This window comes from Comamonas terrae (genome assembly GCF_001544075.1).
Taxonomy (GTDB): domain Bacteria; phylum Pseudomonadota; class Gammaproteobacteria; order Burkholderiales; family Burkholderiaceae_C; genus Comamonas; species Comamonas terrae.
The window spans coordinates 1-42,035 of record NZ_BCNT01000026.1; the positions used below are offsets into that span (position 1 = coordinate 1).

The 42,035-nt window shown below is 64.9% G+C and carries 38 protein-coding genes; 6 read left to right on the forward strand and 32 right to left on the reverse strand.

Annotated elements, in window-relative coordinates; genetic code table 11:
- A partial coding sequence (locus tag Cte04_RS20805; protein WP_066483700.1) for a methyl-accepting chemotaxis protein occupies positions 1 to 1,416 on the forward strand: 1,416 nt, incomplete at its 5' end.
- Positions 1,417 to 1,478: 62 nt separating this feature from the next.
- Here Cte04_RS20805 and Cte04_RS20810 read toward each other — a convergent pair.
- Both Cte04_RS20810 and Cte04_RS20815 read right to left on the reverse strand, forming a co-directional pair.
- Positions 1,479 to 3,653, reverse strand: coding sequence for a catalase (locus tag Cte04_RS20810; RefSeq protein WP_174522956.1), 2,175 nt, complete (start codon positions 3,651 to 3,653; stop codon positions 1,479 to 1,481).
- A 501-nt stretch (positions 3,654 to 4,154) separates the two neighbouring features.
- Positions 4,155 to 5,153 carry a DNA-binding protein gene (locus Cte04_RS20815; protein ID WP_066483703.1) on the reverse strand — a complete coding sequence of 333 codons (999 nt, stop codon included), beginning with the start codon at positions 5,151 to 5,153 and terminating at the stop codon, positions 4,155 to 4,157.
- A 314-nt stretch (positions 5,154 to 5,467) separates the two neighbouring features.
- On the opposite strand from Cte04_RS20815, the gene Cte04_RS20820 reads away from it, so the two are divergent.
- Complete coding sequence (locus Cte04_RS20820; RefSeq protein WP_083526791.1) at positions 5,468 to 6,586, forward strand: site-specific integrase; 1,119 nt, start codon at positions 5,468 to 5,470, stop codon at positions 6,584 to 6,586.
- Here the strand turns inward: Cte04_RS20820 and bioF are convergent.
- From bioF to bioB, 4 genes are all read right to left on the reverse strand, one after another.
- A complete protein-coding gene (gene bioF / locus Cte04_RS20825) occupies positions 6,583 to 7,803 on the reverse strand; it encodes an 8-amino-7-oxononanoate synthase (protein WP_066483708.1) in 1,221 nt (406 codons plus the stop codon). The two genes, Cte04_RS20820 and bioF, sit on opposite strands and share 4 nt — an antisense overlap.
- Positions 7,800 to 8,483: a dethiobiotin synthase gene (bioD, locus tag Cte04_RS20830; protein ID WP_066483709.1), complete on the reverse strand. Its 684-nt coding sequence runs from the start codon at positions 8,481 to 8,483 to the stop codon at positions 7,800 to 7,802. Before bioD ends, bioF begins: the two co-directional genes overlap by 4 nt.
- Positions 8,480 to 9,832 (reverse strand): adenosylmethionine--8-amino-7-oxononanoate transaminase, encoded by a 1,353-nt coding sequence (gene bioA / locus Cte04_RS20835; protein WP_066483710.1) that lies wholly within the window; start codon positions 9,830 to 9,832, stop codon positions 8,480 to 8,482. The genes bioD and bioA overlap by 4 nt, the downstream gene beginning before the upstream one ends.
- A 132-nt stretch (positions 9,833 to 9,964) precedes the next feature.
- Positions 9,965 to 10,990: a biotin synthase BioB gene (gene bioB / locus Cte04_RS20840; RefSeq protein WP_066483712.1), complete on the reverse strand. Its 1,026-nt coding sequence runs from the start codon at positions 10,988 to 10,990 to the stop codon at positions 9,965 to 9,967.
- A 464-nt stretch (positions 10,991 to 11,454) separates the two neighbouring features.
- Between bioB and Cte04_RS20845 the strand changes: the two genes are divergently transcribed.
- Positions 11,455 to 11,781, forward strand: coding sequence for a winged helix-turn-helix domain-containing protein (locus Cte04_RS20845; protein WP_066483781.1), 327 nt, complete (start codon positions 11,455 to 11,457; stop codon positions 11,779 to 11,781).
- A gap of 115 nt (positions 11,782 to 11,896) precedes the next feature.
- Here Cte04_RS20845 and eda read toward each other — a convergent pair whose 3' ends face one another.
- The 6 genes from eda to Cte04_RS20875 form a co-directional block, all read right to left on the reverse strand.
- Positions 11,897 to 12,532: a bifunctional 4-hydroxy-2-oxoglutarate aldolase/2-dehydro-3-deoxy-phosphogluconate aldolase gene (gene eda, locus Cte04_RS20850; RefSeq protein WP_066483719.1), complete on the reverse strand. Its 636-nt coding sequence runs from the start codon at positions 12,530 to 12,532 to the stop codon at positions 11,897 to 11,899.
- Positions 12,523 to 14,340 carry a phosphogluconate dehydratase gene (gene edd / locus Cte04_RS20855; protein ID WP_066483722.1) on the reverse strand — a complete coding sequence of 606 codons (1,818 nt, stop codon included), beginning with the start codon at positions 14,338 to 14,340 and terminating at the stop codon, positions 12,523 to 12,525. Before edd ends, eda begins: the two co-directional genes overlap by 10 nt.
- Positions 14,341 to 14,497: 157 nt before the next feature.
- Entirely contained in the window at positions 14,498 to 15,499 is a 1,002-nt protein-coding gene (locus Cte04_RS20860) for a TRAP transporter substrate-binding protein (protein ID WP_066483724.1), read from the reverse strand.
- Positions 15,500 to 15,631: 132 nt separating this feature from the next.
- The gene (locus tag Cte04_RS20865) at positions 15,632 to 16,912 is read right to left on the reverse strand and encodes a TRAP transporter large permease (RefSeq protein WP_066483729.1); all 1,281 of its coding nucleotides are present in this window, start codon (positions 16,910 to 16,912) and stop codon (positions 15,632 to 15,634) included.
- 24 nt (positions 16,913 to 16,936) lie between these two features.
- Positions 16,937 to 17,446 carry a TRAP transporter small permease gene (locus tag Cte04_RS20870; protein WP_066483731.1) on the reverse strand — a complete coding sequence of 170 codons (510 nt, stop codon included), beginning with the start codon at positions 17,444 to 17,446 and terminating at the stop codon, positions 16,937 to 16,939.
- A gap of 19 nt (positions 17,447 to 17,465) precedes the next feature.
- Positions 17,466 to 18,044: a gluconokinase gene (locus Cte04_RS20875; RefSeq protein WP_245633464.1), complete on the reverse strand. Its 579-nt coding sequence runs from the start codon at positions 18,042 to 18,044 to the stop codon at positions 17,466 to 17,468.
- A gap of 260 nt (positions 18,045 to 18,304) precedes the next feature.
- Here Cte04_RS20875 and gntR point away from each other — a divergent pair, with 260 nt between their 5' ends.
- Positions 18,305 to 19,387, forward strand: a complete 1,083-nt coding sequence (gntR, locus tag Cte04_RS20880) for an HTH-type transcriptional regulator GntR (protein WP_066483733.1) — start codon at positions 18,305 to 18,307, stop codon at positions 19,385 to 19,387.
- A 50-nt stretch (positions 19,388 to 19,437) separates the two neighbouring features.
- Here the strand turns inward: gntR and Cte04_RS20885 are convergent, their stop codons facing one another.
- From Cte04_RS20885 to scpA, 9 genes are all read right to left on the reverse strand, one after another.
- Positions 19,438 to 19,731, reverse strand: coding sequence for a YciI family protein (locus Cte04_RS20885; RefSeq protein WP_066483739.1), 294 nt, complete (start codon positions 19,729 to 19,731; stop codon positions 19,438 to 19,440).
- Positions 19,732 to 19,747: 16 nt separating this feature from the next.
- Complete coding sequence (locus Cte04_RS20890; protein ID WP_066483740.1) at positions 19,748 to 20,200, reverse strand: YiiD C-terminal domain-containing protein; 453 nt, start codon at positions 20,198 to 20,200, stop codon at positions 19,748 to 19,750.
- Positions 20,188 to 20,676: a VOC family protein gene (locus Cte04_RS20895; protein ID WP_066483742.1), complete on the reverse strand. Its 489-nt coding sequence runs from the start codon at positions 20,674 to 20,676 to the stop codon at positions 20,188 to 20,190. The genes Cte04_RS20890 and Cte04_RS20895 overlap by 13 nt, the downstream gene beginning before the upstream one ends.
- An 81-nt stretch (positions 20,677 to 20,757) precedes the next feature.
- Positions 20,758 to 21,468 (reverse strand): YdcF family protein, encoded by a 711-nt coding sequence (locus tag Cte04_RS20900; RefSeq protein ID WP_083526792.1) that lies wholly within the window; start codon positions 21,466 to 21,468, stop codon positions 20,758 to 20,760.
- A gap of 226 nt (positions 21,469 to 21,694) precedes the next feature.
- Positions 21,695 to 23,743, reverse strand: coding sequence for an acetyl-CoA carboxylase biotin carboxylase subunit (locus Cte04_RS20905; RefSeq protein ID WP_066483744.1), 2,049 nt, complete (start codon positions 23,741 to 23,743; stop codon positions 21,695 to 21,697).
- A gap of 22 nt (positions 23,744 to 23,765) precedes the next feature.
- Entirely contained in the window at positions 23,766 to 24,239 is a 474-nt protein-coding gene (locus Cte04_RS20910; RefSeq protein WP_066483747.1) for a RidA family protein, read from the reverse strand.
- A 13-nt stretch (positions 24,240 to 24,252) separates the two neighbouring features.
- Positions 24,253 to 25,788 carry an acyl-CoA carboxylase subunit beta gene (locus Cte04_RS20915; RefSeq protein WP_066483751.1) on the reverse strand — a complete coding sequence of 512 codons (1,536 nt, stop codon included), beginning with the start codon at positions 25,786 to 25,788 and terminating at the stop codon, positions 24,253 to 24,255.
- A gap of 59 nt (positions 25,789 to 25,847) precedes the next feature.
- Positions 25,848 to 26,858, reverse strand: coding sequence for a methylmalonyl Co-A mutase-associated GTPase MeaB (meaB, locus tag Cte04_RS20920; RefSeq protein ID WP_066483753.1), 1,011 nt, complete (start codon positions 26,856 to 26,858; stop codon positions 25,848 to 25,850).
- Positions 26,859 to 26,873: 15 nt separating this feature from the next.
- The gene (gene scpA / locus Cte04_RS20925) at positions 26,874 to 29,054 is read right to left on the reverse strand and encodes a methylmalonyl-CoA mutase (RefSeq protein ID WP_066483755.1); all 2,181 of its coding nucleotides are present in this window, start codon (positions 29,052 to 29,054) and stop codon (positions 26,874 to 26,876) included.
- Positions 29,055 to 29,176: 122 nt separating this feature from the next.
- Between scpA and Cte04_RS20930 the strand changes: the two genes are divergently transcribed.
- The gene (locus Cte04_RS20930) at positions 29,177 to 29,812 is read left to right on the forward strand and encodes a GntR family transcriptional regulator (RefSeq protein ID WP_066483757.1); all 636 of its coding nucleotides are present in this window, start codon (positions 29,177 to 29,179) and stop codon (positions 29,810 to 29,812) included.
- A gap of 145 nt (positions 29,813 to 29,957) precedes the next feature.
- A complete protein-coding gene (locus tag Cte04_RS20935; protein WP_066483758.1) occupies positions 29,958 to 31,514 on the forward strand; it encodes an MHYT domain-containing protein in 1,557 nt (518 codons plus the stop codon).
- 668 nt (positions 31,515 to 32,182) lie between these two features.
- Here Cte04_RS20935 and Cte04_RS20940 read toward each other — a convergent pair.
- The 11 genes from Cte04_RS20940 to Cte04_RS20985 all read right to left on the reverse strand — a co-directional run bounded on the left by Cte04_RS20940 (position 32,183) and on the right by Cte04_RS20985 (position 41,851).
- A complete protein-coding gene (locus Cte04_RS20940; protein WP_066483759.1) occupies positions 32,183 to 33,472 on the reverse strand; it encodes a Y-family DNA polymerase in 1,290 nt (429 codons plus the stop codon).
- A 4-nt stretch (positions 33,473 to 33,476) separates the two neighbouring features.
- Complete coding sequence (locus tag Cte04_RS20945; protein WP_370671042.1) at positions 33,477 to 33,998, reverse strand: LexA family protein; 522 nt, start codon at positions 33,996 to 33,998, stop codon at positions 33,477 to 33,479.
- A complete protein-coding gene (locus Cte04_RS20950) occupies positions 33,967 to 34,761 on the reverse strand; it encodes a DNA adenine methylase (RefSeq protein WP_066483784.1) in 795 nt (264 codons plus the stop codon). The genes Cte04_RS20945 and Cte04_RS20950 overlap by 32 nt, the downstream gene beginning before the upstream one ends.
- 136 nt (positions 34,762 to 34,897) lie before the next feature.
- The gene (locus Cte04_RS20955) at positions 34,898 to 35,389 is read right to left on the reverse strand and encodes a hypothetical protein (protein WP_157082220.1); all 492 of its coding nucleotides are present in this window, start codon (positions 35,387 to 35,389) and stop codon (positions 34,898 to 34,900) included.
- A complete protein-coding gene (locus tag Cte04_RS22095; RefSeq protein ID WP_083526789.1) occupies positions 35,373 to 35,687 on the reverse strand; it encodes a ubiquitination-like system serine protease family protein in 315 nt (104 codons plus the stop codon). The genes Cte04_RS20955 and Cte04_RS22095 overlap by 17 nt, the downstream gene beginning before the upstream one ends.
- Position 35,688: 1 nt before the next feature.
- Positions 35,689 to 36,669 carry a lysozyme family protein gene (locus Cte04_RS20960; protein WP_066483763.1) on the reverse strand — a complete coding sequence of 327 codons (981 nt, stop codon included), beginning with the start codon at positions 36,667 to 36,669 and terminating at the stop codon, positions 35,689 to 35,691.
- A gap of 76 nt (positions 36,670 to 36,745) precedes the next feature.
- Positions 36,746 to 36,979 (reverse strand): hypothetical protein, encoded by a 234-nt coding sequence (locus tag Cte04_RS20965; protein ID WP_157082222.1) that lies wholly within the window; start codon positions 36,977 to 36,979, stop codon positions 36,746 to 36,748.
- Positions 36,976 to 38,871 carry a hypothetical protein gene (locus Cte04_RS20970; RefSeq protein WP_066483773.1) on the reverse strand — a complete coding sequence of 632 codons (1,896 nt, stop codon included), beginning with the start codon at positions 38,869 to 38,871 and terminating at the stop codon, positions 36,976 to 36,978. Before Cte04_RS20970 ends, Cte04_RS20965 begins: the two co-directional genes overlap by 4 nt.
- Position 38,872: 1 nt before the next feature.
- Positions 38,873 to 39,265 carry a hypothetical protein gene (locus Cte04_RS20975; protein WP_066483774.1) on the reverse strand — a complete coding sequence of 131 codons (393 nt, stop codon included), beginning with the start codon at positions 39,263 to 39,265 and terminating at the stop codon, positions 38,873 to 38,875.
- Complete coding sequence (locus Cte04_RS20980) at positions 39,262 to 40,671, reverse strand: LamG-like jellyroll fold domain-containing protein (RefSeq protein WP_066483776.1); 1,410 nt, start codon at positions 40,669 to 40,671, stop codon at positions 39,262 to 39,264. Before Cte04_RS20980 ends, Cte04_RS20975 begins: the two co-directional genes overlap by 4 nt.
- Before the next feature lies 1 nt (position 40,672).
- Positions 40,673 to 41,851: a hypothetical protein gene (locus Cte04_RS20985; protein ID WP_066483778.1), complete on the reverse strand. Its 1,179-nt coding sequence runs from the start codon at positions 41,849 to 41,851 to the stop codon at positions 40,673 to 40,675.
- Positions 41,852 to 42,035 lie beyond the last annotated feature (184 nt).

Consider the following 42,035-nt stretch of genomic DNA (forward strand, 5'->3'; position numbering starts at 1 on the left):
CAATCGGTTGAAGGAAAGAACCTGCTGGCCCGCGTGCAGCAGCATCGTGCCGCCTTTCTGAAACAGGGCGATCAGTTCCTTGCGCTCGTTGAAGGCAGCCAACGGGATGAAGCGCTCTCCGTGCTGGAAACCCAGCTGCGTCCTGTCCTTCGTGACTACCAGCGAGCGATTCATGATCTGTTGACCGACCAGACCCAGCGTTCGGACAATGCCAGCCAGCGGGCCGAGAGCGCCGCACAGCAGCTGGTATGGGAGGTATTGGTCACAGGTGCCATCGCCATCGCCGTCGCAGTCTTTCTGGCCTGGGCCATCATCCGCTCCATCACCCGCCCGCTGGCACAAGCGGTCGAAGTGGCGGATCGCGTGGCAAGCGGAGATCTGAGCGGCCAGATCGCCGCGCAGTCCAAAGACGAAATGGGACACCTGCTTGGCGCACTGCAACGCATGCAGCAAAGCCTGGTGAAAACAGTAACTTCGGTGCGCACCAATGCGCAGGGCGTGGCATCGGCCAGCGCCCAGATCGCCGCAGGCAACCATGATCTGTCCGGCCGCACGGAAGAGCAGGCCAGCGCACTGGAGCAGACCGCGGCGTCCATGGAAGAGCTGGGCTCCACCGTCAAGCAAAACGCCGATAACGCCCGCCAAGCCAACCAGATGGCCATGAGCGCGTCCACGGTCGCTGCCCAGGGGGGAGAGGTTGTTGCTGAAGTGGTGGAGACCATGAAAAGCATCAACGAAAGCAGCCACAAGATCGCCGATATCATCAGCGTCATCGATGGCATCGCCTTCCAGACCAACATCCTGGCCTTGAACGCCGCAGTGGAGGCGGCGAGGGCCGGCGAGCAAGGCCGTGGCTTTGCCGTGGTTGCGGGCGAAGTGCGGGCCCTGGCCGGACGCTCGGCCGAGGCCGCCAAGGAAATCAAGGCCCTGATCGATACCAGTGTGGGGCGCGTGGAACAAGGCACACAGCTCGTCGACAAGGCCGGCACCACCATGACCGAGGTGGTCACGGCCATTCGCCGCGTGACCGATGTCATGGGCGAGATCAGTGCCGCCAGCCATGAGCAAAGCCAGGGTGTGGCACAGGTCGGCGAAGCCGTCACGCAGATGGACCAGACGACCCAGCAAAATGCGGCGCTGGTGGAAGAAATGGCGGCGGCTGCCAGTAGCCTCAACCACCAGGCGCAGTCGTTGGTGGAAGCTGTCGCGGTCTTCAAGCTGTCCGGGCATGAGCACGTGATCCGAGCTTCGGCGTCAATCACACCAAGGAGCACAAAGCAGCCGGTGAATACGGTCAACACGGTCAAGCCTGCGGTTCAGGCCATATCGGCCAAGTCGCCTGCCCCCCGTCGGCCTGCAGCCATCGCGGGTGCACAGCAAGGTGCAGGAATGGATAACGATTGGGAGGCTTTTTAGCCAGTGCATTTCCCCCTGCACCCTGCAAAGTGCCTGGCCCCCTGGGTCAGGCCGTGGTTTGATCAGGCGAGCATTCGCACTTTCGGCTCACGCTCCCAATGGCGCCGCACGCCTGTCTTCACAAGCGCTTCGACGGGTACCACCCCTTCGTCCTTTTCCACGCCCGCCTTGTCCAGCAGTACCTGCGAGCCCTGGCAATGTGCAATGGTCTTGCAGTGGCCATAGGCATCCATGAACCACTGCACGGCCGCGCCTTCGCGGGTCAGCTGCTCGGCCTGCTTGGGCATGAGAATGCTGGCCACCGCGTCGAACAGTACCGAGGGCGATCCTGCCAGCTGCCCGTCGGCCTTGAGCGTACCGCCCTTGACGGGGATGCCGCCCACCTTGGGCGCCACGAGGAAGACGCTGCCGCCGGCCTTTTCCACCTCGGCCTTGAGCTTGTCTATGGCTGCCTTGTCCGAACCTTCGGCAAACAGCAGCCCGACCTTGCGTCCAGCGAAGGTGTTCTTGGCCTGCTTGTGGATGGACAGCGCGTCGGAGGGCGCCATCTCCACCGGCTCGCGCGCGGCCCTGGCTTTGGACGGCAGCTTGATCGCCAGCCCCGCAGCCACACGCTTGGCGAGGTCTTCGTCGATGTTGCGCAGCCGTGCCACGACACGTTCGCGCACGTGCTCCAGCGCCACCTTCGACAGCTCGAACACCAGCGCCGAGGCGATGTGCGCCTGCTCGCTACGCGTCTGCGAGCGGTAGAACTGCCGTGCCTGGCTGTAGTGGTCGGCAAACAGCTCGGCGCGGATGCGCAGCTTCTGGGCCGCGTCGTTGCGCTCGGCATTGGCGGGAAAGGAGGTGAAGCCCATCTCGGGGCAGGCGCGCGGGCCGCCATCCTCGCCCGCCTCTGCCAGGCTGTTGGGCTCGTAGTTGGCGCGGCCGGTGGGCACCATCGTCTGCATCATGCCGTCGCGCTGGAAGTTATGGAATGGGCACTTGGGCGCGTTGATCGGGATCTGGTGGAAGTTGGTCGTGCCCAGGCGCGACTTCTGCGTGTCGAGGTACGAGAACAGCCGCCCCTGCAGCAGCGGATCGTTGGTGAAGTCGATGCCGGGAATGACGTTGGAGGGCAGGAAAGCCGCCTGTTCGACCTCGGCGAAGAAGTTGTCTGGATTGCGGTTGAGCGTCATGCGGCCGACGATCTGCACCGGCACCTCTTCCTCGGGGATCAGCTTGGTGGCGTCCAGTACGTCGTAGGGCTGCCGGGCGGCCCAGTCTTCATCGAACACCTGGATGCCCAGATCCCAGGCGGGGAAGTCGCCCTGGTCGATGGCTTCGTACAGGTCGCGCCGCAGGAAATCAGGGTCGGCTCCCGCGATCTTCACGGCCTCGTCCCAGCAGGTGGACTCGATGCCCAGTACCGGCTTCCAGTGGAACTTGACGAAGCGGCCCTCGCCCTTTGCATTGACCAGGCGGAAGGTGTGCACGCCAAAACCCTCGATCATGCGGAAACTGCGAGGAATCGCACGGTCCGACATGGCCCACATGATCATGTGCATGGACTCGGGCATCAGCCCGATGAAGTCCCAGAGCGTGTCGTGCGCCGTGGCGGCCTGCGGGTAGCCGCGGTCGGCTTCCATCTTCACGCTGTGCACGAGGTCGGGGAACTTCATCGCGTCCTGGATGAAGAAGACGGGGATGTTGTTGCCCACCAGGTCCCAGTTGCCGGTGTCGGTGTAGAGCTTGACGGCGAAGCCGCGCACGTCGCGCGGTGTGTCGATGGAGCCAGCCCCGCCGGCCACAGTGGAAAAGCGCACGAACACCGGGCAGGTGGCGCCCGCCTTCTGGAAGATGGATGCCTTGGTCAGCTCCGGAATCGCCTTCGTGCACTCGAACACGCCGTGCGCGCCCGAGCCGCGCGCATGCACGATGCGCTCAGGGATACGTTCGTGGTCAAAATGGAAGATCTTCTCTCGCAGGATGAAGTCTTCGAGCAACGTGGGCCCGCGCTCGCCAGCTCGCAGCGAATTCTGGTTGTCGGCTATGCGGTGCCCGAAATTGTCGGTGAGGGCTTGCGAATCGGGCCGGATGTTACGGTTTGAAGGGAGGTTTTGGTGTAGTTCACCACCCTGCCCCACAACTGCCTCATACACCGCTTGATCGGCTTGCGGAACGTTGGAGCGCGGCGCTTGAGACGACTTGGACACGCTGGCCGCCCCATGGGACGGCGCTTTGGGCTTTTGTGGCATGAAGACCTCCTTAATCAAAGCGTCAGGGTCCGCGAACGGACATGAACCTTTGACCTTATTGGGAGCGTCTGCATGGGGGCGTCGCTCAAGTGCCAAGCGGTACGTAGGAAAAAGTACCTCGCATTTCCGCAGATCAAGAAATTTGCCTTCGGGCTCTGCGTCGAACGGGGGCTTTTGCGCGGTTGCATGGCGGTCCGAGGTGGTTGCGGCGGCTGCGCCTCCAGTTACTTTCGACGCCACCTATGCCCTGAACGTCAGCATCTCGGCCGAAGAGTCCTTGCCGAAGGCCGTCGAGAACCTGTGCATGTCCTTGATGGGGCTGCATCACGAAATTGACAAAAGATTGGATGCACACGCGTTTCCATCAACAAGTTCCTACCGGGTACGCACTCGCGGGTATGGATTCCCACTCCGGTCATCGACACTGCATTTGCCCACTCCCCTACCCCGGCTCCGCCAATGGCATGGAAAGCCTGCGCCTGGTCAAAGACGATTCAGGATTCAGCGCGGCGAGCGACGCTCGCGCATGCGCAGCATGGAGCGGCGCGCGGCGGACAGATTGGATTTGCGTGCGCCGGAGGCCATCAAAGCGCCGGGTTCTGCCGTGCTGCCGGCGGCTGCCATGCGTTGCTGGGCCTCCAGCAGGCTCTTGATGTCTGCCGCACGCTCCTGGGCAAGTGCTGCCGCATTCTGGGCGGCCTGCAGCTGTGTATGCAGGTTCAGGATTTCCTGCTCCGAGCGTTCCAGGCGCGCCTGCAGTTCCTGGCTTCGGGCTTCCGCCTTGCGCTCCTGTTCCTGCGCCGCCTTCTTGGCGTTGCTGAGTTCCTGGCGTGCGCGGTCCACCTCGTTGAGCATATGGCGCTCGTTGCCCGCATATTGCTCGGCCAGGCGCTGGCGCTCCAGCGCGGCAGCCTGCATTTCCTCGCTGTGCTTTTGCTGCAGCGACTCCTTTTGCCGCGAAGCCTGGGCCAGAGCTTCGCGCAGCTCTTCCATGCGCTCATCGCGGTCCTGCAAATGCTGCTGCACGTCGTCAAGCCGGCGCGCCAGATCCTGGGCCTGGGCCTGGGCCAGCTGCAGCGCCTGGTTCATCGCCTCCTTCTGGGCCTGCATCGCGGTTTCCCGCTGGAGCAGCTGTTCCTTCTGAGCCGCCTGCTCGGCCTCGGCAGCCTGAAGCGCTGCTTCTCGTTCGGCCAGAGCGGCTGAGGCTGACTGCAGCGCCTCTTCCCGCGCCGTGTTCCACAACTCCTGCGCCATGCGCTGGATCGGCTCCGGCACCGAGGAAGCCTGCGCAGCATCCTGCTCCCCTGCCACGCCCAGCCTGCGCCCCAGTGTGGCAAACCAGTTTTCCAGCATGGGACTGACGGTATTGGGGGAACCGCGACCGATGTGCTGGCGCACGCGTTCGATCGTGGGGCGCAGCCCCTGGGCGATCAAGGCATCTGCAGCAGCCCAGACATCGGCTTCCTGCACACCTCTGGACGTGGTTTTTGGTGTATTCATATGAAATATCTTTTTTACTAACGATAAGTGATTGTTATCGTGGTTTATTGAATATTTTCGTTATACATCAAACATAACATGTATTAAATAATACATATGATGTTTTCATACAAATGAATTTGCTACATTACAGCTACTTGGGCCCTGATCGGTATCTGAAAGACCTTTTTCGCAAGCGGAATGCCGGCAATTGGTGGAAAGCAAGGTTCCGCGCTCACCCACGCGGATCGTCATTGCAGGCGGCCCCACAGGAAACTGCGGCCGGCAACGCCAATCTGGAAAAACCACCGGCCGGCCGCGGCGACAATCACTCCATGTCTTCCGACGAGCTTTTGCCTTCTTCCCTGAGCGGCGATATCGATGCCGCCCCGCCCTTGTGCAGCGTGAACCCGGCCGGAAGCTCCCCGGCGCTGCCGCCAGCGGCCCAAAAAGCCATTCGGGAGCTGATGCGCGAGGGCGAGTCGATCAATACGCGCTCCAGCTACCAGAGCGCCATGCGGTACTGGGCTGCCTGGCATGTGCTGCGCATGGGGCGGACCATGCAGCTGCCGCTGCCCGTTTCGACGGTTCTGCAATTCATCATCGACCATGCGCAGCGCCAGGGCGCCAACGGCCTGGTGAACGAGATGCCCGAGGAAATAGACCAGGCGCTGGTTGCCGCCGGCTACAAAGGGAAAAAAGGCCCGCCCGCGCACAACACGCTGGTGCACCGCGTAGCGGTGCTGTCCAAGGCGCACCAGGTTCACGGGCTGAGCAATCCCTGTCAGGACGGCGCAGTGCGCGAGCTCATGTCACGCACCCGCAAGGCCTATGCGCGCCGGGGCGAGCAGGCCCAGAAGAAGGATGCCCTGACCCGCGATGTGCTGGAACAGCTGCTGGCCACCTGTGACGACAGCCTGCGCGGCTTGCGCGACCGGGCCCTGCTGTTGTTTGCCTGGAGCAGCGGAGGCCGCAGGCGCTCCGAAGTGGCCGCAGCCGACATGCGCTACCTGCGCGCCGTGGGGCCCAGCGACTATATCTATACGCTGGCGCATTCCAAGACCAACCAGTCGGGCCTGGATGCACCCGAGAACCACAAGCCCGTCACCGGACGGGCGGCCACGGCCCTGAGTGCCTGGCTGGCTGCTGCGCAAATTCACGAAGGCCCTATCTTTCGCCGCATCCGCAAAGGCGGCCATGTGGCCGAACCGCTCACGCCAGCGGCGGTGCGCAACATCGTCCAGCAGCGCTGCAAACTGGCCGGGGTGGATGGCGATTTTTCGGCGCACTCGCTGCGCTCGGGCTTTGTGACCGAGGCCGGGCGCCAAAATGTGCCGCTGCCGGACACCATGGCGCTGACGGGGCACCACAGCGTCAACACCGTCATGGGCTATTACCGGGCGGATACGGCTCTGCAGAACCGCGCAGCCCGGTTGCTGGATCCTGAGAACTAGGAAGTCGTTGCCGGCAGCAATGCCAGTTCACCCAGTGCGGCCAGCAGTTGCTCAACGTCGGCATCGGTGTGCGCAGCGGACAGCGCAATGCGCAGGCGGGCAGTGCCTGCAGGCACCGTGGGCGGGCGGATCGCCGGCACCCACAGGCCGCGCCGGCGCAGGCCTTCCATCAAGTCCAGCGCGGCGGCATTGCCGCCGATCACCAGCGCCTGCACGGCGGTGTGCGAGGGCAGCAGCCGCCAGCCGGTGTCCTGCAGCAAGGGCTGCAAGCCGGCGCGCAACTGAGCGATGCGTGCCTGCAGTTGCTCGCGCAAGCTGCTCTCGTGCTCGATCAGCCGCAGGCTCGCCTGCAGCGCCTGCGCGAGCAAGGCCGGGGCGGCCGTGGCAAAGGTGTAGCTGCGCGTCTTCTGCAGCAGCCACTCGATCAGCAATTCGTGCCCCGCGACAAAGGCGCCCGACACGCCAGCGGCCTTGCTCAGCGTGGCCATGTACAGCACGCGGGGGGAAGCCTTGTCACCGGTCAGGCCTGCAGCTGCCAGGCTGCCGCGCCCCTCGGGGCCGAGCACGCCGAAGCCGTGGGCATCGTCCAGCAGCAGCAGGGCGTCGTGGCGCTCGCACAGGGCCAGCAGGCCGGGAATGTCGGCCACATTGCCGTCCATGCTGAACACTGCATCGCTCACCACCAGCTTGCGGGGGATGGTGCAGGCAGCCAGCTGGCTTTCCAGCGCCGCCAGATCGCCATGCGCAAAGCGGTGGATTTGCGCACGCGAGAGCCGGCAGCCATCGATCAGGCTGGCGTGGTTCAGCGCATCCGAGAAGACGGCATCGCCAGCGCCCACCAGGGCCGGGATGATGCTGGCGTTGGTGGCAAAGCCGGCATAAAAGTACAAGGCCCGGGGCAATTGCACAAAGCGGGCCAGATCGTCCTCCAGCGCGGCATTGGCCGTGCTGTGGCCGTTGACCATGGGCGAGCCGCCCGAGCCCACGCCAAAGTCGCGCGCGCCGGCGCAGGCCGCGTCGACCAGGGCCGGATGCCGGGCCAGGCCCAGATAGTCGTTGCTGCAAAACTGCAGCATGGGCCGCCCGTCCACCGCAATATGCGCCCCTTGCAAGGGCTCCACGGTGCGGCGGGAGCGGCGCAGTGCGGCGGCGTCGAGCGCCGCCAGCTGCCGGGGAATGTCCCGCAGCCAGAAATTGGATGCGCTTGCTGTACTCATTGCCAACCCCTGGGCAGCGTGACCGCAACCGAATGCGGATCGGGCGTGGCCTGCCATGGAATGTCCGCGAGCAGCGGAGCGCCCCATGCATCCATCTGGCGGCGCAGCCAGTCCATGTTCTCCTCGGGCACCAGCATCTGCGGGTCGACGCGGCTGGCCATCCAGCCCGCCAGCGGCAAGCCGCTGGCGCGTATGGCTTCGGCCGTCAGCAGCGCATGGTTCAGACAGCCCAGCTTCAGCCCCACCACCAGCACCACGGGCAGTTGCAGTGCCATCGCCAGATCGGCAATGCCGAGCGTCTCGGACAGCGGCACACGCCAGCCGCCTGCGCCTTCGACCACGACGGCATCGGCTTGCGCGGCCAGTTGGCGGTAGGCGTCCAGAATGGGCGGCAGCGTCACTTGCACCCCTGCGCGCCTGGCGGCGATATGGGGCGACACCGGGTCGGGCAGCAGCACCGGATTGTCCAGTGCAGCGGGCACGGCCAGCGTGGAGGCCGCACGCAAGGCCAGCGTGTCCTCATTGGCCCAGCCGCCCTGCCCGTCAGGCTCGGCCCCCGCGGCGACGGCTTTCATGCCCACCACGCGCGGATGGTGCTTGGCCAGCGCATGCAGCAGTGCGCAGCTGGCCAGGGTCTTGCCCACACCGGTATCGGTTCCGGTCACGAAGCAGCCGATCATGCTTGCACCTCCTGCGCGGGTAGCGCTGCTTCTTGCAGCAACGTATCGTCCAGCGCAGCAAGGGCTGCACGGCCCAGATGCGCCACGGCCGCATCGTCCAGCAGATAGGGCGGCATGCAGTACAGCGTGCGGCCCATGGGCCCTATTGGCCTCAGCAGCAGGCCGTGGGCCAGGGCTGCGGCGTGGTAGCGCTGGGAAAAGTCGGGCAACCGGGTATCGATATCCCAGGCCCAGATCATTCCCTGCCGGCGCGCGTGGCGCACGCGCGGATGTGCCGCCAGAGGCGCAAATGCGGCGCTGATGCGCTGGGCCAGTTGGCGATTGGCTGCCAGCGTGTCGAGCTGCTCGAACAGCTCCAGCGTGGCCACGGCGGCGCGGCAGGCCAGCGGGTTGCCGGTGTAGGAGTGCGAATGCAAAAAGCCACGCGCGGCATCGTCGTCGTAGAACGCGGCATAGACTGCGTCCGTGGTCAGCACCGCAGACAGCGGCAGCGTGCCGCCAGTCAGTCCTTTGGAAAGGCAGATGAAATCTGGTGTGATGCCTGCCTGCTGGTGGGCAAACAGACTGCCCGTGCGGCCGAAGCCGACGGCGATTTCGTCCACCACCAGATGCACCTCGAAGCGGTCGCACAGTGCTCGGGCCAGGCGCAAATACTCGGCATCGTGCATGGCCATGCCGGCGGCGCATTGCACCAGTGGCTCCAGAATCAGGGCCGCAGTCTCTGTGTGGTGGGCTTGCAGCCAGGCTTCCAGGCCTTCTGCAGCGCGGCGCGCCACGTCGGCGGCCGTTTCACCGGGCCGGGCCTGGCGTGCATCGGGGCTGGGCACGGTGGCCGACAGCCGCACCAGCGGGCCATAGGCATCGCGGAACAGCGCGATATCGGTGACCGAGAGCGCGCCCACGGTCTCGCCGTGGTAGCCGCCGGCCAGGCCCACGAAGCGGTGTTTGGCAGGCTGTCCCCGGTTGCGCCAGTAGTGCGCGCTCATCTTCAGTGCGATCTCGGTGGCCGAGGCGCCGTCGCTGCCGTAGAACGCATGACCCAGGCCGGTCAGCCCGGCCAGGCGCTCGGACAGCTCCACCACCGGGGCATGGGTGAAGCCGGCCAGCATCACATGGTCGAGGCGCTGCATCTGCTCGGCCAATGCGGCCCGAATGTGCGGATGCGAGTGGCCGAAAAGATTCACCCACCAGGAGCTGATGCCGTCCAGATAGCGCCGGCCCTGGGTATCCACGAGCCAGGGGCCGCTGGCATGGTCGATCGCAACCGGCGGCGCGGCTTCGTGCCGCTTCATCTGTGTGCAGGGATGCCACACATGCCGCATGCTGCGGCTGGCAAGACAGTTGTCCATCAAAAACTCCTGAAGAAAAGCAGGCGCAAGCAGGCACAGCGGAGCCTGGCCCCCTGCAAAGCCATCGAATCCAAGAAGACGAAACCCCGGCGCGGTGCCGGGGAAACCTAGGTGCTGGCCCGCTGGCGGGATTCAGCCGGCGACGGAAGCCCGCAGCCCGTGCAGGCCCAGCTTGCGCATCAGCGTGGTGTCGGCTTCCACATCGGGGTTGCCGGTGACCAGCAGCTTGTCGCCATAGAAGATGGAGTTGGCGCCGGCCATGAAGCACAGCGTCTGCACGGCCTCGCCAAGCTGCTGGCGGCCGGCCGAGAGGCGTACGCGCGCTTTGGGCATGGTGATGCGGGCCACGGCGATCACACGCACGAAATCCAGGGGATCGACAGGCTCGCTGTCGGCCAGCGGGGTACCGGGCACACGCACCAGGCTGTTGATGGGGACGGATTCGGGATACGGATCCATGTTGGCCAGTTGGGCGATCAGGCCCGCGCGATGCACCACCTCCTCGCCCATGCCGATGATGCCGCCGCAGCACACGCTGATGCCGGCATCGCGCACGGCCTGCAGCGTATCGAGGCGATCCTGGTACTGGCGCGTGCTCACCACGTCCCGGTAATACTCGGGTGCGGTATCAAGGTTGTGGTTGTAATAGTCCAGCCCCGCCTCGCGCAGGGACTGCGCCTGATGCGGCTGCAGCATGCCCAGCGTGGCGCAGGTCTGCAGCCCCAGGCCTTTGACGGCGCCGATCAGTTCATTCATCTTCTCGATGTCGCGGTCCTTGGGGGCGCGCCAGGCCGCACCCATGCAAAAGCGCGTGGCGCCCGCATCCTTGGCGGCCTGGGCCGCGCGGGTCACCTCTTGCACGCTCATCAGTTTCTCGGCCTTGACGCCGGTTTCGAACTCGGCCGACTGCGGGCAATAGCCGCAGTTCTCGGGGCAGCCGCCGGTCTTGACCGACAGCAGCGTGGCCAGCTCGATTTCGCCGGCCGGCCAGTGTTCGCGGTGAACGCTCTGGGCCTGGAACAGCAAATCCATGAATGGCTTGTCCAGCAGCCCCTGGACGGCTTCCACGCTCCAGGCGGGCTCGGTTGGGGCGGTCGGCTCCTGCTCCGGTCGGGCATGCCATTGCACGGTATGCGTGGAAGTGCTGCAAGCGGTCATCGTGGCTCCTTCTGTGAATGTCTTTTTTCATTCTGAACAGAAAAAACCGGGCAATGCATGAAAAATCGGCTGACCTGGCAAAAATAAACCGCCCCTTTTCAATGCTTCGAAAAAGCCGCAAATTGATTCATTTTTAGCAGCAGATCGGCATCATTTGGAAGACATTGGCAAATCGCTTGTCCAAGCAACTGCCAATTTGGAGCCAACAGGCGCCAACGGCATTCAATGCGCACCGAACCCATGGCGAAGATATGCACGGATGCCTGCGCGTCATTTTTCACACGGCACGGCGCCTGCCGCATGGGACAGGCATGCGAAAATTTTCAGTCCCGCCAGGCCCTTTCCGGTTCCTGGCCATAGACAGCCCCCTCCGGCTTCCCTTGCACATGTCCGACGCCTCTTTACCCGCGAAATTGCCCGCCCACCCGGAAAAAACCGGCGGCACACCGGTCATGAAGCTGCGCATGCGCGTCATGGCCGGTGACGCGATCGCCATCGGGCCGGGAAAGATTGCGCTGCTGGAAGCCATAGGCCGCCACGGCTCCATTGCCGCTGCCGCCAAATGCCTGGGTATGTCTTATCGCCGGGCCTGGCTGCTGGTCGACGGGGTCAACCAGGCGCTGAATGCTCCGGCCGTGGCCACCGCCATGGGTGGCGCGGGCGGGGGAGGAGCGACGTTGACGGATACAGGGCGCGCGGTGATTGCGCTATACCGGCGCATAGAGCATCGCGCAGCAAAGGCCTGCCAGGGCGATATCGACCAGTTGCTGGCCATGGTTCAACGCCCCTAGCCGCTTCTGAAGCATAAACAAGGCCGGCTCGCGGCCGGCCTTCATCAAGGCAGCCCTGCCAAAGCCCGCAAGCCGCAGCAACTGCCCAGCTGAAAGCCAGGCCGGCCCGGCCTTTTCAGCGCGGCAAAGCGGCGGCTTCGCGGGCCAGAGCGGTGATGTGCGTCCAGTCGCCGCGCTGCAGCGCATCGGCTGGCACCAGCCATGAGCCCCCCACGCAGACCACATTCTTCAGCGACAGGAAATCGGCCGCATTCGCGGGCGAGATGCCGCCCGTGGGGCAAAAGCGCACGTCGCCGAACGGCCCCTGCCAAGCCTTGAGCATGGCCGGGCCGCCTGCCTGCATCGCGGGGAAGAATTTCAGTTCGTTGAAGCCGTCGGCCTGGGCCGCCATGATTTCGCTGCTGGTGGCAACGCCTGGCAGCAGCGGCAGCCGCAGGTCCCGGCAGGCCCGGCCCAGCGCGCCGGTATAGCCGGGGCTTACGGCAAAGCGCGCGCCGGCACCGTGGGCGGCCCTGGCATCGCCCGCATTGCGCACCGTGCCTGCGCCCACGATGGCTTCGGGCACCGCCGTGGCAATGGCTTCGATGCAGGCCAGGCCCTGCGACGTGCGCAGGGTCACTTCCAGCACGCGTATGCCGCCGGCCACCAGGGCCCGGGCCATGGGCACCGCATGTTCTACCTTGTCGAGCACGATGACCGGAATCACCGGTGCATCCTGCATGATGGCCAAAGCCGACAGTTCTACAGCCATGTGCAGGCTCCCTCTTCCGCGCTGAGCGCATGGCGCCGGAAACCGGCAAACAGTTCACGTCCAAATCCGCGGCCGTTGTCCAGCCGCTGCACCTGCGGCATCTCGGCTGCGGCCCGCCGGCTCCATTCCTCTTCATCGACCAGCACGGCCAGCGTGCCGGCCGCGGCGTCCAGCCGCACCAGGTCGCCGTCGCGCACCTTGGACAGCGGGCCCCCGGCACCGGCTTCGGGCGAGACATGGATGGCCGCGGGCACCTTGCCCGAGGCACCGCTCATGCGTCCGTCCGTCACCAGCGCCACCTTGAAGCCCTTGCCCTGCAGCACGGCCAGCGGCGGCGTGAGCTTGTGCAGCTCGGGCATGCCGTTGGCGCGCGGCCCCTGCCAGCGCACCACGCAGACCACGTCGCGCTCCAACTCGCCGGCCTTGAAGGCCTGCTGCAGCGCTTCCTGCGAGTCGAAGACGCGTGCCGGAGCCTCGACCACATGCCGGTCCTCGGGCACGGCGCTGACCTTGATCACGCTGCGGCCCAGGTTGCCGGTGAGCAGCTTGAGCCCGCCCGTGGGACTGAACGGCGCGCCGGCCGGGCGCAGCACCGACAGGTCGCCAGACTCGCCCGCGTCGTGCCAGGCCAGCTTGCCAGCCTCGACGCGCGGAATGCGCGCAAAGGCCCACAGCCCCTCCTCGCGCACGGTGAGCACGTCGCCATGCATGAGGCCTGCCTTGAGCAGCTGGCTGATCACATAGCCCGGGCCGCCGGCGGCCTGGAACTGGTTCACGTCGGCGCTGCCGTTGGGGTAGACGCGCGCCAGCAGCGGCACCACGCCCGAGAGTTCGGAAAAATCGTTCCAGTCGATGACGATGCCCGCCGAGCGCGCCACGGCCACCCAGTGGATCAGGTGGTTGGTGGAGCCGCCCGTGGCCAGCAGGGCCACCATGGCATTGACGATACAGCGCTCGTCCACCACGCGGCCGATGGGGGCGAAGCGCCCGGCCTTGGTGATGGCCAGCACGCTGCGCATGGCCTCGCGCGTGAGCAGCTCGCGCTCGGCATCGCCGGGGTTGATGAAGGCCGTGCCCGGCACGTGCAGGCCCATGGCCTCGAGCAGCATCTGGTTGCTGTTGGCCGTGCCATAGAAGGTACAGGTGCCTTCGCCGTGGTAGGCGGCCGATTCGGCGGCCAGCAGTTCCTTGCGGCCCACCAGGCCCTGAGCGGCCTGCTCGCGCACCTTGGCCTTTTCGTTGTTGGACAGGCCCGAGGTCATGGGGCCCGCCGGCACGAAGACCGTGGGCAGGTGGCCGAAGTGCAGCGCGCCGATCAGCAGGCCGGGCACGATCTTGTCGCACACGCCCAGCATCAGCGCCGCATCGAACATGTCGTGCGAGAGCGCAATCGCCGTGCCTTGCGCAATGGCGTCGCGGCTGAACAGCGACAGCTCCATGCCCGGCGCGCCCTGCGTCACCCCGTCGCACATGGCCGGCACGCCGCCGGCCACCTGGGCCGTGGCGCCCAGCTGGCGCGCCTCGTCCTTGAGGATGTCGGGATAGCGCGCCAGCGGCGCATGGGCCGAAAGCACGTCGTTGTAGGCCGTGACGATGGCCACGTTGGGCGCCTTCTGCTCGACGATGCGGATGCGGTCCGCGCCCGGCAGGCCGGCAAACGCATGGGCCACGTTGGCGCAGCCCATGGACTGGGCGCCGGGCGGGCGAGAGGCCATGGCATCCACCTGCTCCAGGTAGGCGCTGCGCGTGGCGCTGCTGCGCTCGCGGATGCGGCGCGTGACAGCTTCGACAATGGGATGGAGTTTCATATCCGTTATCCGTAATCGGGAGCGGCCTCGAGACCGGCCTGCTCCAACTCAGGGACACCGCGCAAGGACCGGGCCAAGGCCGGGACCGGCCGCGCCGCCATGCGGGTGTCGCCCCCTTTCGAGGGAAAGGCGCCGCAGCGCCTCAGGGTGCGGCGTGTCAGCGCAGCTTTTTCAGCTCGTCCTGGGTCTGCTTCCACAGATCCTGGCCCACGCCGTTGGCCACCGAGGCATGCACGCTGGTCAGCTTGGCGCGCATGCGGTCGGCTTCGGCGGCGGACAGTTCGTTGACCACCATGCCCTTTTGCTTGAGATCGGCCAGGGCCTTGGCGGCTTCGGCGCGGGTGTCCTGGCGCTCGAACTCGCGGCTCTTCTTGGCCGCCTCCATCAGCACTTTCTGCTCGTCCTTGGTCAGGCCGTCCCACCATTTCTTGCTCACGGTGAGAATCCAGGGGCTGTAGACATGGTTGGTCACCGTCAGGTACTTCTGCACCTCATAGAACTTGCTGGACAGCACGGTGTTGTAGGGATTCTCCTGGCCGTCCACGGCCTTGGTCTCCAGCGCGGTGAACAGCTCGGAGAACGGCAGCGGCACCGCATTGGCGCCCAGGGCCTTGAAGCTGTCGAGGAAGACATTGTTCTGCATCACGCGCAGCTTGATGCCGTTCATGTCCTCGAGCTTGGCCACGGGGTGCTTATTGTTGGTCAGGTTGCGGAAGCCGTTTTCCCAGTAGACCAGGCCCACCATGCCCTTGGGCTCCAGCGTGGCCTTCACGCGCTCGCCCACGGGGCCGTCCAGCAGCGCATCGGCTTCCTTGGTGTTGTTGATCAGGAACGGCGTATCCCACAGCGCCATCTGGGGCGCGATGCCGACCAGGGTGGCCGTGGAGCCCACCATCATCTCCTGGGCGCCGCCGATCAGCGCCTGCTGCATCTGCGTGTCCGAACCCAGCGAGGCGTTGCCGATGGCGCGCACCTTCATCTTGCCGCCCGTGGCCTTTTCCACTTCCTTGGCGAAGAAGCGCGCGGCGCGGCCCTGGTTGGAGTCGTCCACCAGGCCATAGCCGAAGCGCACGATGCGCGGCTTGAAATCCTGCGCCTGCACGGCGCCGGCTGCTACGAGGGCGGCCAGCGCGCCAGCCAGAGCAAATTTGATTCGCATACCTATCTCCTTGGTTTATCTAGAGGGCAAACAACGGGCAAACCGCCCCGGGAAATTTCAGTGTTTTGGCCGCTACCGCTTATGTGGAAAGCGACAGCAGCTATTGATATCGAAGCAATCAGCACATTCCGATCAGTGCATCCACCTGAGCGGGCCGGTCACGATCTGCGGGAACAGCACCAGCAACACGGCCAGCAGCACATAGGCCATCAGGAACGGGTTGGTGCCCTTGATCACCGTCTCCATGCGCAGCCGGCCCACGCCGGCCACCACGTTCTGCACCGTGCCCACGGGCGGCGTGATCAGGCCGATGCAGCCCACATAGATGAACATGAAGCCGAAGTACACGGGGTCGATGCCGGCCTTGGCGGCCAGCGGCGCGCACACGGGGCCGAAGATCAGGATCGTCGGCGTCAGGTCCATGGCCGTGCCCACGACGAGCAGGAACAGCATCATCAGCGCCATGAAGGCCGTGGGGTGGCCGAGCACGCCGGAGAAGGTGTCGGCCAGCATGTTGGGCAGGTCGGCCAGCGTGATCATGTAGGCCGTCACCGTGGCGGCGCCGCACAGGAACATGACCACCGCCGTGGTCTTGGCCGCGGCCAGGAACACTTCGTAGAGCCGGGACCAGCTCATCTCGCGGTAGACCACCATGGAGACGAACAACGCATAGACGGCCGCCACCACGGCAGCCTCGGTGGGCGTGAACACGCCGCCCTTGAGGCCGCCCAGGATGATGACCGGCATCATCATGGCCCAGAAGCTCTTGGCCAGCGCCTTGATGCGCTCGCCCCAGCTCACGCGCCGGCCCTGGGACAGCTGGTATTTGCGCGCAATCCACCACCAGGCAAACACCAGGAAGGCGCCCATGATGAGGCCGGGCACCACGCCCGACAGGAACAGCTTGCTGATCGAGGTGTTGGTCGTCACGCCGTAGATCACGAACGGCATGGACGGCGGAATGATGGGCGCGATGATGCCGCCCGAAGCCAGCAGGCCCGCGCCGTAGCTGTCCGGATACTTGTGGTCGCGCATCATGGGCAGCAGGATGGTGGCCAGCGCCGCGGTATCGGCAATGGCCGAGCCGCTCATGGAGGCCAGCAGCACGGCCGCGCCGATGGCCACATAGCCCAGGCCGCCGCGGATATGGCCGACGAAGGCGCTGGCCAGATCGATGATGCGGCGCGACAGGCCGCCGGCGTTCATCAGCTCCCCGGCCAGGATGAAGAACGGCACGGCCAGCAGCGGGAAATTGTCGAAGCCGGCCTGCAGGTTCTGGGCCAGCAGTTGCGAATCGAAGAAGTCCAGGTGCCACATCAGCGCCACGCCGGTGAGCACCAGCGCCTGGGCGATCGGCATGCCGATCACCATGCCGCCGATCAGAACGAACAGAAAAATAAAGGTCACGACCATGGTGCGTTGCCCCTCTCCAATGCCTTATTCGATGTCCAGAGCGCCTGCATCGCGCTCCACCGGCGTGCCGCGGCGCATGTCGCGCGCGGCCACCAACAACAGCCCCACGGCGAGCACCAGCGTGGCCGCCGCGCCCAGGGCCAGCGGGTAGCCGAGCACCGTGCTGAAGCTGGACAGGCCCGCCTGGACCTGGGCCCAGGAGCCCCACAGCAGCAACACCATGCAGGCCACGACCAGCAGTTGCGACAGCCAGAACAACACCTTGCGGCCCACCGGTCCCACGCGCGAGGTCACGAGGTCGAAGCCCAGGTGGCTGCCCTCGAAGGCCGCGACGATGGCGCCGATGGCCACCAGCCAGACGAACAGCAGGCGCGAGATTTCCTCGTACGAGACGATGCTGGTGTTGAACACATAGCGCAGCACCACATTGATGAAAACGGCCACCACCATGCCGGCCAGGGCCAGAACCATCAGCGCCTCGGCCAGCCGCTGCAGGCGTGGCTTGGGAGCAGCGGGAGTTTTTTCCGGACTCATTTGTTGAACCTCCTGATGCTCAGGGTTGGGAAGAAGAAAGAGAGGCCGCCGCTGCGCGCGGGGGCACGGCCAGCCAGGCGTTGACGCGGCCCACGATGTCCGCCAGCGGCAGCGTGGCATCCACGCCCAGCACGCAGGACTCGCCGTCGGGGCGCTCCAGCGTGGCGAACTGGTTGGCCACCAGCTCCGGCGAGAAGAAATGGCCGGCGCGCTCCTGCACGCGCTGCAGCGCCGTGTCGTAGTCGAGATCGAGAAACACAAAACCCACGGCGCCCTGCCCGGAGCCGGCGCGCAGCTGGTCGCGGTACTTGCGCTTGAGCGCCGAGCAGGTCAGCACCACGCCTTGGGCAGGCCCGGCCGTTGCGGCCTCCGCCAGCAACCGGGCCAGGCGCGCCAGCCAGTCGGCGCGGTCTTCGTCGGTCAGCGGCACACCGGCGCGCATCTTGGCGATGCTGGCTTCGGAGTGGTAGGCATCGCCTTCATGCAAAGCCCAGCCCAGCGAGGCCGCAAGCTGCTGGGCCACGCTGGATTTGCCGCAGCCCGATACGCCCATGACGATCAGCGTGCGTGGCGGCGTTGTTTGGTTAGCGCTATCCATAACCTTGAAAAAAGAGGCAGCGAGCACGCTGCGTGCTGCTACCTGGTTGAAAACGGAGCCCATGCGCCTGGCATCATGGGCCGGCGACTGCTGCAGTGCTTCTTTGTGGGAGACCCATGTCTCCCAAAAAGTGGCACCAGCGGGCTTTGCGTGGCTGCCTGGGGGGGTTACCCTCCCACAACATTCACAAAGCTGTGGCAATCGCTTGGTTAGCGCTATCATAACTGCGCTTCCCACCTTCCAAAGACTAGGACAATCCCTTGGACAGCAGCACACCTCCACCCTCCTCGCCACGTCCCGGTGCCCGTGGCCGCTCGCCCCGTGCCAGCGGCCGCGTCACGCTCAGCGATGTGGCACAGGCCGTGGGCGTGAGCGCCATGACGGTCTCGCGCGCGCTGCGCGGCGAGCGGCGCGTGGACCCGCAGCTAGTGGAGAAGATCCAGGCCGCCGCCCAGCGCATGGGCTATGTGCCCGACCCCGCGGCCCGCGCGCTGGCCTCGCAGAAAAGCACCCAGGTGCTGGTGCTGGTGCCGCTGCTGTCCAACACCTTGTTCGTGGACCTCATCGAGTCCATCCACAAGGTGCTGTTCGCGGCCGGCTACCATGCGCTGATCGGCGTGACCCATTACGACCGCGCAGAGGAGGAGCAGCTGCTGCGCACCTATCTGCCGCTGCGTCCGGCGGGCCTGCTGCTCACGGGCTTCGACCACAGCCCTGCGGCGCGCAAACTGCTGGCCGACAGCAAGATCCCCTGTGTGCACATGATGGAGCTCAGCGCCGCAGACGAGCCTGCCCCGGGGACGGCCCAGACGCCCTGCGTGGGCTTTTCGCAGGCCGAGGCCGGCGCCGCCATCACGCGCCACCTGCTCGAGCGCGGACGCCGGCGCATCGCCTTCTGCGCGGGCCAGCTTGATGCGCGCGTGATGCAGCGCGCGGCCGGCTGGCGCGCCATGCTGGAGCAGCAAGGCCTGTACGACCCGGCGCTGGAGCTGCTGTGGCCCCAGCCGACCTCGATGGCGCTGGGCGCCGAGCTGCTGACCCAGGCGCTGCAGCGCGACCCGGCCATCGACGCCCTCTTCTTCTGCAACGACGACATCGCCCAGGGCGCGCTGCTCGAGGCGCTGCGCCGCGGCATTCCCGTGCCCGAGCGCCTGGCCATCACGGGCTTCAACGACCTGCCCGGCAGCGACCAGATGCTGCCGCCGCTGACCACGGTTCGCACGCCGCGCGGCGCCATCGGCGCCGAATCCGCACGGATGCTGCTGCAGTTGATGCGCGGCGAAACCGTGGCCACGCCGCGGCTGGATCTGGGCTACGAACTCGTGGTGCGGCACAGCAGCTAGACGCTTCTGCCATAGCTGGAAGCCATGGCGGCAGCAAACCCCACACGTCCCTACAGCAGAATCTGGCGCCCGGGAAAGGCCTTGCCCCAGATCCGCAGCTCATAGCTGCGCGCGCCGTGGATGAAATACGGGTCCTGCCCGATCAGCTCCACGGCCCGCTCGCGGCCCGCCACTTCAAAAATCCAGAGCCCGCCCATGTAGTCGCCTTCCGGCTGCAGGCGGCAGCCGCCGGCCAGCACGATTTCATCGCGGTAGCGGTCCAGAAACGCCAGATGCTCGTCCTGGAGCCGCGCACGCACCTCCAGCATCTTCGGCGTGTCGGTAAAGATGGCGATCCAGCGCATGGACGGCTTCTTCTCGTCAGCCCAAGGCCACGAATTCGCCCACCAGGCGGCCGGCCGGCGTACCGTGCTCATCGCCCAGCAGCGATGCCACGGCAATGCGCGCCTTGCCCTTGCGGGCCAGCATGCGGATGAACTGGGGCCATTGCTGCGGCTCCACCAAGGCCGAGCGGGCCTGGAAGGCTCCGGCAATCGGCTGCTCGTATTCCATGGTGTTGCGCTGTATCACCAGACGGCTGTCCAGCCCCTCGGCCCCGAGCCGCTGGTGCAGCAGGGACCAGGCCGCGAGTATGGCCAGCGCCGAGGCGCTGCCGCCGAAGACCGTGTCCCGGTGGTTGATATTGGGCGCAAGCGGCGCACGCAGCAATACACCGTCAGGTTCCGTAGACACCACCTCCACCGCCATGGCCCGAGACAGCGGAATGTGATCGTGCAGATAGCGTTCGAGCGCGCCTGCGGTCAGTGCAGCCATGCCGGCCTCCTTCTGCCCAGCGCCGCGATCACCTCGGCCGGCGCCTGCACCAGCTCGATCAGCACGCCCTCGCCCGCGATGGGGAATTCGTCGTTGCTCCTGGGGTGCAGAAAGCAGATGTCATAGCCGGCCGCGCCCTTGCGGATGCCTCCCGGCGCAAAGCGCACACCCCGGGCGGTGAGCCATTCGACGGCCCTGGGCAGGTCGTCGATCCACAGGCCGATATGGTTGAGCGGCGTGGCGTGGACGGCCGGCTTCTTGTCCATGTCCAGGGGCTGCATGATGTCCACCTCCACCTTGTGGGCGCCCGTGCCCATGGCAAGAATGTCCTCGTCCACGTTCTCGCGCTCGCTCTGGAAGGTGCCGGTCTGCGTGAGGCCCAGCATGTCCACCCACAGGCGCTTCATGCGCTGCTTGTCGGTGCCGCCGATGGCGACCTGCTGGATGCCCAGCACCTTGAAAGGACGGTTGTTCATGGATGTCTCCTGATGGTTATCTGGTTTCGATAGCTGCCGGCGCACTGCTGCCGGGCGCTGCAGCCAGTTTTGAGCGGATTTTCATACCTCGCCCAGCGCCCAGCCGCTGGCCATGGCGAAGTATTCGCGCAGCCAGGCATTGAAGCGCATGGTCGGCGGCGTGGGCGCGGCCACGGGATGGGCATCGCCCAGTCCTTGGCGTCTGACCATGGCCATCACGCGCATCAGATGGAAGTCGCTGCTGACGATGGCCATGGGTGCATCGGCACCCACGCCGCGCTCGGCCAGCAGCGGCCGGCTCAGCCGGAGGTTGAGTTCGGTGCTGGTGCTGTGCTTTTCGAGCACCAGGCGCCCGGGTTCGATGCCGTGGCGCTGCTGCAGGTAGCGGGCCATGATTTCCGCCTCCGACTCCTTCTCGCCCCAGTCGACGCCGCCGCAGACCGCGATCAGCGCTTGCGGCTGCAGCCTGGCCAGCGCCGCGGCCGTATCCAGCCGCGCGGCCAGCGGCGGGCGCGGCTCTCCGTCGAGCGTGGCGCTGCCCAGCACCACGATGGCCTGCACGGGCGGCACCTGGGCCGGCGCCAGGCCCATGCCCAGCAGGCGGCTCCAGAAAAACAGCAGGCTGGCCAGCCACAGCGCAAACAGCGCCCATCCCGCCGTCCAGAGCCGCGCATGGCCGGGGCTTGCATGGCGCCAGCGCTGCAGGGCCGCCCATTTGCAGGCGATGAGCAGGCCGGCCGTTCCCAGCATGGCCGGGACGATGACGCCCAGGTTGAAATGCCCCTTGGCCATGAGCACCAGCGCGTCGAGCAGCAGCACGGCGCCCGCCGCGGCCAGCACGCAGCGGGCGAGCCGCTCGCGCCGCGTGGCCTGTGCCGGAAAGAAGGAAAAACCGGATGCTTTCAAAGAAATAGCGGCTTGCGCAGATGGGGCAAGCTCTGGAAGGTGGTTGAAGCCTTGATTGTGCCTCGGCGCATGGCCGCCCCGGCCACAGCCGGCGCCGCCATGCCCGCAGCCATCATTCGAATTCGAGAATGATGTCGTCCACGGCCAGCGAGTCGCCCTTGGCCGCCGTGATCTTGCTGACCACGCCGTCCTGGGAGGCGAAGAGGATGTTCTCCATCTTCATGGCCTCGATGACGGCCAGCTTTTCGCCCGCCTGCACCTTCTGGCCCGGCTGCACGGCCACGTCGACCAGCAGGCCGGGCATGGGCGAGAGCAGGAACTTGGACAGGTCCGGCGGCGCCTTGTACGGCATGAGCTGGTACAGCTGGGCGCCGCGCGGCGAAAGCACCAGCGCCTCGATCTGCGTGCCGTTGTGGATCACGCGCAGGGCCAGCGGGTTCCTGGCCGTGCCGCGCTCGACCTGGGCCGTGAAGGCCTTGCCGTTGCAGGTCCCCTGCACGCACAGCGCGCGCATCGGCGTCTCGCTCTTGAATGCATAGCTCTTGCCGTTGACGGCCACGGTGCTGGCGCGGCTTTCCCTGGCGAAGTCCGACACATGCACGTCGTGGTACTGGTGCTTGCCTTCGGCGCCCAGAACGACCACGCAGTAGTCGGCCGAGACCTTGAGCTCGTGCCCCTGCATCTGGCCGCTGATGGTGGCGGCACGGCCGCGGTAGCGGCGGTTCATGTGGGCCGCCAGCGCGACCAGGAAGTCGGGGTCGCCATGGGGGACGTCCTCGGCATGGAAGCCGTGGCTGTAGTGTTCGGCGATGAAGCCGGTGTTGAAGTCGCCCGAGCGGAACTTGGGGTGGGCCAGCAGCGCGGCCTGGAACGGGATGTTGGAGCTGATGCCGCGGATCACGAAGGCGTTGAGCGCCTCGCGCATCTTGGCGATGGCATCCATGCGGTCGCTGCCGTGCACGATGAGCTTGGCGATCATCGAGTCGTAGAACATCGGGATCTCGCCGCCCTCGTACACGCCGGTGTCCACGCGCACGCCGTGCAGATGCTCGGTATCGGCCTGCCACATGGTCTGCTCGGGCGGCTGAAAGCGCACCAGGCGGCCCGTGGACGGCAGAAAGTTGCGGAACGGGTCTTCGGCGTTGATGCGGCACTCGATGGCCCAGCCGTCGCGTTTCACGTCCTCCTGCGCGATGGTCAGCTTCTCGCCGGCGGCCACGCGGATCATCTGCTCCACGAGGTCCAGGCCGGTGATGCACTCGGTCACCGGATGCTCCACCTGCAGGCGGGTGTTCATTTCGAGGAAGTAGAAGTCCTGGTCCTTGCCGACCACGAACTCCACCGTGCCCGCGCTCTGGTATTTCACGGCCTTGGCCAGGGCCACGGCCTGTTCGCCCATGGCCTTGCGGGTGGCATCGGAAATGAAGGGCGACGGCGCCTCCTCGATCACCTTCTGGTGGCGGCGCTGGATGGAGCACTCGCGCTCGTTCAGGTAGATCACATTGCCGTGGCTGTCGCCCAGGATCTGGATCTCGATGTGGCGCGGCTCCTGCACGAACTTCTCGATGAAGATGCGGTCGTCGCCAAAGCTGTTGCGCGCCTCGTTCTGGCAGCTGGCAAAGCCTTCGAAGGCTTCCTTGTCGTTGAAGGCCACGCGCAGGCCCTTGCCGCCGCCGCCGGCCGAGGCCTTGATCATCACGGGGTAGCCGATGCCCCTGGCGATCTCCACGGCCTGCTCGGGGCCGGAGATGGCGTCGTTGTAGCCTGGAATGGTGTTGACCCTGGCCTCATTGGCCAGCTTCTTGGAGGCAATCTTGTCGCCCATGGCGGCAATCGAATGGGCCTTGGGGCCGATGAAGGCGATGCCTTCGTCCTCGCAGCGCTTGGCAAAGGCCTCGTTCTCGCTCAGAAAGCCGTAGCCCGGGTGCACGGCCTGGGCGCCGGTCTGCTTGCAGGCGGCAATGATGCGCTCGGCCACCAGATAGGAGTCGCGGCTGGGTGCGGCGCCGATGTGCACGGCTTCGTCGGCCAGCTTCACATGGCGCGCATCCTTGTCGGCATCGGAATACACGGCCACAGTGGCGATGCCCATTTTGCGGGCGGTGGCGATCACGCGGCAGGCGATTTCGCCGCGGTTGGCGATGAGGATTTTTGTGAACATGGTGTAAGGAATAAAGAGCGCGTCAAGCCTTGGTGGAGGCGATCAGATCCAGCTCGACGCTGGCATTCTTGGGCAACTGGAATACGCCGACGGACGTACGGGAGTGCTGTCCCGCTTCACCGAGCACGTCCAATAGCACGGCGGAAGCGCCGTCCGACACTTCGCTTTGGAGCGTGAACGATTCGGTGCATTGCACGAAGACCGTGATGCGCAGAATGCGGCTCACCTGCTCCAGGCTGCCGAACTGGCGGCGCAGCAGCGCCAGGGCGCGCATCGCACAGATCCTGGCGGCCAGTTGCGCCTGTTCCAGCGAAACATCGGCTCCCACGCGGCCGGTGACGACGACGCCATCGCCTACGCGGGGCACCTGGCCGCTGACATAGGCGACCCCTGCATCCACGACCAAGGGCGTGTAGTTGCCGCCGATCTTGATTTCGCCATCGAATGAATAGCCCAGGCGCCGGGCCAGTTCGTCAAAACGTTGATCTGCATTCATCGCGCACGCTCCTTCAGAGCGGAATGTTTCCGTGCTTGCGCCACGGATTCTCGAGCTGCTTGTTCTTGAGCATCTCCAGCGAGCGGCAGATGCGCTTGCGTGTCTCGTGCGGCTGGATCACGTCGTCGATGAAGCCGCGCGCGCCGGCCACGAAGGGGTTTGCGAAGCGGGCCTTGTACTCGGCCTCGCGGGCGGCGAGCTTTTCGGGGTCGTTCTTGTCCTCGCGGAAGATGATCTCCACCGCGCCCTTGGCGCCCATCACGGCGATCTCGGCATAGGGCCAGGCCAGGTTCACGTCGCCGCGCAGATGCTTGGAGGCCATCACGTCATAGGCGCCGCCGTAGGCCTTGCGCGTGATGACGGTGATCTTGGGGACCGTGGCCTCGGCGTAGGCGTAGAGCAGCTTGGCGCCGTGCTTGATGATGCCGCCGTATTCCTGGCTGGTGCCGGGCATGAAGCCGGGCACGTCCACGAAGGTGACCACGGGGATGTTGAAGGCATCGCAAAAGCGCACGAAGCGCGCGGCCTTGATGGAACTCTTGATGTCCAGGCAGCCGGCCAGCACCAGGGGCTGGTTGGCCACGATGCCCACGGTCTGCCCGGCCATGCGGGCGAAGCCGATGAGGATGTTCTTGGCGTAGTCGGGCTGCAGCTCGAAGAAGTCGCCGTCGTCCACAGTCTTGAGAATCAGCTCCTTCATGTCGTAGGGCTTGTTGGGATTCTCGGGCACCAGCGTGTCCAGCGACCGATCGGCACGGTCGGCCGGATCGGTGGTCTGGCGCACGGGGGCCTTTTCGCGGTTGTTGAGCGGCAGGTAGTTGTAGAGCCGGCGCAGCATCATCAGCGCCTCCACATCGTTGTCGAAAGCCATGTCGGCCACGCCGCTCTTGGTGGTGTGGGTGATGGCGCCGCCCAGTTCCTCAGCCGTGACTTCCTCGTGCGTGACGGTCTTCACCACCTCGGGGCCGGTCACGAACATGTAGGAGCTGTCCTTGACCATGAAGATGAAGTCCGTCATGGCCGGCGAGTACACGGCACCGCCGGCGCTGGGGCCCATGATCATGGAAATCTGCGGCACCACGCCCGAGGCCAGCACGTTCTTCTGGAACACGTCCGCATAGCCGCCCAGCGATGCCACGCCTTCCTGGATGCGCGCGCCGCCCGAGTCGTTGAGGCCGATCACCGGCGCACCCACCTTCATGGCCTGGTCCATGATCTTGCAGATCTTCTCGGCATGCGTTTCGGACAGCGCGCCGCCGAAAACCGTGAAGTCCTGGCTGAACACGAAGACCAGACGGCCGTTGATCATGCCGTAACCCGTGACCACGCCGTCGCCGGGGATCTTCTGCTCGGCCATGCCGAAGTCGGTGCAGCGGTGCTCGACGAACATGTCCCATTCCTCGAACGTGCCGTCGTCCAGCAGCAGTTCGATGCGCTCGCGCGCCGTGAGCTTGCCCTTGCCGTGCTGCGCGTCGATGCGCTTTTGGCCCCCACCCAGCCTCGCGCGCTCGCGCTTGGCCTCCAGCTGCTTCAGGATGTCTTCTTGCATGCTCGTCCTCTGATGTGATCGGGTTGTCTTGTCTCTGATGCTACGTTTATATGAGCTGTCTACGCTTGCTGCGCATGGGCTGCAAGCAGATTTCTTGCCGCGGTACTGGCCGCGATGCGGCCCGCGGCCACCTCGGCCTGCAGGCCGGGCAAAAGCGCCTTGACCTGCGGATGCTGGCGAAAGGCCTGCTTGAGCCCGAAGTCGATGCGCTCCCACATCCAGGCCAGGGCCTGCTTCTCGCGGCGCAGCTGCAGGCGGCCGTTGGCCGTCTGCAGCTGCCTGAACTGGCCGACCGCGGCCCAGAAGCCTTCCACGCCCTGGCCCAGCAAGGCGCTGATCTGCAGCACGCGCGGCTGCCACAGCGCGCCGCCGGTGGCATGGTCGGGGTTGCCGTGCATGCCCAGGAGGCGCAGGCTCGAGGTGATCTGCGCCTGGGCCCGCGTGGCGGCGTTGGGGTCGATGTCCGCCTTGTTGATGACCACCAGGTCGGCCAGCTCCATCACGCCCTTCTTGATGGCCTGCAGGTCGTCGCCCGCGTTGGGCAGCTGCAGCACGCAGAACATGTCGGTCATGCCGTGCACGGCAATCTCGCTCTGGCCCACGCCCACGGTCTCGATGATGACCACGTCGTAGCCGGCGGCCTCGCAGACCAGCATGGCCTCGCGCGTCTTCTCGGCCACGCCGCCCAGCGTTCCGCTGGAGGGACTGGGGCGGATGTAGGCCTTCTCGTTGACCGAGAGCTGCTCCATGCGCGTCTTGTCGCCCAGGATGGAGCCGCCCGACACGGTGGACGAAGGATCGATGGCCAGCACGGCGACCTGGAGGCCCTGGGCGATCAGGTACAGGCCCAGCGCTTCGATGAAGGTGGACTTGCCCACGCCCGGCACGCCGCTGATGCCCAGGCGAAACGCCTTGCCCGTGTGCGGCAGCAGGGCCGTGAGCAGGCCGTCGGCCTGGTCGCGGTGGTCGGCGCGCGAGGATTCCAGCAGGGTGATGGCCTTGGCCATGGAGCGGCGCCGCACGGCGGGGCTGCCGTGCATAATGCCGTCCTGCATTTGCTCGGGTGTCATTGCTCGCGAAGGCGCTTACAGGCCGCTGGCCTTCTTGATCTGCTCCAGCACGTCCTTGGCGCTGGCCGGGATCGGCGTGCCGGGGCCATAGACGCCCTTGACGCCGGCGTTGTAGAGGAAGTCGTAGTCCTGCGCCGGGATCACGCCGCCGACGAAGACGATGATGTCGTCCGCGCCCTGCTTCTTCAGCTCCTCGATGATGGCCGGCACCAGCGTCTTGTGGCCGGCGGCCAGCGTGGACACACCCACGGCATGCACGTCGTTCTCGATGGCCTGGCGCGCGCATTCCTCGGGGGTCTGGAACAGCGGGCCCATGTCCACGTCGAAGCCCAGGTCGGCAAAGGCCGTGGCCACCACCTTGGCGCCGCGGTCGTGGCCGTCCTGGCCCAGCTTGGCGATCATCACGCGCGGGCGGCGGCCCAGCGTTTCGGATGCCGCATTGATCTCGGTCTTGAGCTTGTCCCAGCCTTCGGCCGAGTCGTAGGCGGCTGCGTACACACCGGTCACCTTTTGCGTATCGGCGCGGTGGCGGCCGAAGGCCTTTTCCAGCGCGTCGGAGACTTCACCCACCGTGGCGCGCAGGCGCACGGCCTTGATGGCCAGGTCGAGCAGGTTGCCCTGGCCACTTTCTGCTGCGGAAGTGAGAGCATCCAGCGCTTGCTCCACCTGGGCTTGATCGCGTTTTTGCTTGATATTCTTGAGGCGGGCGATCTGGCTGTCGCGCACCTTGACATTGTCCACCTCGAGGATGTCGACCGGGTCTTCCTTGGCCAGCTTGTATTTGTTGACGCCGACGATGACTTCCTTGCCAGAGTCGATGCGCGCCTGCTTTTCGGCGGCCGCGGCCTCGATCTTGAGCTTGGCCCAGCCGCTGTCCACGGCCTGGGTCATGCCGCCCATGGCATCCACTTCCTCGATGATCTTCCAGGCGGCATCGGCCATGTCCTGGGTGAGCTTTTCCATCATGTAGCTGCCGGCCCAGGGGTCGATCACATTGGTGATGTGGGTCTCTTCCTGGATGATGAGCTGGGTGTTGCGCGCAATGCGGGCCGAGAACTCGGTGGGCAGCGCGATGGCTTCATCGAGCGCGTTCGTGTGCAGGCTTTGCGTGCCGCCGAACACGGCCGCCATGGCCTCGATGGTGGTGCGCACCACGTTGTTGTACGGGTCCTGCTCGGTCAGGCTCCAGCCGCTGGTCTGGCTGTGCGTGCGCAGCATCAGGCTCTTGGGGCTCTTGGCATTGAAGCCCTTCATGATGCGGCACCACAGCAGGCGCGCGGCCCGCATCTTGGCGATCTCGAGGTAGAAGTTCATGCCCACCGCCCAGAAGAACGACAGGCGGCCCGCGAAGGCATCCACATCCATGCCCTTGGCAATCGCGGTCTTCACATACTCCTTGCCGTCGGCCAGCGTGAACGCCAGTTCCAGCGCCTGGTTGGCGCCGGCTTCCTGCATGTGGTAGCCCGAGATCGAGATCGAGTTGAACTTGGGCATGTTCCGGCTCGTGTACTCGATGATGTCGCCGATGATGCGCATCGACGGCTTGGGCGGGTAGATATAGGTGTTGCGCACCATGAACTCTTTCAGAATGTCGTTCTGAATCGTTCCGGACAGCTGGTCCTGCGCCACGCCCTGCTCCTCGGCCGCCACCACGTAGCCAGCCAGCACGGGCAGCACGGCGCCGTTCATGGTCATGGAAACGCTCACCTTGTCGAGCGGGATTTCGTTGAAGAGGATCTTCATGTCCTCCACCGAGTCGATGGCCACGCCGGCCTTGCCCACGTCGCCCGTCACCCGGGGATGGTCCGAGTCATAGCCGCGGTGCGTGGCCAGGTCGAAGGCGACCGAGACGCCCTGCCCGCCGGCGGCCAGCGCCTTGCGGTAGAAGGCATTGGACTCCTCGGCGGTCGAGAAACCCGCGTACTGGCGGATCGTCCAGGGCCGGCCTGCATACATGGTGGCCTGGGGGCCACGGATATAGGGCTCGAACCCTGGCAGCGTGTTGGTATAGGGCAGGCCTGCCAGATCCTCGGCCGTGTACAGCGGCTTGACGGTGATGCCATCCGGCGTTTCCCAGTTCAGCGCGTCCAGATTGCCACCGGGGGCCGCCTTGGCGGCGGCCTTGGCCCAGGTCTTGAGGTCTGCCTGGGCGAAATCTTCCGTCTGGCCTGCGTTGCTTGAGGTGTCTTGGCTCATGTTGTCTCTCTGCTCTCTTGCTGTGCGCTACGCGTGTTTTCCGCGATATGTTACCTTGCCGCCGAGTGTACATTATTCATAATTATGAATTCAAAATATTTCGCACTTACAATCGCGACGAGATGACAAAAACGACTTTGACACCCCGTGCGCTATACGAGCAAGTGGCCGAACAGCTACGCCAACGCATCTTTCAGCATGAGCTGGAGCCTGGCGCATGGATCGACGAGCTCAAGATTGCCGAGGAGTACGGCATCAGCCGCACGCCCCTGCGCGAGGCGCTCAAGGTTCTGGCGGCCGAAGGCCTGGTGACCATGAAGGTGCGACGTGGCGCCTATGTGACCGAGGTGTCGCCCAAGGATATTGCCGACGTCTACCGCCTCCTGAGCCTGCTGGAGGCCGATGCCGCCGCCGTGGTTGCCGAAACTGCCACCGATGCGCAGCTCGCGGCGCTGCGCAGCACGCATGAGGAACTGAGGCAGCACACGCACAATGCAGAGCGCTTTTTCGCGCTCAACGAACAGTTCCACATGCAGCTGCTGGATATCGCCGACAACCGCTGGCGCAACCAGCTGGTGGCCGACCTGCGCAAGGTCATGAAGCTCAACCGCCACAAATCGCTGTTCCGGCAGGGGCGCATCGAGGATTCCCTGGCCGAGCATGAAGCCATCATGCAGGCCCTGCTCGCACGCAGTCCGCGGGCCGCCGCCGAGGCGGTGCGTACCCATTTTCAAAATGGCCTGCTGGCCGCCACGTAACAAATAGCGCCATTGACGCCACAGCAATTGTCATGAATCGTCACGTAAGACTGCTCTGACACATCCACCATAAATACCCGGTGATATTGTGGGAAGCTATGCCATGACCGGATGTGCAATGCATCGGTCCCACAGGATATATCCCATGCCGCCCTCATTCTTCTGGAGCGAAGGCCCGAATATCGAACTGGTCCAAGGAAAATACGACCTTTGGCTGGTATTGCTGTCCTTGGGCGTCAGCTGTATTGCCTCCAACCAGGCCTTGCGCCTGGCTGCATTGGCACGCGAGGCCGTGACGCCGCAATTGCGCTTGGGAGCCATTGCCAGCGGCGGTTTGAGCCTGGGCACCGGAATATGGGCCATGCACTTTATCGGCATGCTCGCATATACGCCGCATGCCGGTATTCAATATGATTTGCGGCAGACCGTCATTTCCCTTCTTCCGGGACTGGCAGCCTCTTTCGTGGCGCTGATGCTGCTGGCCAAGTCCCGGTTGCGCAATATCGAACTGGTATTGGGGGGGGCGATTGTCGGCATCGGCATTGCGGCCATGCATTACAGCGGCATGTCCGCCATGCGCATGCATGCCACCATGCAATATGCCCCCGGACATTTCGTGCTTTCGCTGGCCATCGACATGGCACTGGCCATGCTGGCGCTCTGGATACGCTTTGGCCTCGCCGGCTCCCGCAGAAAGCTCACCCTTCATGGAAAAATCCTGGCCACTCTGGTCATGGGTGCCGCCATTGCCGGCATGCACTACACAGCCATGCTGGCTTTGCGCGTGCAGGAAATGCCGGGCGCCGAGCCCGAAGAGCCCGCCACGGAAAATCAGCTGCTTCTGGCGCTGCTGATTGCCTTGGTGAGCCTGATTGTCGGCGGCCTGATCGCGCAGACCAACGCGCACCTGCATTACCGCAGGCGCTGGCAGATCGAGGACATGAATGCCGCCCATTTGCGCGCCCTGGTGCAAATGGCTGCCGACGGCATCATCAGCATTGACACGCAAGGCAAGGTGCTCGATTACAACCCGGCCGCCGAACATATCCTGGGCTGGGCACCCGCGGAAGTGATTGGAAAAAATGTCGGCATGCTGCTGCCCGAGGCGCTTTCCGGCCAGCTTGCCGAATATCTGCAAAAGCACGAGCAGGCCCAGAACCGGGGCGCCGAGCCTTTGAGCAACAGGATCTCGGAGGTGCTCGGCCAGCACAAGAATGGCAGCCTGGTGCCCCTGCGCGTGGCGCTGAGCCAGGCTGATGCCCGGGGCCAGCGCATGTATGTGGGCATACTGACCGATCTGGGTCCCCAGAAAAGAATCGAACGCCAGTTGCGCATCGCCACCACCGTGTTCGAACACAGCTTCGAAGGCGTGGTGGTGCTCGACGCCAACCGGCGCGTGGTGACCATCAACCCGGCCTATGAGCGCATGAGCGGCCTTTCGCTCAAGACCGCCAGGAACAAGGAGTTTTCGGCTTTCTACTTCGACGCAAGCGATGAAATGGAAACCGGCATGGGCTTTCCCGAAGTCTGGTCCGAAATCGGCCGCAGCGGCCACTGGAAAGGCAGCTGGAAGCTGCTCCACAGCGGTCGCAGCCACCAGCTTTCCCTCACGGCCGTGCGTGACGAACAGCAGCGCCTGCACCACTACATCGGCATCTGCTACGAAGACATACAGCAGCTGCAGCCGGCGATCCCAGGTTAGCTGCGCTGGCTGCCCCCCTCGCCTTTGTACCTGGCAGACCAAGCCAACCGGCAAGACGAGGCCGAGTCGAACCTTCATTGTTTTCAGGTCCACGCTCGCGTGGACCTCGTTCTACTTGGCTTGTTTTGGCACTTCCTGTTTTTAGATGGCTTTATTCATTTCATGTAAGTTACATTAGAATCAATAAACCACGCATCGATTGGTGACGCCTCGGTCATGCTCCCTCCAGGTGTTGAACGCAGGCTCGGGAGAGCGGCGGGCCAGCATCCGCCCTTTTCGACCGCAAGCAGCAGTTTGCCGGCCGATTTTCTTCGCCACGCACTGCCCGCCCCGCGCAAAGCCTTGTCCATGAAAGTGTGTGCCGTTCTGGGCACAATAATGCCCTCTCCTGCAAGCCATGGCGCTCCGGTAAAAAGGACCGCGCCGCGCAGCACCGCCGCATGAAGCGATCTCCTCAAGCGCTGCGGCAGGCGCCGAAACTGAATCCATGACAGACCCCGTTACCTCTACCTTGCCCTCCTCTTCCGAGTCCAGCATGTGGCGCATGTCGGTTGCGCCGATGATGGACTGGACGGACGTTTTAGTAAGCTATTGATTTAAAAAAGAATTGCACCAGCTGAAAAATATGTGGTGCACTTATGGTGCGTCTTAGAGGAAATTTTCCTCCCCTATCTGGCCACTGGAATTGAGCGAATATCCGTCGTGTAAGCCGGCGTCTTACGCTCCTGACGCATACCCCATCCACCCGTCGACTGGGTGCTGCCAATCGAGACGACACCGCGCCCAAAGCGCTTATTGAGGCCGTCGACGACCTCCATGAGCGCGCTGCGGTCCCTTTGCGGCTGGATGATCTCGAACGACAGGCTCCCCTGCTTCTGCGTGCAGGGGGACAAGTCCAGCAGCATGACGCCAGCCTTTGCCAACCTGTAGCCGGGCTCGTAGATCCGCCGGATGGCCTGCTCCGCGACCTCGGCCAGGACGCTGGTATCGGATGAGGGCTCGACAAGCGGGACGGAGGCGCTACGGGCAAAGCGTGGATCGTCCGGCCGGAACGGGCTGGAATGGGCAAAGACATACACCATCCCCGCGCGAAGGTGCTGCGCACGTAGCTTTTCGGCCGCGCGCTGCGCAAACGTGGTGACGGCCTGGACCAGCGGCTCCAACTCGGTCACGGGCTTGCCAAAGCTACGGGTGCAGGCAATTTGCTGCTTCGCCGGCGGCTCCAGCTCCAGCTCGTGGCAGGGGGTGCCGCGCAGCTCCAGGGCCGTGCGCTCCAGCACCACGCTAAAGTTGGACCGCAGGAAGACCAAGTCGGCATCAGCGAGATCTGCGGCCGAGGTGATGCCCATGGCCTGCAGGCGCGCCCCAATGCGTCGACCGACACCCCATACCTCGCCCACGGGCGTGGCTTCGAGCAGGCCGCGCAGTTGCCCTGGCGGCAGCTCAGCGAAGTTGCAGACGTGAGAAAGCTCGGCAGGATACGAGCCAGGCTTGCGGGCGGCATCTTTGGCCACATGATTCGCCAGCTTTGCCAGCGTCTTGCTCGGAGCGATGCCGATGCACGTCGGAATACCAATCCCGCTCAAGATCCGCTGGCGGATGGCCCAGGCGCGCCTGGTCACGTCGGGCACGCCATCCAGACCGACAAAGCACTCGTCGATGCTGTAGACCTCCTGCTCCGGCCCTAGCGCAGACGCAAGCGACATCATCCGGTCGCTCATATCACCGTACAGCGGAAAGTTTGCGCTCAGCGCAACCAGGCCAGCCTGTTCGTGCAGGTGACGGATGCGAAAGTACGGCTCCCCCATCTTAATGCCGAGCGCCTTCGCCTCCTCGCTCCGCGCCACTGCGCAGCCATCATTGTTCGAGAGGACAACAACAGGCCTGCCCTTCAGGCATGGCCTGAACACCCTTTCACAGCTGACGTAGAAGTTATTGCCATCGAGCAAGGCAAACATGACGTCACCATTTTCTGAAGCGCCGAATGCTGGAGGTGACCACGCCCCAGATCTCCACGATCTGGCCGGGCTTGGGCCTGATATCCGGGTACGTGGGGTTTTCCGGCCTCAGCATGAAAATGCCGTTGCGGTGGAACAAGCGCTTGCAGGTGAATTCCCCATCAACCTCCGCGATCACGATATCGCCATGGGCTTCCTTGAGCACCTTGTCGACGACAAGCAGGTCGCCGTCATACAGGCCGGCGCCGATCATGCTGTCGCCACCCAGCTCCATCATGAACGTGGTCAGGGGATGCTTGACCAGCAGAGCGGTCAGATCCAGGCGGGTAATGACGAAATCCTCGGCCGGGCTCGGGAAGCCGGCACGCACGCGCCCCTCGACCAGCGGCAACACAAGGGACGCCACCGGCACGGGGCTGGAGAGATTCCGCAAACTACTGTACATACGCACAGTATATTCCAGCAAATGAGTGGCGCGTGATGTCTGCAGTTCGCTAGAAAAGGCCAGGTGGGGCAGCCGCCACATCCCAGCTGCTGTAAACCAGCTCGACGCGAGCCACGGCCTTGCCGCCGCCGGCCACGTTGTAGTTGATGGGCACGGCTTCGACGTGGAAGTCCGCGAACAGCTCCTGGATCTCAGGGTGATCGTTGATGCTCAGCACCGCCTTGCCCTGCAGGCCGCGCATGGCTTCCGCAATGGCCACGTACTGATCCCATTCAAACGGGACTCCGTACCCCTCCGTTTCCCAGTACGGAGGATCGAGATAAAAAAGGGTGTGCGGGCGGTCATAGCGCTTGATGCACTCCAGCCAGTCCAGCCGCTCGATGTACGCGCCATGCAGCCGCATATGGGCCGCACTCAGGTCCTCCTCAAGCCGCAGCAGGTTGACCGTGGGTGCCGGCGTAGTGGTCGCAGTACCCCAAGTCTGCCCCTGCACTTTGCCGCCGAAAGCCTGATGCTGCAGGTAGTAGAACCGTGCGGCACGCTCGATGTCTGTCAGCGTCTCCGGCCTGGTGATCTGCAGCCACTTGAAGACCTCGCGCGACGATAAGGCCCACTTAAACTGTCGGACAAATTCTTCGAGGTGCCGCTGCACGACGCGGTACAGATTGACGAGGTCTCCATTGATGTCGTTGATGACCTCCACTTCCGCCGGCGGCCTCATGAAATAAAGGGCTGCGCCGCCAGCGAACACTTCGACGTAGCACTGGTGCGCTGGAAAGCGCGGCACGATGAAATCGGCCAGGCGGCGCTTGCCACCAAGCCAGGGGACGATAGGTAATGCCATGATGGGCTCCAGGTATTGATACACTGCCCCCGCCTGTACAGGTGGACGGGGCCTTGGCTGGGCTCACAGGCTTGCTCTGTGGGACTGGCGGCAGCGTCAGTGTTCCCGCACTGTCGATGTCGCCTCGTTCTTTTTTTCAGTCGGCGTTGAGTTCCCGCTCGATCTCGACTTGCTTGTGCAGCAGCACTACTTCGTCGTCTCGTCGCGCAAGATCTGCTCGGAGTCGTGCGACCACCTCGACGCCCGCGACAAGCTGTCGGTCGAGGGTTTCAAGTCGATCTGCAAGATGGCCGCGGGCAGCGGCGTCGGCTTGGGCTTGCGCGCGGTAGGTTGCATTGCGCCGTTCGGCATCAAGCTGCAGGCGCTTAACGCGATCAAGGTCAGCGCGCAGATCAGCATCGCGCGCAGGCTGCTTTTGGGTGAAATCATCGCTGGCTTTCTGGGTACTGGCAGCGTGCTGCCGTTCTTTGTTTCCGGTTTCCCGCTCGGATTCGAGGGCTGCGCCCGCCTGGGCGACCTGTGTTCGAGCGCTTTGCTCTGCGGTGCGCCAGCCGTGGACGTGCCAGCCGGCCACAAAGGACAGGGCCAGCAGCACCACGACAGAAATTGCTTTAGCTTGCGGATTCATGAGCCTCCCAGTCAGGTAGGTCGACGGTCTGCCCGGCCAATCCATGAGAGCAATCGGCCAGGAACTGGATGCGGCCGTCTGTCACGTAGGAATGACAGCGGCTAGGGATGCCATCCGGCGTATCTGCGTCAGCCCCTTCATAGGTAGACAGCACCGAGGGCATGAAGGTGGGCGCGGTATCGCTGCCATTCCAGGACCATTGCGGGCCTGGTGGACGAATGCCGACGGCGTGAGGCCCGTCACAGCCGGGACACCAGAACATGACGGCGCTTTCGCCGTATGCCTTGAGCTTGCCCATTTCACACCCCCAGCAGCACCAGGTACTTCATGCGCCGGGACTCCAGCGGCACGGTGTTGCGCACGTGGCCGCGGTTGACCTCGTAGGCGCTCTGGCCGTAGCCCTGCCACTTCTCGCGGCTCTTGACGCTGTGCTTTTCGACGTGGCCGAACCATTGGTTCGGGTTGCAGCCTGGCGTGAGGCCGCACAGCTTGCGATCCTGCTGCAGGTGTCCCCAGCCGCCGTTGTATGCGGCATCGCACATGGCCACGCGCGTGATGTCGTCCAGGCCTGGCGTGAGCGCGGCCAGCTGCGCATCGCAGCCGCGCAGTTTGACGATGGCCGCGCGCACATTGAGATCCGCGCGCTCGTACACGTTGTCCCAGCTCAGCTCCTGCAGCGCCTTGGGCGCCATGGCCTTGACCTCGGCAATGGCGTCGAAGCGCAGCGCGCCGGCGGCCGTCCAGGCCCGCGTGAACTGGGTCAGGCCGGCCCCCTCCTCCCGCGCGGTCTTGAGCCTGGCCGTGGTGCTCCAGCACATCGAGCTGGACAGCGAGGGGCAGCTCTCCTGCTCGATCAGCGCGCCCAGGTAGCTGCGCCGCGGCATGTCGGGCCATTGGCGCTCGATCTCGCCCACGACCATCGGCGCCATGGCCCGGGCACGCTGTAGGCCCGCAGGCTCCGCGGCCTGGGCGAACTGCGTCATGCTGGCCCACACGATGGCAAGTACCATCGCGCCGCGCAGCACGCACAGGGCCAGGAAGGCCAGGCCGGCACCGATGGGATGCTCCTGGGCCTTGAGCCATGCATCGCGGCCGTGGGCATAGTCGGCCATGGCTTTGCTGGCCGATAGCGCGATGGCCACGCCCACCGACGTCCACGACAGCCACAGCAGCCGCACCACCGGCTCACGCCAGCCGTCGGGGCCGAACGCATTGAGCACGATCACCACGATGGGCAGCACCAGGACTGCCCACCACCGCCAACGCTTGATTGGATTCATCTCTCTCTCCTTTTCTTCGGACACAAAAAAGCCCGCCTGTGTTGCCACGGGCGGGCGGGGTTAAAAACGATTAGGCCTAGACCTCGGTGGTCACATACGGCAGGTTCGGGGCCAGCTCCACGATCTCGCCGTTGCGCACGAACACGGCCTGGTCAGCCGGTGCATTGACGGGGTTGGCGACCAGGCTGCGTGCACCGCCGGGAAACTCCACCTGGGCCTGGCTGCCGACGATGGCCTTGACCGTGGCGAACAGCTTCACGGGCGGCTGCTGGAGCGCCTGCAGGCGCAGATACAAATTGACTGGGATCATTGGTAGCGGTCCACGACAAGGGTTTGCGAAACTTCTGGCGCCTTTTCCTGCACGGTGATGTTGCGCACCAGGCCGCGCCAGGTCTCGCCGGGCTCCTCGACCTTGAGCAAGTAGCCAGGCAGGATCAGCCCGGGCGTCGTGCCGCCCGTGATCAGCGGCACAGTGATCTCCTGCCGCCAGCGCAAAGCGGTATCTGCCAGGGGTATGGAGCCGCGGGCACGCACGGCCGCCACGTCGGTCATGAGAGGGTCCGAGATCTGCGTGGCCAGCAATTCCCCCTGGGTGCCCGTGCGGCGCACAAAGCCCACCAAGCCGCCGGCGGCGGTGCCGGTCACATAGACGCCATTGCGCAGATCCTGCTCGAGATCTGTCAGCGAGTCCTCGAGGATGATCTGCCCCGGCATCTGCACATCCGGCACGGCCGCGGCCCAGTCCCAGGGCATGGCCGCATACTGGGGCACGACCTGCAGCGCTGCGTCGGTGCGATGGCTGCGCACGCCAGCGCCCGCGGCCTCTGCCAGGCGCTTGACGACTGTCAGCGGCGTGCCCTCGTGCGACCAGGCCGCGGCCGGCACGAGCCAATCAGGCGCAGTCCAGCTCAGCGAAACACCCGTGAACTGCAACGCATCGAGCGCAATCTGCTGGGCGGACATGGCGCTGCCGATGCTCCACTGCTGCGGCCTGCGGTAAGGCGCTCCGAGCAGCGATGTCACGCTCTGGCCGGATACCCGGGCATGCCAGCCCGACGCGCTACGCGAGCGCACAGGCCTTTTCACGGCAAAGACCCACTCGATCCCATTGATGGACACCTTGATATGCCTGGGCAACCCTGCCTGGTACGCCAGCTGGTCCACCAGGTGAACGGGGCCGCTGGCAGACAGCGTCCAGCCAAAGCCGTCGTCGCCCGACTCGATGCGCACATCGGACAGGAGCACGCGCTCGCCCGTAGGCAGCAGCACGGCATCGATCTCATAGACGAGCATATAGACCCTCAGAAGCGGTATCACGTACTGCCCGCCCGGCTCCGGCGGCCGAGACTTGCAGCAGAAAAAAACAAGGTCTGCCGAGGCAGACCATGGTTTGCAGAAAAGCAGCTCTATCGGACCCCCGACCAGCTGCTGCCAGCAGTGCTCGGGATCTGGCGGTCTCGGCGGCGTTATCGCGGATCGGCCCGCCGGCGGACGCATGGCCTTCTGGTAGCGTGCCTGGTGTGCCAGATATAGGGGCCGGGCCGGGCCGGCGCCGAAGCGCATCCCCAGCTGCAGGCCCATAGCGTCCTGAGCATCGACGTGCATCAGCACGCGCCTGTCGCGCAGGGTCTCCTCAAAGCGAACGGCCACGGCTGCATGGGCACGCCGGGCGTCTTCGGCCCGCGCCTGCATGGCCATGCGGGCGCGGACACCGTCCTGCCAGTGCACACGATGCGCGCCCGTGGCATTGCGCTGGGCCTGCTGATACTGCACCTTCACGGCCTGGCCCCGCGGCTGCGCCTCTTGCCACGCAAGCCCGGTGTGCGAGCGCAGTGGCTGCGCATCCTGTGCCGCTGCAGCCCACCCGGCAGGAAGCACAGAAGACTTTTGCCAGCGGGAGATCCAGCCTGTCTCGATAGCTGCCGCCTGCTGCGCCACGGACTGCACGCGCGCCACCATGGGCCGGGGCGTGTTGGTGTTGTAGCGGATGGTCGATGCACTGCGCAGCCCGGGCATGCGCGCGGAGGCGACCATGCCCTTGCCCACATGGGCAGCCACACGGCCGCGCAGGCCCGGCATGCGAGCAGCGACCAGCAGGTGCGCATCGGGCACGCCAGGCGAGCCGCCGTCGTCGCCAAATACAAGATCGACGGGATTGCCGGACTTGTATGGCCGCGAGAAGACGAGGTCGACCGATGCCATATCAGTAGATCAGCGTCTCGCCCAGGATGACCAGACCGCCTGCATAGAGCTGCGTGCCGCTGGTGCCCAGCAGACGAAATACGCCGGCGCCGGCCTCGTCCGTCACATCGCCCCGGGCGACCATGCGCCCGTCGCTTGTGCCCCAGACGCCATATACGGCAACCCCGCTGGCCAGGATCAATTCGCCGGCCTGGGCCTGGGTGAGCTGCAGATAGCCGGCCTCGGTAATGGTCCCGCAGGGCCTGGTGAGGGTGAGCGTGGCCAGCAGCTGCTCGGCGGCGTCGTATAGCTTGACCGTGGAAGCGCCAGGGCCGGAGTCGGCAAAGACCTGCGTCGCCTGCAGGCGCACCAGGGCGTGGGCGGCCGAGATCTCGAATTCGGGCAGGGCGCTCATGCAATCACCTCGGCGCGCTGGTTGTTGGCGATTGCGGAGTACTCCTGCAGTTCGTGGTCCCAGGCGATCACATCCCACTCATAGCGCGTGGAAATGTCCCGGAACTCATAGGAGCCATCCGCCTTGCTCCACGTCTCTCGCGCGAGATAGCCGTCGACGGATCGGTGCAGGCGCACGCGCCGGCTCAGGGGCACGTTCGTCGGCGTGTTTTTGCGCGCGACGGTGCCATAGATGCGCCCCTGGCCGCCGCACTCTGCGTCGAGCAGCTTGGCAGTGCGATGGCGAGCCATGTTCTGCAGGCCCTGGGGTAGCGGACTTGTTTCGCTGAGCAACCGCAGCGAAGTGTCGGACTGCATGGCCCTCTTGCGTGTCACTCTCGGATCGCCAGAGACCGCGATTGCTTCTGCGGCAGTCAGCTCGCGGCTGAAAACCGCAAATGCACTGAGCAACGAACCGGCAGGCAAGCCATAGTTCCCATTGCGCGACCCGACATGCACCGATGTTGTGTTGTAGGCGGGTCGACCAGTACCGCCTGTATCGCGCCCAAGGTCCGGGATGCCGTCGATATACACACGCCGTACTCCCGTCGCGCCGACAGTAAAAACGACGCGGTGAGTCTGGCCATCTCCAACAATGGTGTTTGTTACCGTCAGACCGCCAAAGGACCCGTAATTGGCAAGACACAGCAACTGGCCCGGTACAGCGCCCACCGTGGAGTTCTCGGGACCGGCCGTCTGTATGCTCCAGCCGCGGTTGTCATTACCGTGCTCTGCAATTACAAGATTGGCGCCCGTGGACGTTGCGATGTCAAAGACGACCGAGAATGCCCCCGCGTCCATTGTCCCGGCAGGAATGGAGATCAGCCCCGTGGCTGCCGGGTCAAATGCTCCGTTTGTACCCTCAGTAATGCGCTGGCTTTTGATCACACCGCCTGCCCGGGTGCCGTTGCGTGTACCGACCAGGTCAGGTTGCGTTGTGCTGGGGTCGTCCAGCGCCCAGGCGCCCACCGGAGTCGCGTCGAGTATGCTCTGCAGCAGAAGTGTGTTGCGAAACCAAGCTCCGCCAGAGACGATCTCTGGCCAGATGTTGTATGTGCCGCCTCCCGGCATCTGGACGGCGATGCGCGCTGGCACCAGCTGGCCACCGAAATACCACTGGTCGACATTGCTGGATGCAACGTCGATCTGTATCCAGAAACCAGGTGCCCGAACATCGGCCGCAGCCCAGCGGCAGCCAGTTGCCGGGTCGCCGTCGACAAGATTGCCAACGCTGCCGGCCATAGGCGCCAAGCTGCAAGTAAGCACCGCTCCAGCATCCACGCGCACGCCTTGTGCCCAGAGTTGCAGATCGTTTAGATCGAGATCGCCGTCGCGGGCATCAATGCCGCAGAGCCGATAGACAGGCATCTCAAGACCTCCAGGGACCTGTCACGTCAAGAAATGCCACCCCCTGATTGGTAGAGGCAGCGCCGATGGTGACGCTCAACAACACCTTGCCCGTAAATGCCCCCTGGCCTTTCTGCAAGGCTACATCCCAACCCAGACCAGCCAATACCGCCATCTGGGGGCAATGCAGTATCCCCGGGGCAATGCCACGGGGTGGAGCAGAGGCATCAGGACCATCCCCAAGCAAAACGGGCGATAGATGCAGTCCGTTGTCTACTGCGGACGGGAAATAGCCCAGGTAGCTGTCGCTACCAGAAATGCTCGCAAGGGTGCCGAAAATTTTTCGCGCTACCTGCACCGCAGCACCGAGCCCATGAGACGCGCGCTTGAGCGTAAATCCTACGGACCCCGCTGCGCAAAACAAGCATCCGACGGTGCTGTTGTAGCTAGCATTAGCCGCTCCGGTCAGCATGGCGCACCATGCATCTCCGCTGCGGTAGCTGATCAAGTCGCCCATGTACTGCGAAATGAGTGCATAGCCGTTATTGGTTGCCGGAGTCGACGCTGCGTTGGTTGAGATCAAGCAATACACCCCGCGCGAGTCGCCAGCCAACACCCAATATGCGCTGGTCGCGCCGCTGCTGCGCTTGCTCCAGTAGTACCCACCCGCCACACTCTGCGGCGAGGGGGCTGTGCCGTTGTCCACGTCCGTCATGGACTCGTACATCTGCACGCGCGCATACAACGCGTTTGTGTCGTCCACGCGGTAATAGGTGCGGGTCGATGCGGGGTCGGTCTGGCGGTAGACGGCCACATTGGTCTTCGAGAAGACCTTTTCCCAGCCCAGGGGCGCCATCTTGAAACTGATGGAGCCCGACACCGGACCATCGGGCAGATTCGTCTTGAACTCCACCCAGGTGTTGCTGACGGCCGTGACTTTCTGCTCTCCGTTGAGGCCGGACGGCGTGGCGCCGCTCACCAGAATGACCGTTTCAGCCTCGGCTGCGCTCTTGCCACTGGCGAAGGACATGCGGCACACGCCGCCGCTGATGACGGCACTGTCCACGGCTTTGATGCCCCAGCCGGTGACAAGAAATGCATCCAGGGCAGAAATCAGGGAGCCTGCCATGCCGGCGATTGTGGGAGCGCCGGCCATGCTGGAATATGCGTGCTTGACGCTGGTGTCTACGATGGATGCCATGTTTTATCTCCAATGAAATCAGGGGCGGTCGACGTCGCCGCGGGCCAGCAGCGCGAAGCTGTGCTGGATGCCGGTCTCGGGGCCGGGCTGGACGGTGCGCACGACCCACACGGGGAAGATGGCGCCGACGGTGTTGATGCGCAGGATGTTTCCGGGTATCCAGCCGGTGCCCCACCCCAGCGCA

Excerpts from the sequence above, each read along its gene's own strand:
- Cte04_RS20945 (WP_370671042.1), bottom strand. The coding sequence starts at position 33,998 with ATGTGGCGGCTGCCCCACCTGGCCTTTTCTAGCGAACTGCAGACATCA.
- Cte04_RS20980 (WP_066483776.1), bottom strand. The coding sequence starts at position 40,671 with ATGCCTGTCTATCGGCTCTGCGGCATTGATGCCCGCGACGGCGATCTC.
- bioA (WP_066483710.1), bottom strand. The coding sequence starts at position 9,832 with ATGGACAACTGTCTTGCCAGCCGCAGCATGCGGCATGTGTGGCATCCC.
- Cte04_RS20930 (WP_066483757.1), top strand. The coding sequence starts at position 29,177 with ATGACAAAAACGACTTTGACACCCCGTGCGCTATACGAGCAAGTGGCC.
- Cte04_RS20985 (WP_066483778.1), bottom strand. The coding sequence starts at position 41,851 with ATGGCATCCATCGTAGACACCAGCGTCAAGCACGCATATTCCAGCATG.
- Cte04_RS20935 (WP_066483758.1), top strand. The coding sequence starts at position 29,958 with ATGCCGCCCTCATTCTTCTGGAGCGAAGGCCCGAATATCGAACTGGTC.
- Cte04_RS20875 (WP_245633464.1), bottom strand. The coding sequence starts at position 18,044 with ATGGATAGCGCTAACCAAACAACGCCGCCACGCACGCTGATCGTCATG.
- Cte04_RS20900 (WP_083526792.1), bottom strand. The coding sequence starts at position 21,468 with ATGGCCAAGGGGCATTTCAACCTGGGCGTCATCGTCCCGGCCATGCTG.
- Cte04_RS20955 (WP_157082220.1), bottom strand. The coding sequence starts at position 35,389 with ATGAATCCGCAAGCTAAAGCAATTTCTGTCGTGGTGCTGCTGGCCCTG.
- meaB (WP_066483753.1), bottom strand. The coding sequence starts at position 26,858 with ATGACACCCGAGCAAATGCAGGACGGCATTATGCACGGCAGCCCCGCC.
- Cte04_RS22095 (WP_083526789.1), bottom strand. The coding sequence starts at position 35,687 with ATGGGCAAGCTCAAGGCATACGGCGAAAGCGCCGTCATGTTCTGGTGT.
- Cte04_RS20870 (WP_066483731.1), bottom strand. The coding sequence starts at position 17,446 with ATGAGTCCGGAAAAAACTCCCGCTGCTCCCAAGCCACGCCTGCAGCGG.
- Cte04_RS20950 (WP_066483784.1), bottom strand. The coding sequence starts at position 34,761 with ATGGCATTACCTATCGTCCCCTGGCTTGGTGGCAAGCGCCGCCTGGCC.
- Cte04_RS20820 (WP_083526791.1), top strand. The coding sequence starts at position 5,468 with ATGTCTTCCGACGAGCTTTTGCCTTCTTCCCTGAGCGGCGATATCGAT.
- Cte04_RS20905 (WP_066483744.1), bottom strand. The coding sequence starts at position 23,743 with ATGTTCACAAAAATCCTCATCGCCAACCGCGGCGAAATCGCCTGCCGC.
- Cte04_RS20910 (WP_066483747.1), bottom strand. The coding sequence starts at position 24,239 with ATGAATGCAGATCAACGTTTTGACGAACTGGCCCGGCGCCTGGGCTAT.
- Cte04_RS20915 (WP_066483751.1), bottom strand. The coding sequence starts at position 25,788 with ATGCAAGAAGACATCCTGAAGCAGCTGGAGGCCAAGCGCGAGCGCGCG.
- Cte04_RS20845 (WP_066483781.1), top strand. The coding sequence starts at position 11,455 with ATGCGCGTCATGGCCGGTGACGCGATCGCCATCGGGCCGGGAAAGATT.
- Cte04_RS20940 (WP_066483759.1), bottom strand. The coding sequence starts at position 33,472 with ATGTTTGCCTTGCTCGATGGCAATAACTTCTACGTCAGCTGTGAAAGG.
- Cte04_RS20810 (WP_174522956.1), bottom strand. The coding sequence starts at position 3,653 with ATGCCACAAAAGCCCAAAGCGCCGTCCCATGGGGCGGCCAGCGTGTCC.
- Cte04_RS20895 (WP_066483742.1), bottom strand. The coding sequence starts at position 20,676 with ATGAACAACCGTCCTTTCAAGGTGCTGGGCATCCAGCAGGTCGCCATC.
- Cte04_RS20885 (WP_066483739.1), bottom strand. The coding sequence starts at position 19,731 with ATGCGCTGGATCGCCATCTTTACCGACACGCCGAAGATGCTGGAGGTG.
- bioF (WP_066483708.1), bottom strand. The coding sequence starts at position 7,803 with ATGAGTACAGCAAGCGCATCCAATTTCTGGCTGCGGGACATTCCCCGG.
- Cte04_RS20865 (WP_066483729.1), bottom strand. The coding sequence starts at position 16,912 with ATGGTCGTGACCTTTATTTTTCTGTTCGTTCTGATCGGCGGCATGGTG.
- Cte04_RS20970 (WP_066483773.1), bottom strand. The coding sequence starts at position 38,871 with ATGGCATCGGTCGACCTCGTCTTCTCGCGGCCATACAAGTCCGGCAAT.
- bioD (WP_066483709.1), bottom strand. The coding sequence starts at position 8,483 with ATGATCGGCTGCTTCGTGACCGGAACCGATACCGGTGTGGGCAAGACC.
- Cte04_RS20975 (WP_066483774.1), bottom strand. The coding sequence starts at position 39,265 with ATGAGCGCCCTGCCCGAATTCGAGATCTCGGCCGCCCACGCCCTGGTG.
- Cte04_RS20860 (WP_066483724.1), bottom strand. The coding sequence starts at position 15,499 with ATGCGAATCAAATTTGCTCTGGCTGGCGCGCTGGCCGCCCTCGTAGCA.
- eda (WP_066483719.1), bottom strand. The coding sequence starts at position 12,532 with ATGGCTGTAGAACTGTCGGCTTTGGCCATCATGCAGGATGCACCGGTG.
- scpA (WP_066483755.1), bottom strand. The coding sequence starts at position 29,054 with ATGAGCCAAGACACCTCAAGCAACGCAGGCCAGACGGAAGATTTCGCC.
- Cte04_RS20960 (WP_066483763.1), bottom strand. The coding sequence starts at position 36,669 with ATGAATCCAATCAAGCGTTGGCGGTGGTGGGCAGTCCTGGTGCTGCCC.
- bioB (WP_066483712.1), bottom strand. The coding sequence starts at position 10,990 with ATGACCGCTTGCAGCACTTCCACGCATACCGTGCAATGGCATGCCCGA.
- Cte04_RS20965 (WP_157082222.1), bottom strand. The coding sequence starts at position 36,979 with ATGATCCCAGTCAATTTGTATCTGCGCCTGCAGGCGCTCCAGCAGCCG.
- Cte04_RS20890 (WP_066483740.1), bottom strand. The coding sequence starts at position 20,200 with ATGGCTGCACTGACCGCAGGCGCGCTCGAACGCTATCTGCACGATCAC.
- edd (WP_066483722.1), bottom strand. The coding sequence starts at position 14,340 with ATGAAACTCCATCCCATTGTCGAAGCTGTCACGCGCCGCATCCGCGAG.
- Cte04_RS20815 (WP_066483703.1), bottom strand. The coding sequence starts at position 5,153 with ATGAATACACCAAAAACCACGTCCAGAGGTGTGCAGGAAGCCGATGTC.